The sequence below is a fragment of the Mesorhizobium sp. B2-3-14 genome (genome assembly GCF_006442175.1).
In the GTDB taxonomy this organism is placed as follows: Bacteria; Pseudomonadota; Alphaproteobacteria; order Rhizobiales; family Rhizobiaceae; genus Mesorhizobium; species Mesorhizobium australicum.
The window spans coordinates 1-51,405 of the sequence record NZ_VFVP01000018.1 but is presented as its reverse complement, the minus strand read 5'-3'; the positions used below and the strand labels follow the sequence as shown (position 1 = coordinate 51,405).

The 51,405-nt window shown below is 63.9% G+C and carries 49 protein-coding genes and 1 pseudogene; 34 read left to right on the top strand and 16 right to left on the bottom strand.

The window, feature by feature from the left end:
- The 3 genes and pseudogenes from FJ950_RS30020 to FJ950_RS28940 all read right to left on the bottom strand — a co-directional run.
- Positions 1 to 152 (bottom strand): annotated as a pseudogene (locus FJ950_RS30020) (rhizopine-binding protein); the annotation flags it as partial.
- A gap of 334 nt (positions 153 to 486) precedes the next feature.
- Entirely contained in the window at positions 487 to 1,278 is a 792-nt protein-coding gene (locus tag FJ950_RS28945) for a hypothetical protein (protein ID WP_015314571.1), read from the bottom strand.
- A 77-nt stretch (positions 1,279 to 1,355) separates the two neighbouring features.
- Positions 1,356 to 2,387, bottom strand: a complete 1,032-nt coding sequence (locus FJ950_RS28940; protein WP_015314572.1) for a LacI family DNA-binding transcriptional regulator — start codon at positions 2,385 to 2,387, stop codon at positions 1,356 to 1,358.
- A gap of 135 nt (positions 2,388 to 2,522) precedes the next feature.
- Here FJ950_RS28940 and FJ950_RS28935 point away from each other — a divergent pair, with 135 nt between their 5' ends.
- The 3 genes from FJ950_RS28935 to FJ950_RS28925 are packed head-to-tail and all read left to right on the top strand — an operon-like array spanning position 2,523 to position 5,191.
- A complete protein-coding gene (locus tag FJ950_RS28935; protein ID WP_140620604.1) occupies positions 2,523 to 3,614 on the top strand; it encodes a fatty acid desaturase family protein in 1,092 nt (363 codons plus the stop codon).
- 27 nt (positions 3,615 to 3,641) lie between these two features.
- On the top strand, positions 3,642 to 3,956 hold the full coding sequence (locus FJ950_RS28930) for a MocE family 2Fe-2S type ferredoxin (protein WP_015314574.1): 315 nt from the start codon (positions 3,642 to 3,644) through the stop codon (positions 3,954 to 3,956).
- Between the two features lie 5 nt (positions 3,957 to 3,961).
- The gene (locus tag FJ950_RS28925) at positions 3,962 to 5,191 is read left to right on the top strand and encodes an FAD-dependent oxidoreductase (RefSeq protein ID WP_140620602.1); all 1,230 of its coding nucleotides are present in this window, start codon (positions 3,962 to 3,964) and stop codon (positions 5,189 to 5,191) included.
- Positions 5,192 to 5,423: 232 nt separating this feature from the next.
- On the opposite strand, the gene FJ950_RS28915 is transcribed toward FJ950_RS28925, so the two are convergent.
- From FJ950_RS28915 to hslV, 5 genes are all read right to left on the bottom strand, one after another.
- Positions 5,424 to 6,383: a DUF1402 family protein gene (locus FJ950_RS28915; RefSeq protein WP_140620600.1), complete on the bottom strand. Its 960-nt coding sequence runs from the start codon at positions 6,381 to 6,383 to the stop codon at positions 5,424 to 5,426.
- 170 nt (positions 6,384 to 6,553) lie between these two features.
- On the bottom strand, positions 6,554 to 7,864 hold the full coding sequence (hslU, locus tag FJ950_RS28910) for an ATP-dependent protease ATPase subunit HslU (protein WP_015314577.1): 1,311 nt from the start codon (positions 7,862 to 7,864) through the stop codon (positions 6,554 to 6,556).
- Positions 7,865 to 7,868: 4 nt separating this feature from the next.
- A complete protein-coding gene (locus tag FJ950_RS28905) occupies positions 7,869 to 8,468 on the bottom strand; it encodes a DUF2585 domain-containing protein (RefSeq protein ID WP_140620598.1) in 600 nt (199 codons plus the stop codon).
- 8 nt (positions 8,469 to 8,476) lie between these two features.
- Positions 8,477 to 8,992: a GNAT family N-acetyltransferase gene (locus tag FJ950_RS28900; protein WP_140620596.1), complete on the bottom strand. Its 516-nt coding sequence runs from the start codon at positions 8,990 to 8,992 to the stop codon at positions 8,477 to 8,479.
- Between the two features lie 47 nt (positions 8,993 to 9,039).
- Positions 9,040 to 9,591, bottom strand: a complete 552-nt coding sequence (gene hslV / locus FJ950_RS28895; RefSeq protein WP_015314580.1) for an ATP-dependent protease subunit HslV — start codon at positions 9,589 to 9,591, stop codon at positions 9,040 to 9,042.
- Between the two features lie 233 nt (positions 9,592 to 9,824).
- Between hslV and hisB the strand changes: the two genes are divergently transcribed.
- The 9 genes from hisB to coaA are packed head-to-tail and all read left to right on the top strand — an operon-like array spanning position 9,825 to position 15,593.
- A complete protein-coding gene (gene hisB / locus FJ950_RS28890) occupies positions 9,825 to 10,424 on the top strand; it encodes an imidazoleglycerol-phosphate dehydratase HisB (protein ID WP_015314581.1) in 600 nt (199 codons plus the stop codon).
- A gap of 4 nt (positions 10,425 to 10,428) precedes the next feature.
- Positions 10,429 to 10,905: a DUF2628 domain-containing protein gene (locus FJ950_RS28885; protein WP_015314582.1), complete on the top strand. Its 477-nt coding sequence runs from the start codon at positions 10,429 to 10,431 to the stop codon at positions 10,903 to 10,905.
- A gap of 1 nt (position 10,906) precedes the next feature.
- Positions 10,907 to 11,557 carry an imidazole glycerol phosphate synthase subunit HisH gene (hisH, locus tag FJ950_RS28880; RefSeq protein ID WP_140620594.1) on the top strand — a complete coding sequence of 217 codons (651 nt, stop codon included), beginning with the start codon at positions 10,907 to 10,909 and terminating at the stop codon, positions 11,555 to 11,557.
- A gap of 3 nt (positions 11,558 to 11,560) precedes the next feature.
- Positions 11,561 to 11,851, top strand: coding sequence for a DUF1330 domain-containing protein (locus FJ950_RS28875; RefSeq protein WP_015314584.1), 291 nt, complete (start codon positions 11,561 to 11,563; stop codon positions 11,849 to 11,851).
- A complete protein-coding gene (hisA, locus tag FJ950_RS28870) occupies positions 11,852 to 12,601 on the top strand; it encodes a 1-(5-phosphoribosyl)-5-[(5-phosphoribosylamino)methylideneamino]imidazole-4-carboxamide isomerase (RefSeq protein WP_140620592.1) in 750 nt (249 codons plus the stop codon).
- Entirely contained in the window at positions 12,598 to 13,434 is an 837-nt protein-coding gene (locus FJ950_RS28865; RefSeq protein WP_140620590.1) for an arginase family protein, read from the top strand. Before hisA ends, FJ950_RS28865 begins: the two co-directional genes overlap by 4 nt.
- Entirely contained in the window at positions 13,431 to 14,225 is a 795-nt protein-coding gene (gene hisF, locus FJ950_RS28860) for an imidazole glycerol phosphate synthase subunit HisF (protein ID WP_181171480.1), read from the top strand. The genes FJ950_RS28865 and hisF overlap by 4 nt, the downstream gene beginning before the upstream one ends.
- Positions 14,226 to 14,285: 60 nt before the next feature.
- On the top strand, positions 14,286 to 14,609 hold the full coding sequence (locus tag FJ950_RS28855) for a phosphoribosyl-ATP diphosphatase (RefSeq protein ID WP_015314588.1): 324 nt from the start codon (positions 14,286 to 14,288) through the stop codon (positions 14,607 to 14,609).
- A 24-nt stretch (positions 14,610 to 14,633) separates the two neighbouring features.
- Positions 14,634 to 15,593 (top strand): type I pantothenate kinase, encoded by a 960-nt coding sequence (coaA, locus tag FJ950_RS28850; RefSeq protein WP_140620587.1) that lies wholly within the window; start codon positions 14,634 to 14,636, stop codon positions 15,591 to 15,593.
- A 56-nt stretch (positions 15,594 to 15,649) separates the two neighbouring features.
- Here the strand turns inward: coaA and FJ950_RS28845 are convergent, their stop codons facing one another.
- From FJ950_RS28845 to FJ950_RS28830, 4 genes are all read right to left on the bottom strand, one after another.
- Complete coding sequence (locus tag FJ950_RS28845) at positions 15,650 to 17,197, bottom strand: DegQ family serine endoprotease (RefSeq protein ID WP_015314590.1); 1,548 nt, start codon at positions 17,195 to 17,197, stop codon at positions 15,650 to 15,652.
- A 186-nt stretch (positions 17,198 to 17,383) separates the two neighbouring features.
- The gene (locus FJ950_RS28840; RefSeq protein WP_140620608.1) at positions 17,384 to 18,103 is read right to left on the bottom strand and encodes an MBL fold metallo-hydrolase; all 720 of its coding nucleotides are present in this window, start codon (positions 18,101 to 18,103) and stop codon (positions 17,384 to 17,386) included.
- A 51-nt stretch (positions 18,104 to 18,154) separates the two neighbouring features.
- Positions 18,155 to 19,321 (bottom strand): diphosphate--fructose-6-phosphate 1-phosphotransferase, encoded by a 1,167-nt coding sequence (locus tag FJ950_RS28835; protein ID WP_140620585.1) that lies wholly within the window; start codon positions 19,319 to 19,321, stop codon positions 18,155 to 18,157.
- 153 nt (positions 19,322 to 19,474) lie between these two features.
- Positions 19,475 to 20,242, bottom strand: coding sequence for a L,D-transpeptidase (locus tag FJ950_RS28830; RefSeq protein ID WP_140620583.1), 768 nt, complete (start codon positions 20,240 to 20,242; stop codon positions 19,475 to 19,477).
- A gap of 419 nt (positions 20,243 to 20,661) precedes the next feature.
- Here FJ950_RS28830 and FJ950_RS28820 point away from each other — a divergent pair, with 419 nt between their 5' ends.
- Entirely contained in the window at positions 20,662 to 21,285 is a 624-nt protein-coding gene (locus FJ950_RS28820; RefSeq protein WP_140620581.1) for a LysE family translocator, read from the top strand.
- A gap of 30 nt (positions 21,286 to 21,315) precedes the next feature.
- Here FJ950_RS28820 and FJ950_RS28815 read toward each other — a convergent pair whose 3' ends face one another.
- Positions 21,316 to 24,096 carry an autotransporter outer membrane beta-barrel domain-containing protein gene (locus FJ950_RS28815; protein ID WP_140620579.1) on the bottom strand — a complete coding sequence of 927 codons (2,781 nt, stop codon included), beginning with the start codon at positions 24,094 to 24,096 and terminating at the stop codon, positions 21,316 to 21,318.
- A 226-nt stretch (positions 24,097 to 24,322) separates the two neighbouring features.
- Between FJ950_RS28815 and FJ950_RS28810 the strand changes: the two genes are divergently transcribed.
- The gene (locus FJ950_RS28810) at positions 24,323 to 25,648 is read left to right on the top strand and encodes a tetratricopeptide repeat protein (protein WP_140620578.1); all 1,326 of its coding nucleotides are present in this window, start codon (positions 24,323 to 24,325) and stop codon (positions 25,646 to 25,648) included.
- Positions 25,649 to 25,728: 80 nt separating this feature from the next.
- A complete protein-coding gene (gene xylB, locus FJ950_RS28805) occupies positions 25,729 to 27,183 on the top strand; it encodes a xylulokinase (protein ID WP_140620576.1) in 1,455 nt (484 codons plus the stop codon).
- A 299-nt stretch (positions 27,184 to 27,482) separates the two neighbouring features.
- Here the strand turns inward: xylB and FJ950_RS28795 are convergent, their stop codons facing one another.
- A complete protein-coding gene (locus tag FJ950_RS28795) occupies positions 27,483 to 27,845 on the bottom strand; it encodes a nuclear transport factor 2 family protein (RefSeq protein ID WP_140620574.1) in 363 nt (120 codons plus the stop codon).
- Positions 27,846 to 27,958: 113 nt separating this feature from the next.
- Between FJ950_RS28795 and xylA the strand changes: the two genes are divergently transcribed.
- Together xylA and FJ950_RS28785 are read left to right on the top strand one after the other, a co-directional pair.
- Positions 27,959 to 29,284, top strand: a complete 1,326-nt coding sequence (xylA, locus tag FJ950_RS28790) for a xylose isomerase (protein ID WP_140620573.1) — start codon at positions 27,959 to 27,961, stop codon at positions 29,282 to 29,284.
- Positions 29,285 to 29,491: 207 nt separating this feature from the next.
- A complete protein-coding gene (locus tag FJ950_RS28785; protein WP_015314600.1) occupies positions 29,492 to 29,701 on the top strand; it encodes a hypothetical protein in 210 nt (69 codons plus the stop codon).
- A gap of 11 nt (positions 29,702 to 29,712) precedes the next feature.
- On the opposite strand, the gene FJ950_RS28780 is transcribed toward FJ950_RS28785, so the two are convergent.
- A complete protein-coding gene (locus FJ950_RS28780) occupies positions 29,713 to 30,690 on the bottom strand; it encodes a GlxA family transcriptional regulator (RefSeq protein WP_140620572.1) in 978 nt (325 codons plus the stop codon).
- A 79-nt stretch (positions 30,691 to 30,769) separates the two neighbouring features.
- On the opposite strand from FJ950_RS28780, the gene FJ950_RS28775 reads away from it, so the two are divergent.
- From FJ950_RS28775 to FJ950_RS28740, 7 genes are all read left to right on the top strand, one after another.
- Positions 30,770 to 31,687 (top strand): 3-keto-5-aminohexanoate cleavage protein, encoded by a 918-nt coding sequence (locus tag FJ950_RS28775; protein ID WP_023772124.1) that lies wholly within the window; start codon positions 30,770 to 30,772, stop codon positions 31,685 to 31,687.
- Between the two features lie 22 nt (positions 31,688 to 31,709).
- On the top strand, positions 31,710 to 32,339 hold the full coding sequence (locus FJ950_RS28770) for an HD domain-containing protein (protein ID WP_140620570.1): 630 nt from the start codon (positions 31,710 to 31,712) through the stop codon (positions 32,337 to 32,339).
- A complete protein-coding gene (locus FJ950_RS28765; RefSeq protein WP_140620568.1) occupies positions 32,336 to 33,430 on the top strand; it encodes a carnitine 3-dehydrogenase in 1,095 nt (364 codons plus the stop codon). The genes FJ950_RS28770 and FJ950_RS28765 overlap by 4 nt, the downstream gene beginning before the upstream one ends.
- A gap of 4 nt (positions 33,431 to 33,434) precedes the next feature.
- Positions 33,435 to 34,598 carry an acyl-CoA dehydrogenase gene (locus FJ950_RS28760; RefSeq protein WP_023772121.1) on the top strand — a complete coding sequence of 388 codons (1,164 nt, stop codon included), beginning with the start codon at positions 33,435 to 33,437 and terminating at the stop codon, positions 34,596 to 34,598.
- Between the two features lie 3 nt (positions 34,599 to 34,601).
- Complete coding sequence (locus FJ950_RS28755; protein WP_140620566.1) at positions 34,602 to 36,680, top strand: acetate--CoA ligase family protein; 2,079 nt, start codon at positions 34,602 to 34,604, stop codon at positions 36,678 to 36,680.
- Positions 36,673 to 37,455: a carnitinyl-CoA dehydratase gene (locus FJ950_RS28750; protein ID WP_140620564.1), complete on the top strand. Its 783-nt coding sequence runs from the start codon at positions 36,673 to 36,675 to the stop codon at positions 37,453 to 37,455. The genes FJ950_RS28755 and FJ950_RS28750 overlap by 8 nt, the downstream gene beginning before the upstream one ends.
- 216 nt (positions 37,456 to 37,671) lie before the next feature.
- Positions 37,672 to 38,610, top strand: coding sequence for an alpha/beta hydrolase (locus FJ950_RS28740; protein ID WP_140620560.1), 939 nt, complete (start codon positions 37,672 to 37,674; stop codon positions 38,608 to 38,610).
- Between the two features lie 20 nt (positions 38,611 to 38,630).
- Here FJ950_RS28740 and FJ950_RS28735 read toward each other — a convergent pair whose 3' ends face one another.
- Positions 38,631 to 39,332, bottom strand: a complete 702-nt coding sequence (locus tag FJ950_RS28735) for a GntR family transcriptional regulator (RefSeq protein ID WP_181171410.1) — start codon at positions 39,330 to 39,332, stop codon at positions 38,631 to 38,633.
- Between the two features lie 216 nt (positions 39,333 to 39,548).
- On the opposite strand from FJ950_RS28735, the gene FJ950_RS28730 reads away from it, so the two are divergent.
- From FJ950_RS28730 to FJ950_RS28680, 10 genes are all read left to right on the top strand, one after another.
- Positions 39,549 to 40,589 (top strand): ABC transporter substrate-binding protein, encoded by a 1,041-nt coding sequence (locus FJ950_RS28730; RefSeq protein ID WP_023772116.1) that lies wholly within the window; start codon positions 39,549 to 39,551, stop codon positions 40,587 to 40,589.
- Positions 40,590 to 40,663: 74 nt separating this feature from the next.
- Positions 40,664 to 41,749 (top strand): ABC transporter ATP-binding protein, encoded by a 1,086-nt coding sequence (locus FJ950_RS28725; protein WP_140620556.1) that lies wholly within the window; start codon positions 40,664 to 40,666, stop codon positions 41,747 to 41,749.
- Positions 41,746 to 42,672, top strand: a complete 927-nt coding sequence (locus FJ950_RS28720; RefSeq protein WP_140620554.1) for an ABC transporter permease — start codon at positions 41,746 to 41,748, stop codon at positions 42,670 to 42,672. Before FJ950_RS28725 ends, FJ950_RS28720 begins: the two co-directional genes overlap by 4 nt.
- A complete protein-coding gene (locus tag FJ950_RS28715; protein WP_140620552.1) occupies positions 42,669 to 43,469 on the top strand; it encodes an ABC transporter permease in 801 nt (266 codons plus the stop codon). The genes FJ950_RS28720 and FJ950_RS28715 overlap by 4 nt, the downstream gene beginning before the upstream one ends.
- A gap of 65 nt (positions 43,470 to 43,534) precedes the next feature.
- Entirely contained in the window at positions 43,535 to 45,121 is a 1,587-nt protein-coding gene (gene ggt, locus FJ950_RS28710) for a gamma-glutamyltransferase (protein ID WP_140620550.1), read from the top strand.
- A gap of 260 nt (positions 45,122 to 45,381) precedes the next feature.
- Positions 45,382 to 46,902 carry an acyl--CoA ligase gene (locus tag FJ950_RS28700; RefSeq protein ID WP_181171478.1) on the top strand — a complete coding sequence of 507 codons (1,521 nt, stop codon included), beginning with the start codon at positions 45,382 to 45,384 and terminating at the stop codon, positions 46,900 to 46,902.
- 2 nt (positions 46,903 to 46,904) lie between these two features.
- Positions 46,905 to 47,885, top strand: coding sequence for a 2-dehydropantoate 2-reductase (locus FJ950_RS28695; RefSeq protein WP_140620544.1), 981 nt, complete (start codon positions 46,905 to 46,907; stop codon positions 47,883 to 47,885).
- A 753-nt stretch (positions 47,886 to 48,638) separates the two neighbouring features.
- On the top strand, positions 48,639 to 49,277 hold the full coding sequence (locus FJ950_RS28690; RefSeq protein ID WP_224525446.1) for a hypothetical protein: 639 nt from the start codon (positions 48,639 to 48,641) through the stop codon (positions 49,275 to 49,277).
- Between the two features lie 137 nt (positions 49,278 to 49,414).
- Positions 49,415 to 49,972 (top strand): hypothetical protein, encoded by a 558-nt coding sequence (locus FJ950_RS28685; protein ID WP_246681402.1) that lies wholly within the window; start codon positions 49,415 to 49,417, stop codon positions 49,970 to 49,972.
- Positions 49,973 to 50,119: 147 nt separating this feature from the next.
- Entirely contained in the window at positions 50,120 to 51,253 is a 1,134-nt protein-coding gene (locus FJ950_RS28680; protein ID WP_246681401.1) for a glycosyltransferase family 9 protein, read from the top strand.
- The last annotated feature ends 152 nt before the right edge of the window (positions 51,254 to 51,405 follow it).

Sequence of the window (51,405 nt, the reverse complement as noted above, 5' to 3'; positions counted from 1 at the left end):
CCGCTCATGCCCTTGGCCTGCTCGATCATGCCGTTGCGCAGCACGGTGAGGAAATTGTCGTCGAACTTGGCCATCGACACGCCGATCTTGGCGGCCATGGCCGATGAACTCATCAGCGCCGCGAAGGCGACGCCCAAAAGCAGTTTCTTCATTGTATTTCTCCTCCACTTTTGGTGTCCGGTTGCACCGATCTCTCCGGAATCCCCGTTCTGCCTGGGGAATCTCTCCCGATTACCGTCTCTCTCCCCGGGTTGCGCCTGCCGTTTGCTGGAACGCCAAGGCCTCTTGATGAAACAGATGTTCCGGAACGAAAGAACCAAAATACGTGACTGGTGAAATATTTATTCCATTTGCTCGGGAGGCGTCAAGGGAGATTCCAGAACCGGATGTGCGATTTTGGCGGACACGGGAATGCGGTGCGGAGCCGACGGCGTCTGCGCGCCGGGTCCATTCCTTGGATGCCGTCGGCGGGCGATGGCATGGCGTTCAGAAATGCCAGATGTCTCTCTGCAACAAGAGGTCGAGCGGCGCTCTCCAGACCCTGCACGACGCCGCCTGCTTCACCTGCCGTTCGACACTGAGCTTGCCGTTGAGATCGAAGAAAGCTCCAATTCGCCTTCGGGCATGGAGCTTCTTTCCCCTGGTACTGTAGTTGCGGATCGGCAGCCAGTGGCGGCTGATCGTTCGCCCATCCTGGGATAGCGCGACGCCGGTACAGAATTGTTCCGGGGTGTGCAAATGCACGATTTCACTGACTTTCTCGCTGGCCGCGTATGCTCGCTCCAGCGCCGGAATGTTGTGATGATGAACGCCAAGGACGCCGCTCGCCCACATCGTTTCATCTCCGATCAGGATGCGGCCTCCAATGGAGAGCCCCTCGCCTTCGAGCGAGCGATAGGGAGCCTTTGGGCGCCCTTCGCACCGCCACATTATCGAGGACAAGGCTGAAATTCGGTTGAAACAGCGCGATATGTCGCCGGTCGGATACATGTCCGCATCCATGAAGAACAGGCGCTCGCAACGTTGAAGCAGATCGATGATGCCGGCGGCCTTGATGCCAAATCTGTATCGATTGCCGAAGGACATCTCGGTCTGTCTCTGGGCCGTGAGCTCGATCGCTTCGATGGGATAGCCGTCGAAAATGGAGGGTCGGTCGGTCAGCACCGTGATCCTGGCACCCGGGCAATAGTGAAGCAAGCGAAGCGCGCTGAAGAGCGCGCCACGCGCATAGAGCTCGTCGCTCCCAAAAGCGATGTACCCAAACCCATCCCCGTCCATTGGGTATGTATATATTAGCGATCGGTAATGCGTCAATTTGGATGCAGGTCGGGCGCTATGCTTTAGGCCAAAGCTCGCTAGATGTTCTCGGGCAGGTAGATGTCGAACGGCAGGAAGGTCTGGCCGGGTGCGTTGGCCGCGCCCGTCTCGATGGCATGCGCCATGAGGCCGAGCAGTTCGCGGCACAAGGCAGCCAGCGGCGTGGAGATCACCATGGTCAGCACCCCGTCCGCCAGGGCGGACCGCGAGACCGCCGATATCTCGTTGCAGACGACCGCCGGCATCTCGGCGGGCCTAGCCTGCCGCAGCGCCGCGACCGCGCCTTCCATGCCGCCGCCCGCGACGTAGCAGCCGACGAGGTCCGGGTGGCGGCCGAGCAGGTCGAGCAGCGTGTCCTGCGTGATCTGGTTGGCCTCGAGATTGACCAGCGTTTCCAGCAAGGTGAAGTCCGGCGCCTGCTCGCGGAAGAAGGAGCGGAAGCCGATCTCGCGCAGTTCATGGCCGTGGAAGCGGTGGCTGCCGACGAAGAGCGCAACCTTGCCCGGCCGCTTCGCCGCCTTGGAGATCATCCAGGCCGCGGTGCGGCCGACCTTGCGGTTGTCAAGGCCGACATAGCCCTCGCGAATGCCGGCCGCGAAGTCGGACAGCAGGGAAAAGACCGGCAATCCCTTGGCCTTCATCTCCTCGACGGTGACCGTCAGCGCCGGATGATCGGGCCCGACCAGGGCGACCGCCCTGCATTTGGCCGCCAGCTTGCGCGTGCGCTCGACGATTTCATCCGGCGTCAGCGAACTGGCGAAGTCGATGATGGCGACGCCGCGGAAGCGCTGCGATTGCGACACCGCGAGTTCGAGCTGCCGCGCGAACTCCGTGTAGAAGACGTCGTTGCCTCTCAAAAGCAGGAAGCCCAGCCGGTATTCCGGCAGCTCGTGGCGCATCCTCTGCTTGATCAGGCCGGCGGCATGATAGCCGATCTCGGTCGCGGTCTCGTAGACGCGGCGCGCCGTTTCCTCGCGCACCGGCAAGCGATTGTTGAGCACGCGGTCCACCGTGGCGACACTGACGCCGGAGACGCGCGCCAGATCAGTGATGGTCGGCCGTTTCGCCATGATCGTCCTCGCTCGATTGCCTGATATCGATACCTTACTTTGATAGGAAATGATAGAAACTATCTTTGTGATGTTGAGTCTATCATGGCGCGGCGTTATTTCTGGGTATCGAGCCCGTTGCCTTGGGAGGCAATCATGACCGCAGCGCCGTCCCGGCGTGACTACAGCCTGATCGGCCGCGACGCCCGGCTTGCCGTCGAGAACGGCCTGTCGGCCGCCGAGTGGTATCACACCGACATTCCCCGCAAGCAGATGAAGGAGCTGATGCAGCGCTCCGATGGCCCGGCGATCCGCGACACCGCGATCTGGCTGACCGCCCTCATCGTCAGCGGCGCCGGCGGTGCCTGGTTCTGGGGCAGCTGGTGGTGCGTGCCGTTCTTCTTCGTCTATGGCGTGCTCTACGGCTCGTCGACCGATTCACGCTGGCACGAATGCGGCCATGGAACCGCGTTTCGCACGCAGTGGATGAATGACGCGGTCTATCAGATCGCCTGCTTCATGATCATGCGCAACCCGGTGACCTGGCGCTGGAGCCACACGCGCCATCACACCGACACCATCATCGTCGGCCGCGATCCCGAGATCTCGGTGATGCGGCCGCCGGACCTGGCGCGCCTCGTCCTCGGTTTTGTCGGCGTGCTCGACGCCTGGCACGCGATGTCGGACATGCTGCGCAACGCCGCAGGCAACATCAGCGCTGCGGAAAAAACCTTCATTCCCGAACAGGAGCAGCCCAAGGCGATCCATATTGCCCGCATCTGGACGGCGATCTATGCAGCGACTATCGCGCTGGCACTCTATACCGGGTCGTTCCTGCCTTTGATGCTGGTCGGCCTGCCCCGGCTCTACGGCGCCTGGCATCATGTGATGGTCGGCCTGCTGCAGCATGGCGGCCTTGCCGACAACGTCACCGATCATCGGCTGAACAGCCGTACCGTCTACATGAACCCGATCAGCCGCTTCATCTACTGGAACATGAATTACCATGTCGAGCATCACATGTTCCCGATGGTGCCCTACCATGCGCTGCCCAGGCTGCACGCGCTGATCAAGCACGATTTGCCGGCGCCGACGCCCTCGATCCTGGCCGGTTACCGCGAGATGATCCCGGCCTTCCGCCGCCAGCTGCGCAACGAGGATTATTTCCTCAAGCGCGAGCTGCCGCCGACCGCCAGGCCGTACCGCGAGGAATTCCACAACGACATCGTCGCCGCGGCGGCGGAATGACATCCGACAACTCCAGGGGAGGACTGAATGAGCGATTGGGTCGAGGCCTGTGCCGCCGGTGACATCGACGAAGAAGATGTGATGCGCTTCGATCATGGCGGGCGTACCTTCGCCATCTATCGCAGCCCTGACGACGATTATTTCGCCACCGACGGACTTTGCACGCATGAGAAGGTGCATCTCGCCGACGGGCTGGTGATGGACGACATCATCGAATGCCCCAAGCACAATGGCCGCTTCAACTACAAGACGGGCGCGGCCAGGGGCGCGCCGGTCTGCGTCAACCTAAGGACCTATCCGGTCAAGGTCGACGCCGGCAAAGTGCTGGTTCAGATCGGGTAAAGGGCATGACGCCGGGAATGGTGATCATCGGGGCCGGCGAATGCGGCGGACGGGCAGCACTGACGCTGCGCGATCTCGGCTATGACGGGCCGGTGACGCTGGTCGGCGACGAGCCGCATCTGCCCTATGAGAGGCCACCTCTGTCCAAGGAGGCGATGGCCAGCGACGCGCCTGCAATCAAGGCGATTGCCAGCGACGAAATCCTGGCGGGAAAAGCGATCCGGCATATCCATTCCGTTCAGGCGATCGCGATCGATCGCGCGGCGCACACGGTGCGCCTGTCCGACGGCTCGGTGCTGCCCTACGACAAGCTGCTGCTGGCCACTGGCTCGACCCCACGCAAGCTGCCGATGCCTGGCCTTGGCGGGCGCTGCGTCTATCTCAGGACCTTCGCCGATGCGCTGGCCATCCGCGCTCATCTCAGCGCCGGCAATCGCATCGCCGTCATCGGCGGCGGCTTCATCGGCCTCGAGCTTGCCGCGGCGGCGCGCAAGCTCGGCGCAGATGTCACCGTCATCGAGGCGCAGTCGCGCATCCTGATGCGCGGCGTTCCGGCCGAGATCGCCGAAATCACCCATGACGCGCATGTCGCCGAGGGTGTCGACGTGATCTGTGGGGAAGGCATCTCCGCCGTCGCCGACGACGGCAAGGAGGTGCGGGTGACGCTCGCCGGCGGCCGGGAGATCATTGCCGACCTCGCCGTGATCGGCATCGGCGCCGTGCCGGTGACCGGACTGGCGGCGGGGGCCGGCCTGGCCATCGAAAACGGCATCGCGGTCGACGCAGAACTGCGCAGCAGCGATCCCGACATCTTCGCCGCCGGCGACTGCTGCTCGTTCCCGCTTGCCATCTATGGCGGCCGCCGCGTGCGGCTGGAAGCCTGGCGCAACGCGCAGGAACAGGGCGCACTGGCGGCCAGGAACATGCTGGGCGCCGGCGAGCCGCATGCCGCGGTGCCGTGGTTCTGGTCGGATCAGTATGGCCTGTCCCTGCAGATCGCGGGATTATCCGACGAAGGCCGTAGCACCGTGCGCCGCGATCTCGGTGACGGCGCCTTCATCCTCTTTCATCTGGCCGAGGACGGCAGGCTGGTGGCGGCCAGCGGCATCGGCCCGGGCAATGCGGTGGCGCGCGACATCAGGCTGGCCGAGATGCTGATCGCGAAGCGGGCAAAACCGTCGGCGGACGCGCTGGGATCGCCTGAAGTCAAGCTGAAGGCGTTGCTGGCGGCATAGGGGTCGTGCACCTTGTGGATGTCGGCGCCGCCCCTCATCTGCCTGCCGGCATCTTCTCCCCGTAGAACGGGGAGAAGGGGGCTATGGCAACCTCGCCGCAATTCATGCACCGATTGGCGAAATCATTGATGACAGCGTCTTTCTCCCCGTCACTACACGGGGAGAAATGTCCGGCAGGACAATGAGGGGCGGCGCGGCTTTGGCAAATCAACGTCAGCGCGCCGGGTCCGCCCTAAAACAGCGCCTTCAGCTCCGGCAATTTGTCGTTGACCAGCCAGCCGTAATAATTCTCTTCCGGCAGCTTCTCCGGCTCGCCGGTGGCGCGGCGTTTTTCGTTTTCCACCTTCAGCGCATAAGCGCGCTGTTCCGGATTGCCGACATTGTAGAGCGTGGCGGTCAGGCCCGGATTGCCCGAAATGTCGAAGCCGGCGATGCTCTTATAGGCGTCGATCGACTTCCTGATCGTCGCGGCGACGTAAGGAAGCGTCAGGTCCGGATCCATGATGGTCTTGTAGACCGAATTGGGATCGGAGACGTCGAGCTTCGGCAAGCCGGAGACCTTGTGCACGAGATCGCTCATCTGCAGGGCGGTGAGCGGGTTGAGCTGGCCGAGACCGAAGGTCTGGCCGGCATAATAGGGCTGGAAGAAGGTGGCGCCGAAGCGGTTGTCGGGGAAATCCTCGCCGCCGACCGTCTTGCCGCGAAACGAGCGGTTCCAAACCTGTTCACGGCATTCCCACAGATCGTAGCTGTCCGAAATCGCGTCGCATTTCCTGAATTCCGGCCGCTGCACGAAATCGCTGATGTCCTCACCATCATAGGCGAAGGAGAGCTTGCTCGAGAGGTAGGAGATCGCCTTGACATAATAGGTCTGCAGCCGGTCATAGGCGTCGACATTGTAGGTGTGCTCGCCAACGATGGCGCCGACGATGTGCATCGGGTCGATGCCATAGGCGCTTGCCGCCTTCTTGATCTTGCCGCGCAGGTCGGGGTCGTTCTGCAACAGCGCGTAGACCTTGCGATACTTCGCCTGGAAGCTGGTGTTGGTCGCCTGGGTGCGGCGACTGGAGGCGCCGGGAATGTCGGGCTGCTCGGCATTGCGGTTTCCCGGCGGCACCAATGTCGCCGCGTCGGCGGCGAACAGCGTCGCCGCCAGCGTCAAGCCGAGAATGACCAGGATGAGTTTTTTCATGCGCCGCCGCCTAGAGAATTGCCGCGCAAACTAGGTAAAGCACCTGGTCGAGTCGAGAGCGCCTCTTCATCCGGCGAGACGAAAGGTGGCCAGATGATACCATCTGGCCACACATGGCTCCTGCCGGAGTTGTTACTCGATGCCGCGCCGGACTGCTCCGGCATCTTCGTTCAGAGGATGAACCGCGACAGATCGGTGTTTCTGGAGAGGTCTCCGACATGCTTCTGGACATAGGCGGCGTCGATGGTGACGGCCGTGCCGTTGCGGTCGGGCGCATCATAGGAGATCTCGTCCAGCACCCGCTCCATCACCGTCTGCAGCCGCCGCGCGCCGATATTCTCGATGCTGGCGTTGAGGTCGACGGCGACGCCGGCCAGCGAATCGATGGCGTCGTCGGTGAAGGTCAGCTCGACGCCTTCGGTTTTCATCAGCGCGATGTACTGCTTGATCAGGCTGGCCTCCGTCTCGGTCAGGATGCGGACGAAATCGTCCTTCTCCAGTGCACGCAGTTCGACGCGGATCGGCAGGCGGCCCTGCAATTCCGGCAACAGGTCTGACGGCTTCGAGACGTGAAACGCGCCCGAGGCGATGAACAGGATATGGTCCGTCTTCAACGGCCCGTATTTGGTCGCCACCGTGGTGCCCTCGACCAGCGGCAGCAGGTCGCGCTGCACGCCTTCGCGCGACGGGCCGCCCGAAATGTCCGACCTGGCGGCAATCTTGTCGATCTCGTCGAGGAAGACGATGCCGTCATTTTCCGCTGCGTCCAGAGCCCGGCGCACCACCTCGTCCTGGTCGAGCAACTTGTCGGACTCGTCGCTGACCAGCAGGTCGTAGGATTCCTTCACCGTCGTCTTGCGCAGCTTGGTCTTCTTGCCGCCCATTGCCTTCGACAGCATGTCGTTGATGTTGAGCACGCCGATATTGGCGCCCGGCATGCCGGGAATTTCGAAGCCGGGCATGCCGCCATTGCCGGTGTCGGCCACCTCGATTTCGATTTCCTTGTCGTCGAGTTCGCCGTCGCGCAGCTTCTTGCGGAAACTATCGCGCGTCGCCGGGCTCGCCGTCTTGCCGACCAGCGCTTCCAGCACGCGTTCCTCGGCGTTGACATGGGCGCGTGCCTTCACGTCCTCGCGCATCTTTTCGCGCACCAGCCCGATGGCGATTTCGACCAGATCGCGGATGATCTGCTCGACGTCGCGACCGACATAGCCGACTTCGGTGAACTTGGTCGCCTCGACCTTGACGAAAGGCGCGCCGGCCAGCCGGGCCAGGCGGCGCGAGATCTCGGTCTTGCCGACGCCGGTCGGGCCGATCATCAGGATATTCTTCGGCATCACCTCTTCGCGCATCTGGCCTTCGAGCTGCTGGCGGCGCCAGCGGTTGCGCAAGGCAATGGCCACGGCGCGCTTGGCGTCCTTCTGGCCGATGATGAAGCGGTCGAGTTCCGAAACGATTTCGCGGGGAGAAAATGTGCTCATATCACTAAATTCCACTTTGCCACTGCTTGATGGCCTCGAACGGATGCAGCAGCATGATCACGTTGAGTGTAAGATTGTCCCGGATAAGATAGCCGGTACCCAGTTCGAAGAGGATGGCGAGGCTGACGATCACCCATATAGGTAGCCTTCGCGCCATCACAAATCCCAGCACCATGGCCAGTGTGTCGGACACCGAATTGATGATCGAATCGCCGTAATAATCGAGCGAAATGGTGCCGGCGCGGTAGCGCTCGATGATGAACGGGCTGTTTTCGAGGATTTCCCAGCCGCCCTCGACGAGGACGGCGAATGCCAGCCGCAAGCCGATCGGCGAGCGCGGGAACAGGAACCGGGCCAGCGCATAGAACAGGAAGCCGTGGATGATGTGCGAGAAAGTGTACCAGTCCGAAATGTGCTGGGAGTTCTCCGAACTGTTCACCACGCCATGCCACAGCTTGACATAGCCGCAGGTGCAGATCGGCGGATGGCCCATCAGATAGAGCGTGACAGCCTGGGCGGCGAGCAGGCCGGCGACGATCAGCAGCCCCATCCGCCAGCTGTCCTCGTAGGCCGAAAGGCCCTTGTCCCCGCTGGATATGACCATGCCCTGGATTACCCCTCTTGCGCGTCTTCGGCATCGATCGCCATCAGCACGACGTCGCCATAGATTGACTGCCTGCGATCAATGGCCCGGAAACCCGCCTTTTCATAGGCGCGGATGGCCCTGAGATTGGCGGGGTCGGGATCGATGATGACACGCGGCACGCCTTCCTCGAACAGGTCTTCGACGAACTGACGCACGATGGCCGAGCCATGGCCGATGCCGATCAGTTCCGGCCGGCCGATCGAGACATCGATGCCCAACGTGCCGAACGGCTGATCGGCATAGGGATGGCCGTCTTCCATATGCGGGTCATAGCTCTGCAGATAGGCGATCGGCTTTCCGTCGAGCTCAACGATCAGCGGCTCGACGGAAATCGAGTCTAGGTGATCGGCAATCTCCGCGATTTCCGTCTCGGGATCGTCCCACCACTCCGCAACATGAGGCTCGGCGAGCCAGCCGGCGATCATCGGCAGGTCCTTTTTGGTCACCGGCCGAAAATCGTAGCTACTTTCTTGTTTGACCATGATCTTTTCCGAAAACCGGTTCCCACCTTGCGGGGTCATGGTCTGGTTCAGGCGGCATCGAGCGTTTCGACGACGAAATTGTTGTTGGTGTAGACGCAGATATCGGACGCGATCTGCATCGCCCTGCGGGCGATCTCCTCGGCATCCTTGTCCGTATCCATCAGCGCGCGTGCCGCGGCCAGCGCGTAATTGCCGCCCGAACCGATGGCCATGACGCCATGTTCGGGTTCCAGCACATCGCCATTGCCGGTCAGCGCCAGCGAGACCGATTTGTCGGCGACCAGCATCATCGCCTCCAGCCGGCGCAGATAGCGATCGGTGCGCCAGTCCTTGGCGAGCTCGACGCAGGCGCGCGTCAGTTGGTCGGGATATTGTTCGAGCTTGGCTTCGAGGCGTTCCAGCAGCGTAAAGGCGTCGGCGGTAGCGCCCGCGAAACCGGCAATCACATTGCCGCCCTTGCCGATGCGGCGCACTTTGCGGGCATTGCCCTTCATGATGGTCTGGCCCAGGCTGACCTGGCCGTCGCCGGCGATCACCACCTTGTTGCCCTTGCGCACCGTCACGATGGTCGTGGCGTGCATGGTCAATTCATTGGACATTTCTTGGCTCCGATTCGCACCATCCCTTCAAAAGGCGATTTGGCGCGGTACGAGTGACTTTGATCGGCCATATGTATGCACGGGGCCAATGATTGCAAACCGCTCGATAGCGGCCGGGATCGCAACTGGCAATCGCCGGATCATGCTGCTAGAAGGCTCTCGTTTTCAAGCCAGCGAGCGCTTGAGACCCGTGAACCGGTCACGATCTGAACCACTGGCACAAGGATAGAGTGATGGCGCCTCGTTCCGCCGATGCAAGCCGCAAGACTGGGGAAACCGATATCTCCGTGTCGATCCATGTCGACGGCTCCGGCAAATCGGACATCGCCACCGGCGTCGGCTTCTTCGACCATATGCTGGACCAGCTTTCCCGCCATTCCCTGATCGACATGACAGTCAGGGCGACGGGCGACCTGCATATAGACGACCACCACACGGTCGAGGACACCGGCATCGCGCTCGGGCAGGCCTTGACCAAGGCGCTGGGCGAGCGGCGCGGCATCATGCGCTACGCCTCGATCGACCTTGCCATGGACGAGACGCTGACGCGCGCGGCGATCGACGTGTCGGGCCGCCCCTTCCTGGTCTGGAACGTGTCGTTCTCGTCGCCGAAGATCGGCACCTTCGACACCGAACTGGTGCGCGAATTCTTCCAGGCGCTGGCGCAGAACGCCGGCATCACGCTGCATGTCACCAACCATTATGGCGCCAACAACCATCATGTCGCCGAGACCTGCTTCAAGGCGGTGGCGCGCGCGCTGCGCGCCGCGCTCGAGCGCGATCCGCGCCAGCCTGACGCGGTTCCCTCCACCAAGGGTTCTTTGAAGGGATAGCCTCATGACCGCCTATGTCGTGATGGAGCCACCTGGCCGCAGCGAGAAAGTCGACACGACGACCTTAGTCCGCGACGGCTTCACCTGGCTCGGCCTGCTTGTGCCGCCGCTGTGGCTTGCCTGGCACCGGATGTGGGTCGAAGCGGCGCTCGCCTTTGTCGTCATGGGCGTGCTGTCGATGCTTGGCGAGAGACTTGGGCTCGGTGTGGCCGGCTCGCTTTTGTCGCTGCTCGTCTCGCTCTATGTCGGACTGGAAGGACAGGGCTTGCGCATCGCGGCACTGCGCCGCCGCGGTTGGCATGAGTGGGGCGTCGTCGAGGCCGGCTGGCTCGCCGACGCCGACATGCGCTATGCCCTTGAGGTCGAAGGGCTTTCGGATGAAGCGGCACCCGCGCCGCGCATCGTCCCAGATGCCGCTTTGGCGCGCCCGGCACAGCCAGGCATGGCGCTGGGGCTGACCCACATTCCGGGACGGCGCTGAGATGCGGGTTGCGATCATCGATTACGGTTCGGGCAATCTGCGCTCGGCCACCAAGGCCTTCGAGCGCGCCGCGCGCGAGGCCGGCATCGCGGCCGAGATCGACCTGACGGCCGATGCCGACCGGGTGCGGACGGCCGACCGCATCGTCCTGCCCGGCGTCGGCGCTTACGCCGATTGCGCGGCCGGCCTGCGTGCCGTGGACGGCATGTGGGAGGCGGTCGAGGACGTCGCCATCGCCAAGGGCCGGCCTTTCCTGGGAATTTGCGTCGGCATGCAGCTGATGTCCGAGCGCGGCCTCGAAAAGATCGTCACCAACGGGTTCGGCTGGATATCGGGCGACGTCAAGGAGATCACGCCTTCCGATCCGGCGCTGAAGATCCCGCAGATCGGCTGGAACACGATCGAATTGAGGCATAAGCACCCATTGTTCTCCGGCATTCCGACCGGCGCGGCGGGACTGCATGCCTATTTCGTCCACTCCTACCATCTCGACGCAAAAAAACCGGACGAGATCCTCGCGGTCGCCGACTATGGGGGCCCGGTGACGGCCACGGTCGCGCGTGACAATCTCGCTGGCACGCAGTTCCATCCTGAGAAGAGCCAGGCGCTGGGCCTGGCGCTGATCACCAATTTCCTGCGCTGGAGGCCCTGAACCATGAGCAAGAAGGGCTACTGGATGGTAATGCTGACGGTGACAGATCCGGAAGGGTATCAGCGTTACCGCGACGCCATCGGCGACGCGGTTTCGTCTTTCGGAGGCCGCTATCTTGTGCGCGGCGGACAAGTGACCAATCCCGAAGGATCGGAATTTGACAGGCAGGTGGTGGTCGAGTTCGACTCTTATGAAACCGCGCTCAGCTGCTATCGATCGCCAGCCTACCAGACAGCGTTGCAGAACAGGCTGGCGGCTTCGACCGGACATTTCGCGATCGTCGAGGGTGCCTGAGTGATCCTATTTCCAGCCATCGACCTCAAGGACGGCCAATGCGTGCGGCTGAAGCACGGCGATATGGCGACCGCGACGATCTACAATGACGACCCCGCCGCGCAGGCAAAAGCCTTTGAAGGGCAGGGCTTCGAGTGGCTGCATGTCGTCGACCTCAACGGCGCCTTCCAGGGCCAGAGCGTCAACAGCGCCGCGGTAGGGGCCATCCTGAAGGCGACGAAGAACCCGGTGCAGCTCGGCGGCGGCATTCGCACGCTGGAGCAGATCGAGGACTGGCTCGACCGTGGGCTGGCCCGCGTCATCCTCGGCACGGTGGCGGTGCGCGATCCCGATCTGGTAAGGCAGGCCTGCAAGGCATTTCCGGGCAAGGTCGCCGTCGGCATCGACGCCAAGGGCGGCAAGGTGGCGGTCGAAGGCTGGGCGGAAGCCTCGAGCCTCGGCGTCATCGAACTGGCCAGGAAATTCGAAGGCGCGGGCGTCGCCGCCATCATCTATACCGACATCGACCGCGACGGCGTGCTGACCGGCATCAACTGGGACGCCACCATCGACCTTTCCGACGCGGTGTCGATCCCGGTCATCGCCTCGGGCGGACTGGCTTCGATCGCCGACATCGTGCGCATGACCATGCCCGATGCGAAAAAACTCGAAGGCGCAATCTCGGGCCGTGCCCTCTATGACGGCCGCATCGATCCCACAGAGGCGCTGGCCATCCTGCGGGGCCGGCCGGCGATGGAGGCGCGGTCGTGAAGGTTTCGCTCATCCTGGCCTCCTATGACAGCGGCCACTATCATGGCGGCATGGGCCAGGGGCCCGACGCGCTGATATCGGGCGGGCTTGTCGATGCCCTGACCCTTGCCGGCCACGACGTCACGGTCGAGGATATCGGCAGGGTCGGCGACGGCCAGGAGCGCGAGATCGCCACGGGTTTTGCCGTCTGCAACGCCGTCTCGGGCGAGGTCCGCATGGCCCGCGACAGGGGCCGGTTTCCCATCGTGCTGGCCGGAAACTGCCTGACGTCAGCCGGCGCGGTCGCCGGCGAAGGCGCCGACGCGATCATCTGGGCAGACCAGCATGGCGACCTCAACACGCCCGAGACGTCCGTCTACGGCTTTCTCGACGGCATGGCGCTGTCGACGGTGCTCGGCCTGTGCTGGCGTCCGATGGCGGCCGCCATTCCCGGCTTCAGGCCGATCGATCCCGCGCGCTGCGTGCTCCTCAACGCCCGCGATCTCGATCCGGCGGAGGAAAACCTTCTCGAAACATTGCCTGTCATCCGGACGGAATGTCCAGGCGTGGCGCAAGCGACGGAAAAACTGAAGGTCGCCGGCGCCAACAGCGTGCACATGCATCTCGATCTCGACGTGCACGACCCCAAGGCGCTGCAGGCCAACCGCTACGTCACATCGGGCGGACCGAACCCGGAGCAGCTGCGCGACGCGGCCTGCGCCATGGCGCTTGCGGTACCGGTCGTCGGCATCACCGTTTCAGCTTACGATCCGGCCTTCGATGCCCAGGCCGATGTGCCGCCGCTGGTCGGCCAGCTGCTCAACGATCTGCTTGCCACGATAGAGGGTCGCTGATGCTGAAGGCCCGCGTCATCCCTTGCCTCGACGTCAAGGACGGCCGTGTCGTCAAGGGCGTCAATTTCGTCGACCTCATCGACGCCGGCGATCCCGTGGAGGCCGCCAAGGCCTATGATGCCGCCGGCGCCGACGAACTTTGCTTTCTCGACATCACCGCTTCGTCGGACAATCGCGAGACCATCTTCGACGTCATCGCCCGCACCGCGGAACAATGCTTCATGCCGCTGACCGTCGGCGGCGGCGTGCGCCAGGTGGCCGACATCCGAAAATTGCTGCTGGCGGGGGCCGACAAGGTGTCGATCAACACGGCGGCGGTGAAGAACCCGGATTTCGTCGCCGAAGCCGCCGACAAGTTCGGCAACCAATGCATCGTCGTCGCCATCGACGCCAAGAAAGTCTCCGGCCCCGGCGAGGCCGACCGCTGGGAGATCTTCACCCATGGCGGGCGCGAGAAGACCGGCATCGACGCCGTGGAATTCGCCCGGAAAATGGTCGATCGCGGTGCCGGCGAGATCCTGTTGACCTCGATGGACCGCGACGGCACCAAGGCCGGCTACGACATCGCGCTGACCCGCGCGGTGTCGGACGCGGTGCGCGCGCCGGTCATCGCTTCGGGTGGCGTCGGCACGCTCGACCACATGGTCGAAGGCATTCGCGACGGCCATGCGGGTGCTGTGCTGGCCGCCTCCATCTTCCATTTCGGCACCTACACCATCGCCGAAGCCAAGGCGCATATGGCCGAGGCCGGCCTGCCTATGCGGCTGGACTCGCTGGGCAACAGGTCCTAGAGCATGCTCCCGAAGCCGGCTTTCGGGAAAAATCCGGCTTAAACAAGAAGATAGATCGACATGGCCGAGTTTTCGCTCTCCGACCTGGAAAAAATCGTCAGCGACCGCGCCCATTCCGGCGATCCGGATTCGTGGACGGCCAAGCTTTACGCCCGGGGCATCGACAAGGCGGCGCAGAAACTCGGCGAGGAGGCGGTCGAGACCGTGATCGCCGCCGTCAAGGGCGACAAACAGGGCCTCGTTTCCGAAAGCGCCGATCTTATATATCATTGGCTTGTCGTTCTCGGCATCTCGGGTGTCCCGTTGAACGACGTGCTCAAGGAGCTCGAAGCCCGTACCGGGCGTTCGGGCATCGCCGAGAAGGCGTCGCGGCCCAAGGGCTGATCGGGAGGAAGGGCAGGTATCTCGATGGATCAGCTCGCGCCAACCGAGAAATATTCTCCGTTTCGCTTCTTCTCGGCCGAGCAATGGTCGCGGTTCCGCGCCGATACGCCGCTGACGCTGAGCGAGGACGAGTTCCGCCGCCTGCGTTCGCTCAACGACCCGGTCGACCTCGAAGAGGTCAAGCGCATCTATCTGTCCTTGTCGCGGCTTTTGTCGGCGCATGTCGAGGCGAGCCAGCTTCTGTTCCGGCAGCGCCAGGCTTTCTTCAACGCCGCCGACGTGGCCAAAACGCCTTTCATCATCGGCATTGCCGGTTCTGTCGCGGTCGGCAAATCGACCACGGCGCGCGTGCTGAAGGAATTGCTGGCGCGGTGGCCCTCAAGCCCGAAGGTCGACCTCATCACCACGGACGGTTTTCTGCTGCCCAACGAGGTGCTGCGCCGCGAAAACCTGATGGAGCGCAAGGGTTTCCCCGACAGCTACGATGTCGGCGCGCTGCTGCGTTTCCTCTCAGGCATCAAGTCGGCGTTGCCCGATGTCCGCGCGCCGGTCTATTCGCACCTTACCTATGACGTCATCCCCGGCGAGTTCGTGACCATCGACCGGCCCGACATCCTGATCTTCGAAGGCATCAACGTGCTGCAGCCGGGCAAGCTGCCGCAGGACGGCAAGATCGTGCCCTTCCTGTCGGACTTCTTCGACTTCGCCATCTACATCGATGCCGACGAGAAGCTGATCCACAATTGGTATATTTCCCGCTTCATGCGGCTGCGCGAAACCGCCTTCCGCGATCCGGACTCCTTCTTCCACCGCTATTCGCAGCTGTCGGAGGATGCGGCCAAGGCGATCGCCGAGGGCCTGTGGACCAACATCAACCTGAAGAACCTGTGCGAAAACATCCTGCCGACGCGTGCCCGCGCCGACTTGATCCTGCGCAAGGGCGCCGACCACCTGATCGAGGAGGTGGCGCTGCGCAAGTTGTAGCCGATAGACTGGGCGTGGCGGGCGCTCCACAAGCCCGCCACGCCGCTGTTTATGTGTCAGCCATTGGCGAACGGCACGGCGACATAGATCTGGGTGTCGCCGCGCTCCACCAGAAGCAGCACCGATTTGCGTCCGGATTTGCCGGCTTGGGCAATCGCTTGGGTCACCTGCCTGGCGCTCTTCACCGGAGCCTGGTTGACGGCGACGATGACATCGCCCGGCTGGATGCCGGCAGTCGCTGCCGGCTTGTCGGGATTGACGCTCGCAACCACGGCGCCGTGCTCGTTCTCGGGCAGGTTCATCTGCTGGCGGATGTCCGGCGTGATATCCATCAAGCCAAGGCCGACGGCCGGCACGCGGGAACCCTGTTCGGTGCCCGGCGCGCTGGAGTCGTCCGTCGACGCCGTTTTCACATCGTCGCTGTTGCGTCCGACCTCCACCGAGATCTGCATGGCCTTGCCCTTGCGCCAGACATCCAGTCTCTCCTTGGCACCCGGCGCGACGTCGGCGACGGCTCGTGACAGGTCCTTGGGATCCTTGACGTCCTGCCCGGCGAAGCCGGTGATGACGTCGCCGGTCTCGACGCCGGCCTTGGCCGCGGGCGAGCCGTCATTGACCTGCGAGACCAAGGCACCGCTGGGACGGTCCAGCCCGATGGCGCTTGCCACATCCGGGGTGACGGGCTGGATCTCGACGCCGAGATAGCCGTATTCGATGTTGCCGCCCTTCATCAGCTTGGCGACCACCTTCTCAGCCTGGTCAGACGGAATGGCGAAACCGACACCGACGCTGCCGCCATTAGGCGAATAGATCGCCGTGTTGATGCCGACGACATTGCCATTGACGTCCACCAGCGGGCCGCCGGAATTGCCGTGATTGATCGGCGCGTCGATCTGGATGAAATCGTCGAACGGCCCGCTATGCAGGTCGCGGCCACGCGCCGAGACGATACCGGCTGTTACCGTGGTGCCGATGCCGAACGGATTGCCGATCGCCAGCACCTGGTCGCCTGTCATGAGCTTGTCGGAGTCGCCCCACTTCACGGTTGGCAACGACTTGCCGGCGTTGATCTTCAGCACGGCGAGGTCGTTCTTGGCATCGTGACCGACCAGCTTGGCCGGGAGCTCCGTGCCGTCGTCGAGCGTGACCTTTATCGAGGAAGCGCCGTCGACGACATGGTTGTTGGTGACGATGGTGCCGTCGGCACCGACGATGAAGCCCGAACCGAGCGCTTCGGCCCGCGGCAACCGCTGTTGCGGAGGCGTCTTGGGAGCGGGCATGCCCTGATCGCCGAAGAACTGGCGGAAATAATCGTCGAAGGGCGAGGCGCCATCGAAGGGCGACGCTTCGTTCATGGCTTCCGGCTGTCCTTTCATGACCGTGGTCACGGTCACGACGGCCGGCTTGGTCGTGGCCACGATCGGCGCCAACGAACCGCTCGGGGCCGTGGTCCCGGCAACGGGGGTCTGCGTCGTTGCAACCGTGTTGCCCGTGCCGACGCCGTTCGCGCTGTCGGCGAATGAGACGACAAAGGGAGAAACCAGCAGCGCGGCGCCCAGCAGGGCGGCGATGCGATGCCTACGAAGAATGCTCAGGTTTGACATGGTCGTTCTGTCCGGGCGAGGGGTTGATCCGCGCCGCGGGTCTTCCTGGGAGAAGTGCCCGTCAGCGTGCCGACGGCCCGGGTTGCCTGCCTCGCCACGCATGGCAGCCGGCCGGATCGACAACAACTATCTAGGGCGCCGATCTGCGCGATTTAGGGTTTTAGCCCGACCTTACGAAGATTTAATTCAGAGTGCGCTTACGGATCGCAGATAGGCCGACGCGATTTCGCGCATGCGCCCGCCGTCGAAGCTCGGGCCGTGGCCGCCATGGCCGATCCTGATCGGCAGGTCGAGCAGCCGGCGCATCGTGTTGCGATAGGCCTCCCGGTCGGAATCCGGCAAATCGTCGATCAGCGTGTCGTCATAGATGGCGTCGCCGCTGAAAAACAGGCCGTCGGTCTCATCGAAAAGCGCGATCGAATCCGGCGAATGTCCGGGGAGATGCAGCACCCGAAACCGGCGGTCGCCTAGATCGACCACGTCGCCTTCGTCGAGCATACGCGTCAACGGTGCCGGCGCTATCGCATAGTCGGCCGACTTCCAGCCAGGCGCCGGCAATTTCGAAACGGCCCCCTCGAGATCGTGGAACATGTAGGCGTAAGTCGCGGCCTCATCCATGCTCTCGAATTGCGCTGCGCTCATCCTTGGCCCGGCCCGCAGCGGAAATTCGTGCAGCGAGCCGACATGGTCGAGGTGGATATGGGTGGCGACGACCAGAAGCGGCTTGCCTTCGGCCGTCTTTATCTCCGGCGCCAGCGGACAGATGCCCATCCCGGTGTCGACCAGAAGGTCGGCGTCGCGGCCGGTGAAATGCCAGATATTGGCGCGCACATAGTCGTGCACGAACGGCTCGGTCAGCATCGTCGTCCTGCCGTCGACGATGCGCCTGGAGAACCAGTTATCCATCAGGATGAGCCTGGGCATCAAGTGTGAGCCGGGCATCAAGCGAACCCGGCATCAGACGAACGGCTTTCCGACCTTGTATTTTTCCGGCACCAGCCGCTTGAGATAGGCCATGCCGGCCTCGGACAGCTGGTTGGCGTCGGGCTTCATGAAATCGTCGGGCATGTGACGGGTCTTGCCGGCGACGTTCTTCAGCGGCACCTTCTTCAGCACTATCTTGCTGCCATCATATTGCAACGCCACCGAGCCGCCGCCCTGTTCGGCGACGCCGACGGCAAAGGCGCCGGCATCGAAGGCCTCCTGCGCATCGACCGGGCTGATGGAGCCGACATAGCCGCGCGGCATGTAGCCGAGTGCGTCGACGCGGGCACGCTTGCCCGGCAGCCCCTCGGCCAATGCCCGTTCGAGCGCCGCCGGCAGGTCGCTGCCCGAGAGTTTGACGTTGCCGTGCTGGTCGCGCTCGAGCTTGTCCGCCGGCACCAGGCTTTCGACCAGTGCCTTGCCGTCGGCGGTGCTGACGCCTTCCGACACGGCGACGATGCAGCGCTTGTGGCGGTCGAGGGTGGCGCGCACGTCGTCGATGAAACCGGCGGCGGAGAACGGCCGCTCCGGGACGTAGACCAGATGCGGGCCGCTGTCGGAATCGAGCTGCCAGGCCGCCGACGCCGCGGTCAGGAAGCCGGCATGGCGGCCCATGACGATGCCGACATAGATGCCGGGAAGCGCGCGGAAATCGAGATCGACGGACAGGAAGGCGCCAGCGACGAATTCGGCCGCGGACATGAAGCCCGGCGTATGGTCGTTTTCCTCGAGATCGTTGTCGATGGTCTTCGGCGCATGGACGAAAGCGATCTTGCCGCCGGCGGCATCGGTCAGGATCTGCTGCGTGCCCGAGGTGTCGTTGCCGCCGATATAGATGAAAGCGTCGGCGCCCGCCTTCTGCAGGCCCTTCAGGATGACCTCGCAATAGGCGGCATCCGGCTTGTCGCGCGTCGACCCGAGGGCGGCGCTCGGCGTTCCGGCGATCAGCCGCAGCCGGTCCTCCGGGATCGCGGAGAGGTCGACATAGTTGCCGTCACGGATGCCGCGCACGCCGTGCAGGGAGCCCAGCACCTTGGCGCCGGGATGGCGCCTGCGGATCTCCAGCGTGGCGCCCACGACCGTCTGGTTGATGACGGCGGTCGGGCCGCCGCCCTGCGCGATAACGAAAGTTCCGGCCATGCTTGATGTCTCCCTGGAGCATGACGCCGAAAGAGACGGATTCGGATTTCAGATCGAACGGACCTGAAATCATCCGCCTCTAGGCGATGGTTTTCAGGTCACCTTGGCCTGTCTTGCCGCATCGCGCAACGGGAGAAACGGAGGGCTGGACGATCACATGACGACGACGGGGTTTTTCTTCGACACCCGGCTGTAGAGGTCGATAATGTCCTGGTTGATCAGGCGCACGCAGCCCGACGACATCGCCTGGCCGATGCTCCACCATTCCGGCGAGCCATGGATGCGGTAGCCGGTGTCCTTGCCGTCCTGGTAGATGTAGAGCGCACGCGCCCCGAGCGGATTGGTCAGGCCGCCGGGCTGGCCGCCCTGCCACTTCACCAGTTCCGGCTTGCGCTGGATCATTTCGGGCGGCGGCGTCCAGGTCGGCCACTCCCTGCCATACTGGATGTTGGCGCGGCCGGACCAGCGGAAACCGTCCTTGCCGATGCCGACGCCGTAGCGGATGGCGTCACCGCCCGGCTGGACGAGATAGAGCATGCGTTCCTTGAGATGCACGACGATGGTGCCGGGCGCCTCGCCGGTCGTATCGACGACGATCTGGCGACGGAACTCCGGCTTGACCTTGAGATAGGGCACCTCGGGCACGTTGAAGCCGTTATCCGTCAAGGAGGCATACATGACGTCGGGGCTGGTGATGTTCTTGTCGACGCTGATCGAGGGCCGGATCGGCACCGAACCGGTGACCGTATCGTCGAGCTGCAGCGCCGGCAGATCGCCACCACCCGAGGTCGAGCAGCCGGCGACGCCGAGCAATGCCAAAGCGCCCGCCCCGGACAGGACGGCGCGGCGGGAAAGAAGAAGATCGGTTTCGACTGCGTCGCCGTTTCGTGGCGGCGTCGGACCTTGCGGCAACTCACGCATATACCCAACCCTACGCTGTCGGCGGGAAGCACGGTCCGGCCGGATAGTGGGCATTTTCATCATTCATGGTTGATAAAGCGTGAATGCCTTGCGCTGCTTGCGTTTGCGCCTTGCCGAGGCGCCGCTCCGCCCTCCCGCGCGGTCGCCATTAAACATGTGCAAGACGTTGAAAACCGACATCAAGCTTTTTTGCCGCCGCCATTGTCGCGGCCGCCACGGTTCTCGGTGCCACTATCAGCCTGGCCGATATCGTGAGCCCGCTGGGCGGCACGAACTGACGCCTGGCTGCCGCTGGCGCAAGTGACGTCGCGGTCCCGTGCCGGTTGTCCGGCCGGAATACGCGAAAACTAGGATTGGACCCTTTACATTCTTCGGGACCCAAGGATTTATCCTCTTCCTTGAGCTCAAAGGAGACGAGCATGTCCTTCGAAAACTGGGCCGCCTTCGCTGCCGCGTCGACCATCCTCCTCATCATCCCGGGCCCGACGATCCTTCTGGTCGTCTCCTATGCGCTGGGCCAGGGCTGGCGCACCGCTTTGCCGATGGCGGTCGGCGTGGCGCTCGGCGACTTCACCGCCATGACCTTGTCGATGCTGGGCATCGGCGCGCTGCTTGCCGCTTCGGCTGGTGTTTTCACCATCCTGAAACTGATCGGCGCCGGCTATCTGATTTATCTCGGCGTGAAACTGTTCCGCGCAGGCGGCACGCTGAAGGCCGAACCACGCACCGACGCGGTGTCGTCGGCCAAGATGATGGCGCATGCCTGGCTGGTCACGGCGCTCAACCCGAAGAGCATCACCTTCTTCGTCGCCTTCCTGCCGCAATTTCTCGACCGGCATGCCGATTTCTGGACGCAGATGCTGATTTTCGAGACGACCTTCCTGGCGCTCGCCTTCGCCAACGCCTTCGGTTACGCGCTGATCGCGGCACGCGCCCGCAACGTGGTGCGCAATCCCAAGGCGATCCGCATCTTCAACCGCACCGGCGGCACGCTCCTGGTCGGCGCCGGCATCGCCACGGTGGCGATGCGTTCCGGCAATTGATGTCCTGACGCGGGTGAGGCCCGGAGGGCCTCACCATTTAACGCTGAAGCCCAGATTGCCCTCGAGGATGCGGCGTTTGTCGCCGCCGAGGTTGGTGGTGTAGTCGCCGGTGGCGAAGATGCTGACCTTGTCCATCACCTTGGCGACGATACCGCCGCCGAACTCGAACGAGGTCGACCTGCCCTCCGTCGAGATGTCGGTGGTGTCGAAACTGACACGATCGGTGCCACCAAAATCATGCCAGATATTGGCCTTGAGGTAGGGCTGCAGCGCCATGCCATTGACAGTGGCCTCGCCCTGCAGCCGAGCCCCGATCCGGCCGGTGACGCTGCCGTCGCTATCGACGGAAACCGACGAGAAACGATCCTTGGCATCGTCGAGCGACAGATGCTGCCAGATCAGTTGCGCCTGCGGTTCGAGCGTCCAGCCCTGCGCCAGCGCAATGGGATAGCCGCCCTCCAGCGAGGCGGTGACACCTGTTCCGCCAATGTCGATGCCGACATCGCGCGACGACGTCGCGTCGCCGCCGAAGAAGGTGGCCATGAGGACGCCGTCGAGGTACCAGCCGCCTTGGCCGATGCGGGTCCAGTAACCGCCGGCGCTGGTGCCGCTGACATCGATGCCGCCGACGGACAGATCATTCTGCCCCAGCGCCCGGCCGCGCACATCGCCCTTCATGCTGGCATAGGCGACGAACAGGCCGGCGCGATCGATCCCGCCCGACGCGGTTTCGCGTCCGAAGACGTCGAAGCCCGCCTGCAGGCCGAACAAGGTGCCGTCGAAGGACGGCGACACCGTTCCCGACCAGCCCATCTTCGCGTCCTGGCCGTAGATGCGGCCCCAGACCGGCGACAGCTCCGTGTTCGACAACAGGCTCTGTTCGCCGCGCCGCTCATGGAAGGTGCCAAGTGTCGTCATCGCCAGATGCTCGGCCACAGGCGGCACCGCGGAATAGACCGGCACCTCGACGCGATAGAGCAGGATTTCCCCTGCCGCGGGCATCGGAAGATCGGGCACGGCGGTCGGGACCGGCGGGGGCGGTGGCGGTGGATCAGCCGCCGGCGCCGGCGGCGGCGGCGGCGGCACGGGCACGGGATCGCTAGCCTGCACCGGCGGCGTCGGATCGACCGGCGGAGTGTTGATGTCGCCCTCGGTCGGCGCCGGCACCGGCGGCAGCGCGGATGGCGGCGGCGGAGGTTCGGCCTCGGGCGGCACCGGTTCCGGCGCGAGTGTTGGTTCTGCCGCCGGCGGCGCCGCGGCCGGCGATGTCGGCGTTATCAGCGACGAGCGCAGATACCAGTTCTCCGCGCTGCCTGCGGTGACGCCACCCTTGAACAGATAATATTCGAAGGCGCCTGCCGCGACCGGCACGTCGAGCGCGAAGGCGCTTGAGGTGGAGGTGGCGCCGTTGACCGCCTGGACGACCATGATGCCGTCCTGCATCGTTTCGGCCCCCGCGCCGCCGACATTGACCACTGCGATGCCGGTCGAGCCGGAAGCCGTGCCGCCCGAAAGCACCAGCCTGTCCGACGCCGACGAATCATCGCCGAGCTCGGCCTGGATGAGCAGCAGGCCGCCGAGCCCGGTGTAATTGCCCGAAATCGTCAGCCGGTCCGTCGCGCCGGTACTGCCGTTGGTCAGGTCGATGCGGCCTGCGTTGACGACGTCCGCAAGCTGGCCCGACGTAAAGGCCTGGATCGACCCGTTGAAGCCGCCGCCATAGAGCGTGCTCGCGGCATCGACATTGAGCGATCCCGTGCCGGTGCCGCTGTCTCCAAGCACGAGATTGCCGTCCAGCGTGAGCTGGGTGTCGTTGGTGGCGTCGATAGTTTCCCAGTTCTGGACCCGGCTGATGCCATCGAGCTTGACGTTATCGAAGGTCAGCGTATCGGTGCCGAGACCGCCATTCAGCGCGTCGGCGCCGCCCAGATTGGCTTTGGTCAGGTTGCTCAGCTTTGCCGTATCGTTGTCGCCGCCGAGGTCGACGGCGCCATAGATGATGCCGCCGCCGTTCCACACGAAATTGTCCGCGCCGAAGCTCATCAGCACATCGCCGCCGACGGTGCCGCCCGTGATCGTCACGCTGTCGTTGCCGCCGCTGACGCTGATGTTGCCGCCGATCGTGCCGCCGGAGAGAATGATGGTGTCCTGGTCGAAGCCGGTGACCAGGTTGCGGTCGATGATGCCGCCCGACATGTTGAAATAGTTCTTGTCGAGCTTCATGTTGACGCGGCCGATGCGGCCGTCGGTCATCACGGCACGGTCGCCATCGTCGAAGAAATCGACGATGCGCCCGCCGCTCATGGTGAAGGTGTCCAGCCCGTCGCCCTGGTTCAGGGAACCGATCTGGCCGCCGCTCATGTTGAAGTCGTCAATGCCTGCGCCCTGCTGGACATTGCCGGCGACGGTGCCCCCGCCGATGGTGAAGAAATCCGTGCCGTCGCCCTGATCGACCGTGCCGGTGATGGTGCCGGACTGCATGTTGATGCGGTCCGTGCCTGAGCCGAAGGTGACGTTACCGCTCACCTGGCCGGTGCCGCCGGCGGGAAAGTTCAGCGTGTTGTTGCCGATGGTGTCGTTGAGGCTGCCGCCCGAATCGCCACTATCGCAAGTGAAGACGTCATTGCCCGGAGACGGAACCAGCAGGCATGCCGCCAGGGCCGCGGAGTTCGGCAGCAACATAAAGGTCGTAGTTGCAAGTAAGCTAATAAATCCAACATTGATTCGCCTGGGCCTTCGCCGCAGCAAAGAAACAGCCCTGCCAATGTGCTCCGAACCGCTGTTCGAAACCTGTATTTCAAAATGCCGCATCGCGTCCCCTCTCAGATCGCGATTTCAAGCCCCTTACCCGCGCCGCAATCAAGCCACAATTCGTCCAGTTTTACAAAGCCTATTCTGTCTCCCATGGTTGATGAACTGCAAAAATGTCTGACATGCCGCGGCGCGACTCGTGAAATGGCGTAGCCGTGGCCTATGCTTTAAGATCACGTTGGACCGTGGGCATCATGCCCATCGGGCCTCGACCGGGGACTCTCGCATGGCCATCAGGGACGCATTTGGCCTGGCATTTTCGGGCGCGACGGAAGCTGGATTCGCGCCCTACGGCCAGGCCGTGCGCGAATTGCAGTGTTTCATTGGCGATCCCGTGAAATCCGTCGATCGCGCCATCGCGCAGGACCCCGGTTTTGTCATGGCGCATGTCTTCAAGGGCTACCTTTTCGGCCTTGCCACCGAACCGGAGGCGACGGCCGTGGCCAGGATCTGCCACGAGGCGGCGCTGCCGCTTGCCGCGACAACGCGTGAGCGGGCGCATGTCTCGGCCCTCGGCCACCTCGCCAACGGGCGCTGGCATCAGGCCTCCGGCATTCTGCGGGACATAGCGATCGATTTTCCGCTCGACGCCGTGGCGCTCCAGGTCGGACACCAGGTCGATTTCTTCACCGGCAACGCCCGCATGCTGCGCGACCGCATCGCCCGCGCCCTGCCGTCATGGCAGGCGGACATGCCGGGGTATCACGCCATTCTCGGCATGCAGGCCTTCGGGCTCGAAGAGATGGCTGAGTATGCGCAGGCCGAAAGGCTCGGCCGTACGGCGGTCGAGATCGAACCGCGCGATGGCTGGGCGCAACATGCGGTCGCGCATGTGATGGAGATGCAAAGCCGGCAAAGGGACGGGATCGCCTGGATGCGTACCGATCCCGAAGCCTGGACGAAGGAGAGCTTCCTCCAGGTCCACAATTGGTGGCACCTGGCGCTGTTCCACTATGATCTCGGCGAGACCGGCGAGGTGCTGGCGCTCCATGACGGGCCGATCTATGGCAGCAGATCGACGCTGGCGCTCAACATGGTCGACGCATCGGCGATCCTGTGGCGGCTTCATCTCGGCGGCATCGATGTCGGCGACCGCTGGACGGCGCTTGCCGCCAATTGGGTGCCCAAGGCCGCTGCCTCCAACTATGCCTTCAACGACGCCCATGCGATGATGGCCTTTGTCGGCGCCGGGCTCGATGCTCCGGCCCGGACCTTGCTCGAGGCACAGCGCGAAGCGATGCGGGGCGGTGACGACAATGCCGCTTTCACGCGGGATGTCGGCCATCCCCTGACGCTTGCGATCAAGGCGTTCGGAGAGGGCAACTACGCCGAAACCATCCGACTGATCCGGCCGATCCGGGCCATCGCCCATCGCTTTGGCGGCAGCCACGCGCAGCGCGACGTCATCGATCTGACGCTGATAGAAGCCGCCCTGCGCGCCGGCGACGGTGCACTGGCCAGGGCGCTGACGACGGAGCGCTCGACCGCACGCCCGGACAGTCCGCTGTCGGCGCTGTTTTCGAGACGTGCCGCCGATTTGTCAGAGAATTGACCCGGAGCGGATCTTGCCTTAAAAACTGGCTCAAACATATTTTTCGGGTTCCGAAAAAAATAAGAACGTGGGAGGAAACCATGTATCTCGGCCTCGACCTGGGCACATCGGGCGTCAAGGCGCTGCTGATCGATGCCGGACAGGGCGTCATCGGCTCCGGCCATGGTACGCTTGATGTTTCTCGGCCTCATCCGGGCTGGTCCGAGCAGGATCCCCTGCACTGGATACGCGCCTGCGAAGATGCGATCGCCGACCTGAAGGCGGCACATCCCGGGCAGTTCGCGGCAGTCAAGGGCATCGGCCTGTCGGGCCAGATGCATGGCGCGACCTTGCTCGATGCGGCCGATCAGGTGTTGCGCCCCTGCATCCTGTGGAACGATACGCGCAGCCATGTCGAGGCGGCGGCACTGGACGCCGATCCGCGCTTCCGCGCGCTCACCGGCAACATCGTCTTTCCCGGCTTCACCGCGCCCAAGCTCGCCTGGGTGAAGAACAACGAACCCGCTGTCTTCGCCAAGGTGGCAAAGGTGCTTTTGCCCAAGGATTTCCTGCGGCTCTGGCTGACCGGCGACTACATTTCGGAAATGTCGGATTCGGCCGGCACATCCTGGCTCGATGTCGGCAAGCGGCGCTGGTCGGCGGAACTGCTCGCTGCGACCTCGCTTGAGGAAAAGCAGATGCCGTCGCTGGTCGAGGGCACGGAAAAAGCCGGCGCCCTGCGCGCCGAACTCGCGTCGCGGTGGGGCATCGCGGCCGGCACTCCGGTGGCTGGCGGGGCCGGCGACAATGCGGCTTCCGCCTGCGGCATGGGCACGGTCGGCGCCGGCCACGCTTTTGTCTCGCTCGGCACATCGGGCGTGCTGTTTGCCGCCAACGCCGCCTATCTGCCCAACCCGGCCAGCGCGGTGCACACCTTCTGCCATGCGCTGCCCAACACCTGGCACCAGATGGGCGTCATCCTGTCGGCAACCGATTCGCTCAACTGGCTGTCGGAGATCACGGGCAAGGGCGCGGGCGAACTGACATCGGAACTTGGCGAGATGCTGAAGGCGCCGACCGGCGTATCCTTCCTGCCCTATCTCTCGGGCGAGCGGACACCACACAATGATTCGGCCATTCGCGGCTCGTTCACCGGCCTGGCGCATGAATCGGGCCGCGCAGTGCTGACACAGGCCGTGCTCGAAGGCGTCGCCTTTGCCTTCCGCGACAGCCTGGAGGCATTGAAAACCGCCGGCACAACCTTGACGCGCGTGACCGCGATCGGCGGCGGCTCGCGCTCGCGGTACTGGCTGAAGGCGATCGCCACCGCGCTGCAATTGCCGGTGGATATTCCGGCTGATGGCGATTTCGGCGCTGCGTTTGGAGCGGCCAGACTTGGCCTGATCGCCGCGACGGGCGCCGATCCGCTGGCCGTGTGCTCCGCGCCGAGGACAGATGCCACGATCGAGCCGGATGCGGCTCTTGGCGGCGCCTTCGCCGATGCCTATCACCGCTACCGCGCGCTCTATCCGGCGATCAAGGCCGTAACCGCGTGAGTTGGCGCTTGTCCCATTCCTTTCGTCCGGGCGCTGGCGCTGCCCCTCACCTGCCTGCCGGCATCCTCTCCCCGTATAGAGACGGGGAGAGGGGCGCTGTCATTGCTGGTTTCGCCAATCGCCATGGTCGCAGGAAAGGCGTCGAGATTGCCGCCGGCCCCCTTCTCCCCGTCACTATACGGGGAGAAGTGCCCGGCAGGGCGATGAGGGGCGGCGCCGACTTCGCCAATCGGTCCCCTCTACAGATTGGACAAGCAACTACTGTAAGCGTGGGAGCCACTCAACTTGCCAGCAAGACCTCACTGCGCCGGCACCTTGTCGAGGAAGCCGGTGACGCTCTTCAGGCGGCCGTTCTCGATGATGCCGATGTCGGTGCCTTCGATGACGGAAGCAGTGCCCTCGGGCCCGAGATTCCACGAAAATCGGATCTTGTCGGCAAAGCCGTCCGGCGTGCCCTTCAGCGAGAAGCGGAAGCCGGCAAAGCGCTGCTGGACGCCGCCGATCAGCGCCGCGACGCCTTCATGGCCGTCGCCCTGCATGAGCGGATCGCGATAGCTGACGTCCTCGGTGAAGACAGCCTTGAGCAAGGCCGCCCGGCGGTCGGCATCGCTTTCGTTCCAGGCGGTGATGTAGTTCAGGGCGATCGTGTTGAGGTCGGTCATGGTCTGTCTCCTTCGTTTGACGGTTTTGACAGGACCGTTTTCGACCAGCCTCGGCGTGAAACCAATTACGCCTGAGGTAATCGGGCAAACCTATCTTGGAGAGGAAGAGAACCATGAGCAGCGGCTTTTTCGGCGATATCCAGACAATCAAATATGAAGGACCGGATTCGACCAATCCGCTGGCCTACCGTTTCTACAATCCCGACGAAGTGGTGGCCGGCAAGCGGCTGGAAGACCATCTGCGCTTTGCCGTCGCCTACTGGCATTCCTTCGCCTGGCCGGGCGGCGACCCGTTCGGCGGCCAGACCTTCGACCGTCCCTGGTTCCCCAAGGCTGGCGGCGTCGACACGATGGAATTGGCGAAGCTGAAGGCGGATGTCGCCTTCGAGATGTTCTCGCTGCTCGGCGCTCCCTATTTCTGCTTTCACGACGCCGATGTACGGCCCGAGGGCAAGGATTTTTCCGAAAGTGCGGCCCGCCTCGATGAGATCGCCGATTATTTCGCCGGCAAGATGAAGCAGACCGGCGTCAAGCTTTTGTGGGGCACGGCGAACCTGTTCTCCAACCGCCGCTTCATGTCGGGCGCGGCGACCAATCCCGATCCGGATGTGTTCGCCTACGCGGCGGCGACGGTGAAGAGGTGCATCGACGTCACCAAGCGGCTGAAGGGCGAGAATTACGTGCTGTGGGGCGGGCGCGAGGGTTATGAGACGCTGCTCAACACCGACCTTGCCCGCGAGCAGGAACAGGCTGGCCGTTTCCTGAACCTCGTCGTCGACTACAAGCACAAGATCGGCTTCAAGGGCACGATCCTGATCGAGCCGAAGCCGCAGGAGCCGACAAAACACCAGTATGACTACGACGTCGCGACCGTCTACGGCTTCCTCAAGCGCTTCGGCCTGGAGAAGGAGGTCAAGCTCAACATCGAGCAGGGCCACGCCATCCTGGCCGGCCACTCCTTCGAGCACGAACTGGCGCTGGCCAATGCGCTCGGCGTCTTCGGCTCGATCGACATGAACCGCAACGACTACCAGTCGGGCTGGGACACCGACCAGTTCCCCAACAACGTGCCGGAAATGGCGCTGGCATATTACCAGGTGCTCCAGGCCGGCGGTTTCAAGACCGGCGGCACCAATTTCGACGCCAAGCTGCGCCGCCAGTCGCTCGACCCGCAGGACCTGCTGATCGGCCATATCGGCGGCATGGATTCCTGCGCGCGCGGCCTCAAGGCGGCAGCGAAGATGGTAGAGGACAAGGCGCTGTCGGGTCCGCTCGCCGAGCGCTATGCCGGCTGGAACAGCGCCGAGGCCAAGGCGATGCTGTCGGGCAAGCGGACGCTGGAAGAGATCGCCGAGCGCGTGGTGAAGAAGAAGATCGAGCCGCAACCGCGCTCCGGCCGCCAGGAACTGCTCGAAAACATCGTCAACCGCTACGTCTGACGCTGCCTGACCGTCGGCAATCCAAGCCGGCGCACTATGCGATTCGAAAGCTTGGCGCGCGGAAACTTTCTGCGCGCCATGCTGAAATCGACGACAAGGTTTTGCCCTTGCCGCCTCTCAATGACCTCGCTCTTGCCTTCAAACTGCCGTCACGAATCTCGTATAGGTATGGCTCGTGGCGGGAGAGGAAGAAGGAGGCGAACCGATATGCAGAACGAACGTGAAATCGACGCCCTGCTCTCACCTGGCGAGGCCGGATCGATCATCGACCGGTTGATGGCAATGCCGCATCCCAGGGATGGCGCGCGCCGGTCCAACGAATGGGATCGTGCTGTTGCCAGCCGTTTCGAGACCCATCTGGCCAGACAGATGCGCTCGCAGATCGATGGCGGCAGCGACCGGCAAAACGCCGCCTGAGCCGCCTGGATTCAACCTCGGCGAAGCCTGACAGGGGCTTCGCCAAAAGCTCTTGAAAATGCTCTCGAAAAGGCCGCGGCAGACGAGAACCCCGTCCGCCCGGCGATGTCCGCCATGGCGATCCGGGTGTCGACAACGAGCCGGCGCGCGGCGCCCAGGCGCAGCCTGAGATAGTAGGCGCCCGGCGTCTCGCCGATCGACTTGCGAAAGATGCTTTCCAGGGTGCGCGCCGTCACCCCGGCGCGCCTGGCCACCGCGTCGATGGTCAGCGGCTGGTCGACATGCGCTTCCATCAAGCGGATCGCTTGCGCCAGGCGCGGATCGTAGCCGTCGAGCCGGCCGAGCGAGACCAGCGGCTGGGCATCGGTCGCGGCACGCGCCTGGTCGTAGATGAAGACGCTGGCGACATCGAGCGCCACCGCCATGCCGAGCCGCGTGCGAATCAAGTGCAGCATCAGGTCGAAGGTCGGCGAGGCGCCGCCCGAGGTGAACACCGGCCCGTCGATGACATAGCGGTCCGGCCGGACATCGACGCCGGGAAAAGCCGACGAAAAATCCTCCATGTCTTCCCAATGGGTGGTGGCGCTGCGGCCCTCCAGCAGGCCGGCGCGCGCCACCAGCCAGGTGCCGGCCTCGACGCCGCCGCACGCGCGGGCCGCCCGCGCCGCCCTCCGCAAGCCTGAAAGCAGGACCGACGTCGCGTAGTTCTGGGTGCCGAAACCGGCGACGACGACGAGAACGTCAGTTGTCTCATTGGCGTCGAAACGGCCGCTGACCGCCACCGGCAGGCCGCAGGTGGTAACCGGCGCCTCGCCTGTCACCGAGACCAGCTTGAAGTCGAACAGGGTCTCGCCGGAAATGCGATTGGCGGCCCGCAGCGGGTCGACGGCGGAGGCGACGCACATGATCGAGGAGCCGGAAAACACCAGGAACGTCACCTTGAGGGTCTCGCGTTCGGCGCGAAAGACAGATTTTTCGCTTTTGATCATGTGGCCTTCGTAAAACGCAAAGCAGCTTTGATCAAGTCGAGCGATGGTAGGGACTGTTTCGAATGGGAGGAGAGTTTCGATGCCGCTCGCGATGAACCGTGAGGTCTTCATTACCTGTGCCGTGACCGGGTCCGGCGGCTCGCAGGATCGCTCACCCCACGTACCGCGCTCGCCCAAGCAGATCGCCGATTCGGCCATCGACGCGGCCAAGGCCGGCGCTGCCATCGTCCATTGCCATGTGCGCGACCCCGAAACCGGCAAGCCCAGGCGCGACGTGCATCTCTACCGCGAGGTGACCGAGCGCATCCGCGCGGCGGATGTCGACGTCATCCTGAACCTCACCGCCGGCATGGGCGGCGACATGGTGTTCGGCTCGCCCGAGGCGCCGCTGCCGCTCAACGAAAAGGGCACCGACATGGGCGGCGCCACCAACCGCATGGAACATGTGCGCCAGTGCCTGCCGGAAATCTGCACGCTCGACTGCGGCACCATGAATTTCGCCGAGGCCGACTATGTCATGACCAACACGCCCGGCATGCTGCGCGCCATGGGCGGCATGATGACGGCGCTCGGCGTCAAGCCCGAGATCGAGGCCTTCGACACCGGGCATCTCTGGTTCGCCAAGCAACTGGTCGAGGAAAAGGTGCTCGATCCGGACGCGCTGGTGCAGCTCTGCATGGGCGTGCCGTGGGGGGCGCCCGACGATCTCAATACCTTCATGGCGATGGTCAACAACGTGCCGTCGACATGGAACTGGTCGGCTTTCGCCATCGGCCGCAACCAGATGGCCTACGCCGCTGCCGCCGTGCTCGCCGGCGGCAATGTCCGCGTCGGCCTCGAGGATAATCTGTGGCTCGACAAGGGCGTGCTGGCGACCAATGCGCAATTGGTCGAGCGTGCCGCCTCGATCGTCACCAATCTCGGTGCCCGGATCCTGGGCCCGGAAGAAGTGCGCAAGAAGCTCAACCTGACCAAGCGAGCGCCGATCGCGGCATAAATTATTCGCAGGGAGGGTCGATATGGCTACTGTAAAATTCACCGCCATGAAGGATGGCGACAGGCAAGACTATGAGTTCCTGACCGCCCACGAGATCGACTACGCGGCCAGGACCGGCGAGCGGCTGCTCGACGCGCTGGTGCGGCTCGACGAAGGCCTGTCCGGCTACAAGATCACCCGGCTCGGCCATTCGCTGCAGGCGGCGACGCGGGCCTGGCGCGACGGCGCCGACACCGACTGGATAGCCTGTGCGCTTCTGCACGACATCGGCGACATCTACGCGCCCTACAATCACGACGAATACGCCGCTTCGATCCTGAAACCTTTCGTGCGCGAGCAATGCACCTGGGTGGTGGAGAAGCATGGCGACTTCCAGCGCCTCTACTACGCCCACCATCTCGGCGGCAATCGCCATGCGCGCGACCGCTTCGCCGGTCATGCCTATTTCGACGATTGCGACCAGTTTTGCGAACGCTGGGACCAGTCGAGCTTCGACCCTGACTATGCGACGCTGCCGATCGACTTCTTCCGGCCGTTCGTGCTCGAAGTCTTCGCCCGCAAGGCCTACGACCCATCGGTCATCCGCGCCGGCGAGCGCGTGCCTCTCACCGATCCCGAAACCGCCAGGACAAGAACCGGAGCCTCTCAATGAGCATCATCAACAAGGCGGCCGCCATCGGCGGCGGGGTCATCGGCGCCGGCTGGGTGGCGCGGCTCCTGCTCAACGGCATCGACGTGTCGATCTTCGATCCCGATCCCGAAGCTTCGCGTAAGGTCTCGGAAGTGATGAAGGGCGCGCGCCGCGCCTATAGGCAGATGGTGCCGGGCGGCCTGCCGAAAGAGGGCAAGCTGACCTTCGCCAAGACCATCGCCGAGGCGGTCGCGGATGCCGACTTCGTCCAGGAAAGCGTGCCGGAACGGCTCGACCTCAAGCACAAGGTGCTGGCCGAGATCGACACCCACGCGCCGGCCAACGCCATTGTCGGTTCGTCGACCTCGGGCATCAAGCCGACCGACATGCAGGTGGCGATGAAGAAGCACCCGGAACGGCTGGTCGTCGGCCATCCGTTCAATCCGGTCTATCTGCTGCCGCTGGTCGAGATCGTCGGCGGCGACCAGACTTTCCCGGAAGCCATCGAAGTCGCCAAGGAAATTTATGCCTCGATCGGCATGAAGCCGGTCGTCATCCGCAAGGAGATCGAGGCTTTCGTCGGCGACCGCCTGCTCGAAGCCGCCTGGCGCGAGGCGCTGTGGCTGATCAAGGACGGCATCTGCACGGTCGAGGAACTCGACGACATCATGCGCTATGGCTTCGGCCTGCGCTGGGCGCAGATGGGCATGTTCCAGGTCTATCGCGTCGCCGGCGGCGAGGCCGGCATGCGCCACTTCATGGCGCAGTTCGGGCCGTGCCTGAAATGGCCGTGGACCAAGCTGATGGACGTGCCGGAGTTCAACGACGAGCTGGTCGACCTGATCGCCACCCAGTCGGACGACCAGGCGCACGGCCTGTCGATCCGCGAACTGGAAAAGATCCGCGACGACAATCTGGTCGCGATCATGGATGCGCTGTCGAAGCAGAACAAGGGCAAGGGCTGGGGCGCCGGCGCGCTGCACAAGGATTACACAAGACAGCTCGCCAAGCTGGCGGCGAAGAAGCCCGTGGCCTCAAAGGCAGCGGAAAGGGCCAGGGCCGCCAAGCCGGTGAAGAAAGCCGAAAAGCCGAAGAAAAAGAAGAAGGGCTGAGACCATGGATTTCGGTCTTTCGGAAGAGCAGAAACTCATTGTCGAAACGACGCGCGCCTTCGTCGAGAACGAGCTTTATCCGCACGAGCGCGAGGTCGAGCGCACTGGCGTGCTGCGCCGCGAGCTGATCGAGGAGATCAAGGCGAAGGCGATCGAGGCGGGCCTCTATGCCGCCAACATGCCTGCCGATGTCGGCGGCGCGGGGCTCGATACGGTGACCTGGCTGCTCTACGAGAAGGAACTCGGCCGCGCCAATTACGCACTGCATTGGACCTGCGTGGCGCGCCCTTCCAACATCCTGCTCGCCGGCACGCCGGAGCAGCGCGAAAAGTATCTTTTCCCCTGCATCCGCGGCGAGAAATGGGACTGCCTGGCGATGACCGAGCCGGGCGCCGGCTCCGACCTGCGCGGCATGAAGGCGACCGCCGTGCAGGATGGCGACGACTGGGTGCTGAACGGCACCAAGCATTTTATCTCCCACGCCGATCTCGCCGATTTCGCCATCGTCTTCATGGCCTCGGGCGAAGAGGATTCACCGCGCGGAAAGCGCAAGAAGATCACCGCCTTCTTCGTCGACAAGGGCACCAAGGGATTCACGGTGCGCGACGGCTATCGCAATGTCTCGCATCGCGGCTACACCAACGCCATTCTCGAATTCGACGACTGCCGGCTGCCGGCATCCCAGGTTCTGGGCGAGGTGCACAAGGGCTTCGACGTCGCCAATTCCTGGCTCGGCGCCACGCGGCTGCAGGTCGGCGCCACCTGCCTCGGCCGTGCCGAGCGAGCGCTCGGCCATGCGGTCGAATATGCCGCGCAGCGCCAGCAGTTCGGCCAGCAGATCGGCAAGTTCCAGGGCGTGTCGTTCAAGCTCGCCGACATGGCGACGGAACTCAAGGCCGCCGACCTGATGGTGTTCGAAGCCGGCTGGAAGTACGATCAGGGCACCGTCACCGATCAGGACATGGCCATGGCCAAGCTGAAGGCCACCGAAATGCTCGCCTTCGTTGCCGACGAGGCCATCCAGATCCATGGCGGCATGGGGCTGATGGATGACCTGCCGCTGGAGCGCATCTGGCGCGACGCCCGCGTCGAGCGCATCTGGGAAGGCACGTCGGAGATTCAGCGACATATTATTTCGCGGGCGCTGCTGCGTCCGTTCGGGGCTTGATCGATGCATAAACTTGAACGCCTCCTGCGCCCCAAATCGATCGCCGTGTTCGGCGGCGTGCAGGCCGCCGCCGTCGTCGCGCAATCGATCAAGATGGGCTTTGCCGGCGAGATCTGGCCGGTGCACCCAACCAAGGACGAAGTGGCCGGACGCAAGGCCTACCGATCCGTCGCCGATCTGCCCGGCGCGCCGGACGCCGCCTTTGTCGGCGTCAACCGGCACCTCACCATCGAGGTGGTCAAGGCGCTGGCCGAACGCGGCGCCGGCGGCGCCGTCTGCTTTGCCGCCGGCTTCCTCGAGACCGAGGCCTATGACGAGGACGGCGAGCGGCTGCAGGCCGAACTGGTGGCCGCCGCCGGCCAGATGCCGATCATCGGACCGAACTGCTACGGCCTGATCAACTATGCCGACGGCGCGCTTTTGTGGCCAGACCAGCATGGCGGCATCAGGCTGGAAGGCGGCGGCAAGGGTGTCGCCATCATCACCCAGTCGTCCAACATCGCCATCAACATGACGATGCAGAAGCGCGGCCTACCGATCGCCTTCCTGATGACCGCCGGCAACCAGGCGCAGACCGGCCTGTCCGAAATGGCGCTCGGCCTGATCGAGGACGAGCGCGTCACCGCGCTTGGCCTGCACATCGAGGCGTTCGATTCGGTAGCCGGCTTCGAGCGCCTGGCGGCAAGGGCACGTGAGCTCAAGAAGCCGATCATCGCCATGAAGGTCGGCCGCTCCGAACAAGCGCGGCAGGCAACCGTCTCGCACACCGCTTCGCTTGCCGGCTCGGACGCTGCTTCCGGCGCCTTCCTGAAGCGGCTTGGCATCGCTCGCGTCGATTCCATCCCCTCCTTCATCGAGGCGCTGAAGCTGCTGCACATCACCGGCCCGCTGCCTGGCTATACCTTGTCGTCGATGAGTTGTTCGGGCGGCGAGGCATCGGTCATGGCCGACAGCGCCGAAGGCCGATGGGTCAACTTCCCGGTCCTGAACGACACCCATCGCGCCCATGTCAAATCGACGCTCGGGCCGCTGGTCGCGGTGGCCAATCCCCTGGACTATCACACCTTCATCTGGAACAACGAGCCGGCGATGACCGCCACCTTCACCGCCATGGTGTCGGGCGGCTTCGACCTCAACATGCTGGTGCTCGACTTCCCGCGTCCCGATCGCTGCTCGGTGACCGACTGGTGGGCGACGCTGCGCGCTTTCGAATCGGCGCTGAAGACCAACAAGGCGCGTGGCGCCATCGTCTCCTCGCTGCCGGAGAACCTGCCGGAAGAATACACCGCCGAGCTGATGGCGCGTGGCATGGTGCCTTTGTTCGGGATTTCGGAGGCGATGGACGCCGCCCAGGCCGCGGCCTTCATCGGCTGGGCCTGGCGCGAACCGCAGGCGCAGCCGGTGGATACCTCCGCCTCCGGTGCTGCCGGCGGCGACCATTCCACGCCCGACGAGGCGCAAGCCAAGGCGCGGCTGATCAAGGCCGGGCTTCCGGTGCCAAAAGGCGAACGCGCCGACAATGCGGTCGAAGCGGTGATCTCGTCCATGGCGCTTGGCTTCCCCGTCGCCCTGAAGGCGCTTGGCGTCACCCACAAGTCCGAGGTCGGCGCCGTCAGGCTGAACCTCAAGGACGCCGAATCGGTCAGCACCGCAGCGCATGACCTGTTGCCGCTCGGCACCGGGCTCTATGTCGAGCGCATGGTGCGCGACGGCGTCGCCGAACTGATCGTCGGCTTCACCCGCGATCCGATGTTCGGCGCCGTGATGACGCTGGGCACTGGCGGCGTGCTGGTCGAATTGCTGCGCGACAGCGTCACGCTGATGCTGCCGGCAACGCGCGACGACATCGAGGCCGCACTGCGCGGCCTGAAACTGTTCCCGCTGCTCGAGGGCTATCGCGGCCGGCCGAAGGCCGATCTCGCGGCCGCCATCGACGCCATCGCGGGCATTGCCGGTTTCGTGCAGGAGAATGCCGGCGAGATCGAGGAACTCGACATCAATCCGCTGATCGTCTGCTCCGAGGGCAAGGGCGCCTGGATCGCCGATGCATTGCTGGTGCTGGGAGAAAACAAGAATGTCTGACGTCATTTCGACCCGCCGCGAAGGCTTGATCCTCGAGGTCACGCTCGACCGCCCCAAGGCCAATGCCATCGACCTGAAAACATCGCGGCTGATGGGCGAAACCTTCAAGGCGTTCCGCGACGATCCCGACCTGCGCGTCGCCATCGTCAAGACCGCCGGCGACAAGTTCTTCAGCGCCGGCTGGGACCTCAAGGCCGCCGCGAGCGGCGACGCGGTGGACGGCGACTATGGCGTCGGCGGTTTTGCCGGGCTGCAGGAATTACGCGACCTGAACAAGCCGGTCATCGCCTGCGTCAACGGCATGGCGGTGGGCGGCGGCTTCGAGCTGGCGCTGTCCTGCGACCTCATCTACGCCTCCGACCACTCCTCCTTCGCGCTGCCCGAAATCCGCGCCGGCACGCTGGCCGACGCGGCGACGATCAAGCTGCCGAAGCGCATCCCCTATCATGTCGCCATGGACCTTTTGCTCACCGGCCGCTGGATGGATGTCGCCGAGGCGCATCGCTGGGGCCTGGTCAACGAGGTGCTGCCCAAGGAAAAGCTCGAGGACCGCGTCTGGGAGATCGCCCGGCTGCTCGCCAGCGGCCCGCCGCTGGTGTTCGCAGCGATCAAGGAGACCGCGCGGGTGGCGGAATCGCTGACCTTCCAGGAGGCGATGAACAAGGTGACGCGCCGGCAACTGCCGACGGTCGATGCGCTCTATGGGTCGGAGGACGGCATGGAAGGTTTCCGCGCCTTCGCCGAAAAGCGCGAACCGGTATGGAAGGGGAGATAGCTCGCCGACGATGATGTTCCGTCACACCCCCCTCTGGCCTGCCGGCCATCTCCCCCGCAAGGGGGGAGATCGGATGACGTTTCCGCCTTCGCCAATCGCCAGCGCTGCGACAAAAGCACCGCAGGCGAAGCTGCCAATCTCCCCCCTTGCGGGGGAGATGGCCGGCAGGCCAGAGGGGGGTGCCTGGGCTCGACCTTCGAAGTCGGTTGAGCCGGCATGACCGACTACAAAACCCTGATCGACGCCGAGACCTGGGCTTTCATCGAGCGGACGAATTCCTATTATCCGCCCGACACGATCGATTCCACCATCGCGCAGCAGCGCGAGATCTACCATCGCATGTGCCGCGAGTTCTTTGCCGGCTACCCCGAGGGGGTGACTGCGGAGACCACCGCTATTGCCGGGCCGGCATGCGATATCCCGATGCGCATCTACCGCAACGCAAAGCCGGACCATGCCGCCATGGTGCTCTACTTCCATGGCGGGGGCTTTATCCTCGGCGGGCTGGACAGCCATGACGACGTCTGCGCCGAGCTTTGCGGCCGCACCGGTTATGAGGTGGTCTCGGTCGACTACCGGCTGGCGCCGGAGCATCTGCATCCGGCCGCTTTCGACGATGCGATGAGCGCCATCGAATGGGCCGCCGGGACCTACGACCGCCCGGTCTTGCTGTGCGGTGACAGCGCCGGCGGCAATCTTTGCGCCGCCGTTGCGCACGCGACACGTGGCCACGCGAAAAAGCCGATCGGCCAGGTGCTGATCTATCCCGGTCTCGGCGGCGATCGCGCGCGCGGCTCCTATGTGACGCATGCCGAAGCGCCGATGCTGACGGTGCGCGACCTTGAATTCTACAAATACGTCCGTACCGGCGGCGTGGACCAGACCGGTGACATCACGCTGTATCCGCTGGCCGATGCCGATTTCGCCAATCTGCCGCCGACCGTGCTGATTACCGCCCAGTGCGACCCGCTGTCATCCGATGGCGAGGCTTATCGCGACCGCATCGTCGCGGCGGGCGGGCGCGCCGCCTGGTTCGAGGAGCCCGGCCTGGTGCACGGCTATCTCAGGGCTCGGCATGCCGTTGGCCGCGCCCGCGCGAGCTTCACCCGGATCGTCGACGCGGTGGCCACGCTCGGAAAGGGCGGCTTAACCTAGTAGGACGAATGGCTGTCCGCTCAGGACGCCTTGGCCAGGAAGCTCTGATAATCCGATTTCGCCTGCAGCAGGCGCAGCACGTTCTCGCGCGAACCGCGCACATGCGCGCGGGCCAGGGCGCCGGCGCGGCTGACATCGTTTGCGCAGATCGCCTCGACGATCTCGGCGTGTTCGTCGCGGGCGATCTTCCATTCATCGAGCCACAAGAGTTCGGTCCAGACATAATGCTGGCACTTGTCGAGGATGCCGCACAGCATGCCATGCAGCATGACATTGCCGCTGATCTCGGCAATGACGCGGTGGAGATCGATGCCGACCTCCAGTTCCTGGAATTTTTCCCGCGTCGTGCGATCTGGAATGGCGGCCAGCCGCTCGCACTCGGCCAGCATGGCGCGCAGCCGCGCCTTGTCCTTCTCGGTCGCAGCGGCCGCCGCCAGTTCGGTCGCGTGACCGTCGAGCAGTTCGCGGATGGCGAAGGCCTCGCGGAACATGTTGATGTCGAACTCGGTGACGGCATAGCCCTGGCGCGGCCGGCCGGTGACCAGCCCGTCGCGCTCAAGGCGATTGAAGGCTTCGCGCACGGGGGTGCGGCTGACATTGAGTTTCGCCGCGATGTCGCTTTCGGTGACGCGTGAACCCGGCGGAATCTGGCCGGTCACGATCATCGCCTTGAGCGCGGAATAGACCGAGTCGCGCAGCGTGTTTTTTGGTTCCTTGGCCAAGTTCCGTTTCCAGTTCTCCGGCCGCTTTAGCCGGACATCGCCTCGTTTGTAGTCGCAGTCGGCGTAATTTGCCACGCCCCGCGGCGCCGTTCCCGCCGTCCAACCGATCGCGCCCGTCGCAGTTGACAACACCGATCTCTCGGCTACATTCTAAATTGTATACAAAATCGCATGCCAAATCAAAAAACAAATGGGAACACCGGTCGGAGAACCGAAATGAACAGGACCACCAGCTTTAGAACTCTAGCGATAGCCGGGCTCATTGCCTCCGTGGCAGTGCCCGCCGTCGCCGCCGACACGATCACCGTCGCCTCATGGGGCGGCACCTATCAGGAGGCGCAGACCAAGGCCTTCTTCAAGCCGACCGCCGATGCGCTCGGCATCACCATCAAGGAAGACACGACCAACGGCCTCGATGACGTACGCCTGCAGGTGACCGGCAATGCGGTGAAATGGGACATCACCGAACTCGGCGCCGACGAATGCGCGCGCGGCTCGAAGGAGGGGCTGTTCGAAAAGCTGGATTACGGCATCATCGACAAGAGCGGCATCAACCCCAAGCTGGTGCATGACGATTGGGTCGGCATTTCCTACACGTCCGTCGTGCTGATCTACCGGACCGATGTCTTCGGCGACAAGGGCCCGAAGACATGGGCCGACTTCTGGAACGTGGAAAAGTTTCCGGGACGGCGCGCGCTGAGCAGCAGCCAGGCGACGGAGACGCTGAGCGTCGCAGCACTCGCCTCCGGCCTGCCGATCGACAAGGTCTATCCCGTCGATATCGACGGCGCGCTGAAATCGGTCGACAAAATCCGAGGCCATGTCGATGCCTGGTGGACCTCCGGCGCCCAGGCCATGCAACTGGTGAAGGATGGCGAAGTCGACATGGCGAGCATCTGGAACGGCCGCGCCGGCACTTTGAAGAAGGAGGGCGCGCCGGTCAGCTTCTCCTTCGACCAGGGCGTGCTCACCGCCGATTGCATGGTCATCCCCAAGGGCGCCAAGAACAAGGACGCGGCGATGAAGGCGCTGGCCATGTTCGTCAGCCCGCAATTGCAGGCCAACCTGCCGCTCTATGTCGACAATGGACCGGTGAACGAGAAGGCCTTCGAGACCGGCAAGATCCCGCCGGAGCGGATCAAGGACATCAATTCGGCGCCCGAAAACGTCAAGAAGCAGGTATTGCAGGATGCCGAGTTCTGGCGCGACAACCTCGTCGAGGCGACGGAAAAGTTCAACAACCTGATCCAGCAATAGGCCGGAATCCTGACATTGCGGGACGGCAGCAGCGCCGCCCCGCTTCTTCAGTCTCTGCCTCGGAGATAACGATCTTGTCCATTGCACCATCCGCGCTGCCGATCGGCATGCGCGCGATCGAGAAACGATTTGGCAGCGTGCCGGTGCTGCGCGACCTGAACCTCGATGTCGAGGCTGGCGAGTTCCTGACGCTGCTTGGGCCTTCGGGCTCGGGGAAGACGACGCTGCTGATGATCCTGGCCGGTTTCGTGCGAGCCAATGGCGGATCGATCAAGGTCGGCGGCGACGAGATCATCACCACGCCGCCGCACCGGCGCAATATCGGCATGGTGTTCCAGAACTATGCGCTGTTTCCGCATATGAACGTCTTCCACAACATCGCCTTTCCGCTGAAGCAGCGCGGCGTCGGTGTGACAGAGACAGCGCAGCGGGTGGAGAAGGCGCTGGAGCTGGTGAAGCTGCATGGCCTGGGCGAGCGCCGGGTGGACCAGCTTTCCGGCGGCCAGCGCCAGCGCGTGGCCCTGGCGCGCGCCATCGTCTTCGAGCCGCGCATCGTCTTGATGGACGAACCGCTGTCGGCGCTCGACAAGGGCCTGCGCGAGCATATGCAGATCGAATTGCGTGCGCTTCATCGCCGTCTCGGCATGACCACGGTCTATGTCACGCACGACCAGCGCGAAGCCATCACCATGTCGGACCGTATCGCGGTGATGAACGGTGGCCGCATCGAACAGCTCGACAGGCCCGAAACGCTTTATGCCGCGCCGAAGACGCAATTCGTAGCCGGCTTCATCGGCGAATCGAACTTCATCCCGGTCGAAAGCCGCAATGGCTCGGTCTGGTATGAGGACAGGCTGATCCAGACCGGCGCACCGACGCCGCCGGCCGGTCCGCATCTGATGGTGGTGCGACCGGAGAAGCTGCGGCTGGTCACGGCATCCGACCCGTCGACCGGCGTCAATGTGCTCGATGCGACGGTCAGCGACATCATCTACCAGGGCGACAGTTTTGTCTGCTATGCCAGCCTGCGCGACGGCCGCCAGCTGACGCTGCGCGACTATTGCCGCAGCGATGTGCTGGCAAGGCTGCCGGCGCCGGGCCAGCCGATCACGCTCGGCCTCGATGCCAAGGACACGATCCTGGTGGCGGCCGAGGGATGAGCGCGCAGTCCGCCTTCGTGACGGAGACCGCCCGCCCGGCAGGGCAGGACCTGAACGCGCAGGCCCTGCGCGCCGATGCGCGGCGCGAGTCATTGCGGCTGCTGGCGCTGCTGGCGCCGAGCCTGTTCCTTGTCTGCGCGATCATCATCGTGCCGATCGGCTGGCTGTTCTGGCTGTCGCTGTTCGACGAGACCGGCGCCTTGAGCGCCGCCAACTATGCGCGTTTCTTCGAGCAGGCCTCCTACATCAGGACCTTCATCACCACCTTCGAGGTCGCCTTCATCGTCACCGGCGCCTGCGTGCTAACAGGCTATCCCCTGGCCTACATGTTGTCGCAGCTGCCGCGCCGGGCCGCATCGATCTGCCTGATCTTCGTCATCCTGCCGTTCTGGACGTCGGTGCTGGTGCGCACCTATGCCTGGCTGGTGATCCTGCAGCGCAAGGGCCTGATCAACAGCTGGCTCATCGATCTCGGCGTGATCAGCCAGCCGCTGTCGCTGGCCAACAATTTTTCGGGCGTCGTCATCGGCATGACGCACATATTGCTGCCGTTTCTGGTTTTGCCGCTCTATGCCTCGATGAAGACGATCGACACCGACTGCCTGCGCGCCGGCATGAACCTCGGCGCCGGCCCGGCCGCCACCTTCCGGCAGATCTTCTTTCCGCTGTCGGTGCCGGGCCTCGCCTCCGGCGTGGTCATCGTCTTCGTGCTGTGCCTCGGTTTCTTCGTGACGCCGGCGCTGATGGGTGGCGGCAAGGTGGTGATGTGGGCGATGCGCATGGAACAGACCACCAGCCTCTATTCCAACTGGGGCGCCGGTGCGGCACTCGGCGTGGTGCTGCTGGTGGTCACGCTGGCGCTTCTCGGCCTGTTCCAGTGGCTGCTCGGCGCGCGCGCCACCGGCGTATGGAGTTCGCGATGAGTGAAGATATCGGATTGCCGATCTCGCATCGGCAACGGCTGTGGCTCTACGCCTTCGGCGGCCTCGTGCTGTTGTTCCTGATCGCGCCGTCGGTCATCATCGTCATCATGTCGTTCTCGGATTCGACGCTGCTGCAGTTCCCGCCGCGGCAATGGTCGCTGCGCTGGTATGAAAGCTATTTCCAGTCGCTGGAATGGCGCGACGCCACCATCGTGTCGGTGAAGGTCGCGGTCATGACCGCGCTGGTGGCGACGCCGCTCGGCACTGCCGCCGCCTATGCTATCAACCGGGGCACGCTGCGCTTCAACGGCACCATCAACGCGCTGCTGACGGCGTCGCTGATCATCCCGGTGATCCTGGTCGGCATCGGCACCTTCTTCCTCTATGCGCGCATCGGCCTCAACAACACGCTGATCGGCCTGGTCATCGCGCATACGGTGCAGGCGCTGCCGCTGGTGGTGCTGACGGTGCTGTCGGGCCTGCGCTCCTACGACATGAACCAGGAGCGGGTGGCGCGCAGCCTGGGTGCGGGGCGCATCGCCGCCTTCTGGCAAGTGACGATGCCGCAGATCCGCTTCTCGATCGTCTCGGGTGCGCTGTTTGCCTTCATCACCTCCTTCGACGAAGTTGTCGTCTCGCTGTTCATCTCGGGCGGGGAGACCACGACACTGACACGCCGCATGTTCAACGCGCTGCGCGACCAGATCGACCCGACCATCGCCGCCATCTCGACCTGCCTGATCGCGCTGTCTGTCCTGCTGTTATCGCTGGCGCAGATCTTCGGCCGCCGGCATTGATTTCATCGGACCCATTCGCTTCAAGTGCCCATTTTCTTCAAGACACCGGGGGATACCCAGACCAGATGCGTGATTTCCAGTTTCCCGGCCGCTCGCCGGTTCGTGCCACGGAAGCGATTGCCGCGACATCGCATCCGCTCTCGACGCTTGCGGCCATCGAGATACTGCGCGCCGGCGGCAATGCCATGGATGCCGCCATCTGCGCCGCCGCCGTGCAGGGCGTGGTCGAGCCGCAATCGACGGGGATAGGCGGCGATTGCTTTGTCCTCTACTGCCCCAAGGGGCAAAGCGAAGTGCTGGCTTTCAACGGCTCGGGGCGTGCACCGGCGGCCGCGACCGTCGACTGGTATCGCGACAAGGGTTTTAGCGAGCTTCCCAAACAGGGGCCGCATGCGGTGACCGTGCCGGGCGCCATCGACGCCTGGTGCCGGCTGCTGGAGGACCATGGCAGCAAGAGCCTGGCCGAGGTGCTGGCGCCGGCGATCCACTACGCCGAGAACGGCTATGTCGTGCACGACCGCGTCGCCTTCGACTGGGCCGAACCCGAAACCGATCTTTCCGCCGACGAGCATGCCGCGCGCATCTTCCTGCCGGGCGGCATGGCGCCGAAGGCCGGCGACGTGCACAAGCAGCCCGCGTTGGCCGCCACTCTCCGGGTGATCGCCAAACAGGGCCGCGCCGGGTTCTACGAAGGCGCGGTCGCCGACGACATGGTGCGCCGGCTCAAGGAGCTGGGCGGGCTGCACACGGCGGACGATTTCGCCGCGACCAGGGGCGACTATGTGGCGCCGGTGAGCGTCAGCTATGGCGGCCACGAGATCCACCAGATGCCGCCGAACAACCAGGGGCTGACGGCGCTTTTGATGCTGAACGTGCTGTCGGGCTTCAAGCTCGATGGGCTCGACCCTAACGGCGCCGAGCGCCTGCACCTGGAGATCGAGGCCGGGCGGCTGGCCTATCGCGACCGCGACCGTTTCGTCGGCGACCAGGACCATGTCCCGGTGCCGGTGAGGCAGCTTCTGTCGGCAGCCTATGCCGACCGGCTGCGCGCCGAGATCGACCGCGAGCACGCCATGACCCATTTGCCCGACGTGCAGCTGCCGGGCAGCGACACGGTCTATATCTCGATCGTCGACCGCGACCGCAACGCGGTCTCCTTCATCAACTCGACCTATTATTCGTTCGGCAGCGGCGTCGTCGGTCCCAAGACCGGCGTGGTGCTGCAGAACCGCGGCTCGAGCTTCCGCCTTGACGCAGGTCATCCCAACGCCATCGCGCCCAGCAAGCGGCCGATGCACACGATCATGCCCGGCATGGCGACCAAAAACGGCCGCGTGGTGATGCCGTTCGGCGTCATGGGCGGCGGCTACCAGCCCTTCGGCCATGTCCATCTTCTGACCAACATGATCGATTTCGGCATGGACCCGCAGCAGGCGCTCGATGCGCCGCGCGTGTTCTACAATGACGGTATGGTGGAGGCGGAGCGCAACGTGCCCGCCGAGGCCGTCGAAGGCCTGCGGCGGCGCGGCCACGCCATCACCGAGCCGCACCATCCGCTGGGCGGCGGCCAGGCGGTGCTGATCGACTGGGAAAAGGGAACGCTGACGGGGGCATCCGATCCGCGCAAGGACGGGATGGCGCTGGGGTATTGAGGGGATGGGCAGGGCAACTACCGGGCGCTGGCGCTGCCCCTCACCTGCCTGCCGGCATCCTCTCCCCGTATAGTGACGGGGAGAGGGGACACTGTCATCGACGGTTCCGCCAATCGCCCACGCTGAACAGGCGCCGAGGCCGAAACTGCCCCTTTCTCCCCGTCCCTATACGGGGAGAAATGCCCGGCAGGGCAATGAGGGGCGGCGCTGACATCAGATGGACTTTCGCAAGCCATAGTCTTGAAACATAGCTGGTGACCATGACCCAAATCCACACAGACCTTTCCCACCGCCTCGTCGCCGGCGCCGACGACGCGCCGGCGATCCTGGCGCCCGACAGGCCGACGCTGACCCATGGCAGGCTGCGCGCGCTGATCGCCACCACCGCCACGCAGCTCCATGCACGCGGCATCGGCCGAGGCGACCGGGTGGCGATCGTGCTGCCCAACGGGCCGGAGATGGCGACGGCTTTCATCGCTGTCGCCGCCACAGCCTCGACGGCGCCGCTCAACCCCGCCTACCGGGCGGACGAGCTCGATTTCTACCTGACCGACATCGGCGCCAAGGCGATCCTGGTCGCCGAGACCGAGACTGGCCCTGCCTTGACTGTGGCCGAGCGCCTCGGCATTGGCGTGCTGCGGCTCATCGCGCCGCCGGACGCGCCGGCCGGCAGCTTCACCATCGAGGGCGCGGCGGTCGGATCGCAAGCGGCTCCCGCCATGGCCGGGGACGGTGACATCGCGCTTCTGCTGCACACGTCGGGCACGACGTCACGCCCCAAGCTGGTGCCGCTCAGCCATGCCAATGTCGCGGCCTCCGCCCGCCATATCGGCGCCACGCTCGGCCTGACGGCGGATGACCGCTGCCTCAACATCATGCCGCTGTTCCACATCCATGGGCTGATCGCGGCGGTGCTGTCGTCGCTGGCATCAGGCGGCAGCATCTACTGCACGCCAGGCTTCAACGCGCTGCGCTTCTTCCAGTGGCTGAGCGACGCCGGGCCGAGCTGGTACACGGCGGTGCCGACCATGCACCAGGCGATCCTGGCGCGCGCGGCGCGCAACGCCGAAGCATTGGCGGCGGCACGCCTGCGCTTCATCCGCTCGTCCTCGGCTTCGCTGCCGGCGCAGGTGATGGCCGAACTCGAGGCGACTTTCGGCTGCCCGGTCATCGAATCCTACGGGATGACCGAGGCCGCGCACCAGATGGCGTCGAACCGGCTGCCGCCCGGCCTGCGCAAGCCGGGCAGCGTCGGTGCCGCCGGCGGACCCGAAGTCGCCGTGATGGCGCCGGACGGCCGGCTGATGCAGGCCGGCGAAACGGGCGAGATCGTCATTCGCGGCCCCAATGTCACCTCAGGCTACGAGAAGAACCCGGACGCCAACGCCACGGCCTTCGCGCATGCCTGGTTCCACACCGGCGACCAGGGCGTGCTCGACGATGACGGCTATCTCAGGGTCACCGGCCGGCTGAAGGAGATCATAAATCGCGGCGGCGAGAAGATCTCGCCGCTCGAGGTCGACAATGTGCTGATGGACCATCCGGCGGTGGCGCAGGTCGTCACCTTCGCCATGCCGCATGACAAGCTCGGCGAGGAGGTGGCGGCGGCCGTGGTGCTGCGCGAAGGCATGAGCGCCAGCGAGGGCGATATCCGCGCCCACGCCGCGATGCGGCTCGCCGACTTCAAGGTGCCGCGCAAGGTGCTGATCCTGGAGGAGATCCCCAAGGGCGCGACCGGCAAGCTGCAGCGCATCGGGCTCGCCGCCAAGCTCGGGCTCTGATCATGAAGATCACCATTTTCGGCGCCGGCGCCATCGGCGGCTATGTCGCGGCCAAGCTGGCCATCGCCGGCCGCACCGAGCTGTCGATCATCGCGCGCGGCACGCATCTCGACGCGATCAAGGCCAATGGCCTGCGCCTGATGGAGGACGGGCGGGAAACGACCGCCCCCGTCAAGGCCGCCGCCAAGGCGGAAGAGCTCGGCACGCAGGACTACGTCGTGCTGGCGCTGAAGGCGCATTCCGTCGCGCCCGCGCTCGACCAGATCGCCCCGCTGCTTGGGGACCACACAGCGGTCGTCACCATGCAGAACGGCGTTCCCTGGTGGTATTTCCATAAAACCGGCGGCGTGCTCGAAGGCACCAGACTGCATCAGGTCGACCCCGGCGGCACGATCTGGAACCGGCTCGGCCCGCGGCGCGTCATCGGCTCGGTGGTCTACCCCGCCGTCGAGGTCGATGCGCCCGGCCTGATCCGCCATGTCGAGGGCAGGCGCTTCTCGCTCGGCGAACCCTCGGGCGAGAAGAGCGAACGGGTCACGCTCCTGGCCGGGGAGATGATCAAGGCCGGGCTGCAGGCACCGGTGCGCGACGACATACGCGCAGAGATCTGGATAAAGTTGTGGGGCAACCTCTCCTTCAACCCGATCTCGGCGCTGACCGGCTCGACGCTGGCCGCCATCGTCGCCGACGAAGGCACCCGCGCGCTCGCCCGCGCCATGATGCTGGAAGCGCAGGCGATCGGCGAAAGCCTCGGCGTGCGCTTCCCCATAGACGTCGACCGCCGCATCAAGGGCGCCAGCGATGTCGGCGACCACAAGACCTCGATGCTGCAGGACCTGGAACGCGGCCGCCCGATGGAGATCGACGCGCTGGTGGGCGCCGTGCAGGAGCTGGGACGGCTGACGGGCAAGCCGACGCCGGCGATCGATGGGGTGCTGGCGTTGGTGAAGAGGCTGGCGGTGGAGCGGGGGTGTTATGGGTGAATAGGAAACCGACATCGGTTAGTGCCTGCCGTCCCGAATGACCGGAGAGAGACGTCCATAACTCTACGGTTGGACGGCCGCTTTGCGCCTCATCTCGATTATCGAGTCAGCTGTGCCGCCGCCGAAAAGCGGGCGTTGGTGACGACGCATCAGACGTGACGGGTGCGCCAGGACCGTACCTAGCCGTGACCCATGTGTGATGTCGACTTATCCTTAGTTCCCGCTCGTAAAGCGTTGCAGGGCCAAGGTTCCACAGCCGGTAGACACGATCGGGCTCGGCCAAGCCGCGGCCGGGTTCTGTCAAGATATTTGCGCTCCGACGCGGAGTGGATAGCTGCTTCTGCCGACTTTTTTCCGCAAGGTGGAGAAAAACAGTTGGCGACCTACTTCAGAAGGTAGGAACGAACGCTGACTTCAGATTGAAAGGAACGCGCAATGCCGAAGACTACGATTTACCCTTGGTACGCCAAGGACGGGGAAGAGGCCGTGGCCCGCTTCTCCCGAGATCTTTTCCAATAGCGCATTTGGTGCCGATCACCGTGCACGCTCGCCACCGTGACCAAGTGATCCGCTGTACTTCGGCCTTCCGCTTGCAGTGCTTCCCTGCTTAATTCGAGGAAATTTGCACAATTATAAGGTTGCGGCATGATACCAATCTACATCGGCTATGATCCACGGGAATCCCGCGTTCTAGACGTAGCGCGATGGAGCGCTTATCGGCGGACAAGCACGCCGTTGCAGATACTACCATTGGTGCTCAAAGACCTTGAAGCCCAAGGAATTATGAAGCGACCGATGGTGGTACGGGATGGTAAGCTCTGGTGCCCGATTTCCGAGGCACCGATGGCGACCGAGTTTGCCATATCGCGCTTTGCCGTTCCGTTTATAAGGCAAGGCGGCTGGGCCATGTTCTGCGATTGTGATGTCCTGTTTCTGAAGGATCCAGCCAAGCTGCTCGATCTAGTCGATCCTTCCTACGCGATTATGGCGGTTAAGCACCAGCAACGCGAATCCGAAGCGGTCAAGATGGACGGACAAATGCAGACGTTCTATCGCCGCAAAAACTGGTCGTCGGTCGTTTTGTGGAATCTAGATCATCCCTCCAACAAACGGCTGACCAACGAGATGCTCAATACGTGGCCTGGACGTGACCTCCACGCCTTCAAATGGCTTGAGGACCACGAGATCGGGGAATTGCCTCTGGCATGGAACTACCTCGTAGGAGCTTCGGCTTCCGAACTCGATCCCGCCGATGTCTCGCTGGCGCACTACACGCTCGGCGGCCCTTGGTTTGCGGGTTGGTCCGGCACCACGCAATGGGACGAATTGTGGAGGCGAGAAGAGAGCATTCTGCGCGCGTTTGAGGAACATGCCGTTCAGGTTCCCGCATGAAAACTCCGCTTTTGGATTTCTTGCCAATCTTCTCAAAGCCAACTCTTCGGTTGCCCAGGGCCACTGGTCCCGCCTTGGTGATGGGGTCAGCGCCGAATTTTCGCCTCCCGGAGGGACATGGTGTCGATTGGGCCCTAGTGACCGTCAATGCTTCCCAGCTTTTGGCGGAAACGTTCGGCCTCCGCCTTCCTGATATCGCCGTCATCCGCCGCGGCATTTTAGTCGGCGCGAGCGAACAGGACTTCTACAAGCGCGATTTGTTAAAGGGACGGCAGGCGAAACATCTGATCGTACCGGTTTGGCCGGACGTTGAAGACAAGCTGAAAGCTGGTTGTCGCACCTTCAATTATGGTTTTGATACCTTGCAGGCGCTCACCAAATGGCAACTTGCCAACATCGTCTGGCGGCTTAGCGGCAAATATCATGTGTCCCGCGGCTGGCACCGGAAAATCTCCACCGGAGCCTTCTCGATCATGTTGACGCGTTTCGCCGGTTTCGCCCCTGTTGTAGTCAGCGGGTTTTCCCTGTCCCAGGCTGGGCATGGATACGACACCCGAAATGCCTTTCGATATCATGCCGACGAAGATGCGGAGTTGCTTCGCCTGGTAGTGAGTAGAGGCGAGCCAATCTACGCGGAGGATAGGGACTTCGCTGCGGAAACTGGATTGCCCTTATGGCAGGGACAGATGCCATGACGAGTGCTTCTTAGGGAAGCTTGCAACATGGGCTGTCCCGAACGCTATAGCAAAGATGATCTAGCTCCGGTGGTGAAAAGAGATATCCATTTCTCGGAGATGCGAACCGACCAATGACCAACATTACCCGCCCTTCAGGAGGTTGGTGTGCTGAATATCTCGATGGTTGATCGGCAGACTGTCAAGTCCATTCTCGTTATTCAGACGAAGTACATCGGGGACATCATTCTAACTTCGGTGCTCGTGCGAAATCTGCGCCTCGCTTACCCAAACGCTGCCATAGTCATGCTTTGCGCTCCTGGCCTGCGAGACTTCGTAATCAGCCAGAATATCGCGGACCTGGCCATCGGGTTCGACGGTAGAAGTGGTGGTAGAAGTCTGCTTCAGCGGGTGAAGGAATATTCAAGCTTGGTCGCTGACCTCCGTCGCCGAAAATTCGATCTCACCATTGATGTAACTGACTCGAAGACGTCAAGGATATTGCACAGGTCAATCGGCGCTCCGCTGCGCGTTGGGTACAACCCCCCGGAAAAGCCCCTGAAGTTTTGGGAAGGTCAGCCTGCTAATATATTTGCTAAACCCTTTGGTCATGGAGGCGCGCACTATTTGTACCGATATTTGTCCCCGCTTGAAGCCCTTGGGATAGAATTACGCGAAGTGACGCCGAGGCTTGAACCCACACCGGTTGGGCGAAGCGCGTCTACCCAGGTTCTGGCGCAAAGCAAGCTGGCTGTAAAAGCTTTCGTCGCTGTGCACGCTGGAGCAAGGTTCGAAGGGCGGTGTTGGCAACCTGAACGGTTCGCTGCAATAATCGACGAGGTTTATGCCGCCACGGGCCTGCGGTCACTACTGGTTGGTGGACCTAATGAAGGCTCAACCGCGCAGACAATCTTGGACATGGCAGCGTCACCATTGGCGAGCGTTGTCGGTAAGATCTCGCTTGAGACATTAACTGCTTTGCTTGCGGATGCATTTATCTTTCTGGGAAACGAGAGCGGCCCAATGCACCTGGCTGCGTCAGTCGGAACCCCGGTTGTGGGGCTTTATGGCCTCACGCCACCCGACATCTGGGGACCTCTTGGGGTGCTTCACCGCACCGTTGAGCCGCCGTTGCCTTGCCAGTGCATTGCGCCCAATTTGTGCAAGCCCGGCAATCCGGGCGGCGTGTACTGCGTTCATCGACTACCCGTTGCCAAGGTCGCCCAGGCGACACGAGACCTGATAGATGCAGTGAGGCAACAGGCGAACGAGACGGCCAATCAAACAGACTCACTCCGGTAGAAACAGCGATGACCGGCCCGTGTGAAACCGTGAAGAAGGCACTGCAGACCTATGTCGACGAGATCGTGCGATCATCAATTCGGTGATAGGCAGGCGGTAAAGGATCGCCAGTAGCGATGCAAACCCTAAGTCACCCCTTGCCCCCCCCCCCC

What these genes read in the sequence shown, in the direction of transcription:
- hslU (WP_015314577.1), bottom strand. Translation starts at nt 7,864, where the DNA reads ATGAGCACATTTTCTCCCCGCGAAATCGTTTCGGAACTCGACCGCTTC.
- FJ950_RS28840 (WP_140620608.1), bottom strand. Translation starts at nt 18,103, where the DNA reads ATGGATAACTGGTTCTCCAGGCGCATCGTCGACGGCAGGACGACGATG.
- FJ950_RS28930 (WP_015314574.1), top strand. Translation starts at nt 3,642, where the DNA reads ATGAGCGATTGGGTCGAGGCCTGTGCCGCCGGTGACATCGACGAAGAA.
- hisB (WP_015314581.1), top strand. Translation starts at nt 9,825, where the DNA reads ATGGCGCCTCGTTCCGCCGATGCAAGCCGCAAGACTGGGGAAACCGAT.
- FJ950_RS28770 (WP_140620570.1), top strand. Translation starts at nt 31,710, where the DNA reads ATGGCTACTGTAAAATTCACCGCCATGAAGGATGGCGACAGGCAAGAC.
- FJ950_RS28785 (WP_015314600.1), top strand. Translation starts at nt 29,492, where the DNA reads ATGCAGAACGAACGTGAAATCGACGCCCTGCTCTCACCTGGCGAGGCC.
- FJ950_RS28810 (WP_140620578.1), top strand. Translation starts at nt 24,323, where the DNA reads ATGGCCATCAGGGACGCATTTGGCCTGGCATTTTCGGGCGCGACGGAA.
- FJ950_RS28820 (WP_140620581.1), top strand. Translation starts at nt 20,662, where the DNA reads ATGTCCTTCGAAAACTGGGCCGCCTTCGCTGCCGCGTCGACCATCCTC.
- FJ950_RS28945 (WP_015314571.1), bottom strand. Translation starts at nt 1,278, where the DNA reads ATGGACGGGGATGGGTTTGGGTACATCGCTTTTGGGAGCGACGAGCTC.
- FJ950_RS28905 (WP_140620598.1), bottom strand. Translation starts at nt 8,468, where the DNA reads ATGGTCATATCCAGCGGGGACAAGGGCCTTTCGGCCTACGAGGACAGC.
- FJ950_RS28780 (WP_140620572.1), bottom strand. Translation starts at nt 30,690, where the DNA reads ATGATCAAAAGCGAAAAATCTGTCTTTCGCGCCGAACGCGAGACCCTC.
- FJ950_RS28935 (WP_140620604.1), top strand. Translation starts at nt 2,523, where the DNA reads ATGACCGCAGCGCCGTCCCGGCGTGACTACAGCCTGATCGGCCGCGAC.
- FJ950_RS28730 (WP_023772116.1), top strand. Translation starts at nt 39,549, where the DNA reads ATGAACAGGACCACCAGCTTTAGAACTCTAGCGATAGCCGGGCTCATT.
- FJ950_RS28885 (WP_015314582.1), top strand. Translation starts at nt 10,429, where the DNA reads ATGACCGCCTATGTCGTGATGGAGCCACCTGGCCGCAGCGAGAAAGTC.
- FJ950_RS28720 (WP_140620554.1), top strand. Translation starts at nt 41,746, where the DNA reads ATGAGCGCGCAGTCCGCCTTCGTGACGGAGACCGCCCGCCCGGCAGGG.
- hisH (WP_140620594.1), top strand. Translation starts at nt 10,907, where the DNA reads ATGCGGGTTGCGATCATCGATTACGGTTCGGGCAATCTGCGCTCGGCC.
- FJ950_RS28760 (WP_023772121.1), top strand. Translation starts at nt 33,435, where the DNA reads ATGGATTTCGGTCTTTCGGAAGAGCAGAAACTCATTGTCGAAACGACG.
- hslV (WP_015314580.1), bottom strand. Translation starts at nt 9,591, where the DNA reads ATGTCCAATGAATTGACCATGCACGCCACGACCATCGTGACGGTGCGC.
- FJ950_RS28700 (WP_181171478.1), top strand. Translation starts at nt 45,382, where the DNA reads ATGACCCAAATCCACACAGACCTTTCCCACCGCCTCGTCGCCGGCGCC.
- FJ950_RS28940 (WP_015314572.1), bottom strand. Translation starts at nt 2,387, where the DNA reads ATGGCGAAACGGCCGACCATCACTGATCTGGCGCGCGTCTCCGGCGTC.
- FJ950_RS28835 (WP_140620585.1), bottom strand. Translation starts at nt 19,321, where the DNA reads ATGGCCGGAACTTTCGTTATCGCGCAGGGCGGCGGCCCGACCGCCGTC.
- FJ950_RS28815 (WP_140620579.1), bottom strand. Translation starts at nt 24,096, where the DNA reads ATGCGGCATTTTGAAATACAGGTTTCGAACAGCGGTTCGGAGCACATT.
- xylA (WP_140620573.1), top strand. Translation starts at nt 27,959, where the DNA reads ATGAGCAGCGGCTTTTTCGGCGATATCCAGACAATCAAATATGAAGGA.
- coaA (WP_140620587.1), top strand. Translation starts at nt 14,634, where the DNA reads ATGGATCAGCTCGCGCCAACCGAGAAATATTCTCCGTTTCGCTTCTTC.
- FJ950_RS28845 (WP_015314590.1), bottom strand. Translation starts at nt 17,197, where the DNA reads ATGTCAAACCTGAGCATTCTTCGTAGGCATCGCATCGCCGCCCTGCTG.
- FJ950_RS28900 (WP_140620596.1), bottom strand. Translation starts at nt 8,992, where the DNA reads ATGGTCAAACAAGAAAGTAGCTACGATTTTCGGCCGGTGACCAAAAAG.
- FJ950_RS28855 (WP_015314588.1), top strand. Translation starts at nt 14,286, where the DNA reads ATGGCCGAGTTTTCGCTCTCCGACCTGGAAAAAATCGTCAGCGACCGC.
- FJ950_RS28695 (WP_140620544.1), top strand. Translation starts at nt 46,905, where the DNA reads ATGAAGATCACCATTTTCGGCGCCGGCGCCATCGGCGGCTATGTCGCG.
- FJ950_RS28875 (WP_015314584.1), top strand. Translation starts at nt 11,561, where the DNA reads ATGAGCAAGAAGGGCTACTGGATGGTAATGCTGACGGTGACAGATCCG.
- FJ950_RS28795 (WP_140620574.1), bottom strand. Translation starts at nt 27,845, where the DNA reads ATGACCGACCTCAACACGATCGCCCTGAACTACATCACCGCCTGGAAC.
- FJ950_RS28755 (WP_140620566.1), top strand. Translation starts at nt 34,602, where the DNA reads ATGCATAAACTTGAACGCCTCCTGCGCCCCAAATCGATCGCCGTGTTC.
- FJ950_RS28925 (WP_140620602.1), top strand. Translation starts at nt 3,962, where the DNA reads ATGACGCCGGGAATGGTGATCATCGGGGCCGGCGAATGCGGCGGACGG.
- FJ950_RS28715 (WP_140620552.1), top strand. Translation starts at nt 42,669, where the DNA reads ATGAGTGAAGATATCGGATTGCCGATCTCGCATCGGCAACGGCTGTGG.
- FJ950_RS28765 (WP_140620568.1), top strand. Translation starts at nt 32,336, where the DNA reads ATGAGCATCATCAACAAGGCGGCCGCCATCGGCGGCGGGGTCATCGGC.
- xylB (WP_140620576.1), top strand. Translation starts at nt 25,729, where the DNA reads ATGTATCTCGGCCTCGACCTGGGCACATCGGGCGTCAAGGCGCTGCTG.
- FJ950_RS28830 (WP_140620583.1), bottom strand. Translation starts at nt 20,242, where the DNA reads ATGCGTGAGTTGCCGCAAGGTCCGACGCCGCCACGAAACGGCGACGCA.
- ggt (WP_140620550.1), top strand. Translation starts at nt 43,535, where the DNA reads ATGCGTGATTTCCAGTTTCCCGGCCGCTCGCCGGTTCGTGCCACGGAA.
- FJ950_RS28750 (WP_140620564.1), top strand. Translation starts at nt 36,673, where the DNA reads ATGTCTGACGTCATTTCGACCCGCCGCGAAGGCTTGATCCTCGAGGTC.
- FJ950_RS28740 (WP_140620560.1), top strand. Translation starts at nt 37,672, where the DNA reads ATGACCGACTACAAAACCCTGATCGACGCCGAGACCTGGGCTTTCATC.
- FJ950_RS28915 (WP_140620600.1), bottom strand. Translation starts at nt 6,383, where the DNA reads ATGAAAAAACTCATCCTGGTCATTCTCGGCTTGACGCTGGCGGCGACG.
- FJ950_RS28775 (WP_023772124.1), top strand. Translation starts at nt 30,770, where the DNA reads ATGCCGCTCGCGATGAACCGTGAGGTCTTCATTACCTGTGCCGTGACC.